Here is a 57,671-nt window from a genome sequence, read left to right as displayed (position 1 = left end):
TGGCGCTCGCCGCCGCTCAATTCATTCAGCATACGAAAAGGCAATTTATCCAAGCCCATCAGGCACAGACAGTCCGCCACCACATTCATATCCGAATCACTTGCGCTAAATCGCACATAAGGAGTTCGTCCCAACAAAACGGCGTTAAACACGTCAATTGGAAAGTTTGTGCTGGTATCCTGCGGAACATAGCCAACCATTTTGGCAAGTTCTCTGGAATTCAAGCTCCCAAGATTAACGTCACCCACATAAACGCTGCCCCCTTTGGCTCTATGAATGTGCGCGATGCATTTGAGCAAGGTTGTCTTTCCTGATCCATTCGGACCTACAAGGCTGATTATTTCGCCGTCAGCGGCTGTCAGGCAAAGCTTATTGATAATATGTTTTTGCCAATAGCCGAAGGTCAGATCACAAACAGTCAGGCTCATTGAAAATACATCTCCTTTTTGGAAAGTATGAGGTGCAGAAAAATAGGAACACCGATATAGGCAACAACGATCCCTACCGGGATGGTGAGCGGCGCAAAGAGCGTACGGCCGAGCGTATCCGCCGCCAAAGTCAAAATTCCGCCGAATATAGCGGAAAACGGCAGCAGGAATTTATGGTCGGCCCCAATAAGCAAACGCGCAATGTGCGGTCCTATGATGCCCACAAACCCGATGACGCCAGTGAAGCTGACAATGCAGGCTGTAAGTATTACGGACAATACTCCCAGCAAAGTGCGCACTCCCGAAGCGTTGATCCCCAGCCCGCGCGCAATTTCGTCTCCCCCTGAGGACAAAGCGTTCAAGGCCCAGGCTTGCCGGAGAAAAACAGCAAATACAACCGCAAGCAAAATGCCGAGGATAAAAGCTTGGCTGTAGGTAGTGCCGCTGAGATTGCCAAAGGTCCAGTTCACAATCGCCGACAGAGCGTCGGTATTGGAAAAAAATTGCATCGTGTTTGTAAGAGCACTGAACAAATAAGTCAAAGCCGTGCCGGTTAATACGATGGCGACAGCGCTCATACGCTTTTGAGCAGAGATTGCGTAGACAAGCGCACCGCAGGCTGCCGCACCGCAAAACGCGCCGACTGTAATTGCCAGCTGCTGTGAGCCTAGAATAGCAGCACCCGCCACAATGCTGACAGAGGCACCAAGTGCCGCCGCATTGGAAAGGCCAATCGTAAAGGGGCTGACGAGAGGATTGCGGGTAAGCGCTTGCAGTACGACCCCCGCTATGGAAAGTCCCGCCCCGGCCAATACCGCAAGAATAATCCGCGGTAAACGCAATTCCCAGACAATATTGAACTTAAGCGCGTCCCTTACAGGATGGGCATGGGGAAAAAGGCCGGACAATATGGAATTTCCGACATCAAGAGGCGATAAACCTGCCGAACCGATGCCTACCGCGGCGACAATCGCCATAAATGTAGCGGCAAGGCAAAGGGCCAGCAGCAAATAAAGCCATTCTTTTTTTCGGATATAAGTTTGTTTGATATTCTCTCTGCTTAAAGCTGTCTGAGGTGCATTCATTTTTGTGCCTCTCTGAATCATTTAGCGCGCATTTATGGCCAGAGTATGTCCCGGCTGGAATTTTACACCCTGATAGTCTTCAAGCCATTGCTTAAAGAAATCATCCGGGTTTATCTTAGCCATTGCCTCCGGATATAGATATTTCGCGAGATAAGTGGCGCCGACAATTTTAAAGCAGGCGTTGCCGGCAAATGCGGAAATGCCATATAGGCTATTGCTTTTAACGGCACCTAACGTTTGCCAGCCAGGACGCGAGGCCAGCGCTTTTAAGGCACTTTCTGCCTTGAGCGGGTCCGGCGCGCTGTAGATGCTTGTCCCGCTGATTGCTTTACTGTCATAAATAAGATAGCAGACGGCCGCCGGATTGCGGGCCAGAATTTGTTCCGGGTCAACAGGATAGCTGTGTACGTTTCCCTTGGATTGATCCAGCTTGGCAAAGTTCATGTCGTCAAAGATGTTCTTTCCGCCGGCCATTGTGATCATATCATTCCATCCGGAGCCCGGTATACAGGTCTTATAATCTCCGCTGTTTTCCAAATATAAAGTTTTCTGTCCGGCAACATTTTTTAAAGCTGCCGCGAGCAGATCCACTTGCTTTTGGCAGAAAGCCGTATATTCTTTTGCTTTGCTCTCAGCGCCGAAGGCTTGACCCATAATCTCGATTTGCTTTGCAAAATCTTCGTTCTGCCAGCCGGTGACAACAATGACCTTGATGCCAAATGAAGAAAGCTTCTGCTCACATTCCTGATATGAACCATTTGAAGGTATGATAACCGCATCCGGTTTCAGTGCCGCGACCTTTTCATAATCAATGCTGGTCTGGCTTTTGCCGGCCAGCATACTCTGATTCCAGTCGGGAAAATAATCTTTATCCTGCAGAGTTCCCGCATCTGTGCCCACAATCGTAGAAGCTTTCCCCAGGGCCCGGATGATCTCGCTATTCATCTTGTTAAATACAACGACCCTTGCCAAAGGCTTTGCGAGCTTGATTGTTCGGCCCACATCATCAGTAAAGGTAATCGCGGCCGTCTGCCCGGAAGAATCTGGAGCGGTTGCCGGTGAAGACGCACATCCACTGGCGAGAACCATAACCGCAATAATTACAAAAATCAACCCCAAAACTAAACTTTTCTTTTTCATTTTACCTCTCCTCATAATCTAGCTAGGAATACAATTAAATCCGATTTGAATTTGGTTTTCAATAACCCGATTATTCTAAGACTTTGGGACATGAGACTCCTACGCCAAAACCACCCCCTTTTTGCAGAACCCCCTTTGCTTTGATCAGAATAGCTTTTTTGGTTTCCGGAATATTAAAAGCGGCTGCAATAATCACGTTAATTATTGCAGCCGCATTCCTGTACAACGCCCTTTACCCTGCCTCCCGCTTGGCGGCGGACAGAGTGATTTCCAAGCAGGTCTTCTGACTTACGCTTGCGGAGTTTCCTCCTGCGGCTTACGCTCTACCTTCCCGGTTTCCCAGTGACCGACTTTCGTCGACGAGCGCAACCTCAGCGTTTACAGCGGCGGTTTCCGTTCAGGATTTGCACCTGATTCCCTATTCTTCCCCATAGGTCATACACCCCCAAGAGGACACTCGAAATACTTTCAATTTTAGCTATTAACATACCATGAAAAGCTTTAACCGTCAATATTTTCCTGTAGAGTTCAACTTACCCCATATCCTGATTTCAAGCGCAGACACAATCACTTTTATACTCTGCTGACTGCTGCGAAAAAGTCCTAAAGCTGAAACCGAAGCCGTTATGGACAGATTATTTCAGAAGAGTATATTCCTTGCCTCCACAAAAACCTTCACTCTCTTCAAAGCACTTTGGGCGGACCCCTTAAGCGCGCTTTTTCCGGAGGACCTTTTGAGCCAAACAGGCATAAAAAGCCAACGATTTCCGGCGACCGGAAATCGTTGGCTTAATCGTACTCTGCTTTTGTATACTTACCTTATTCCGTCTTGCTGTCCCCACTGACAATATTGACCTTTTCCCCTTCATTGAGGAAACTTTGTCCTTCGGTAACAACATCCATACCTTTGGTGATATTTCCTGCTACTTCCGTATTCTTGTCATCGGAAATCCCGACCGTCACCGCTATTTTCTTGACTTTCCCATCCACAACGGCATAAAGATAGTTTACATTATTCTCGATGTTGAGGGCCTCATTGGGAACCAGCAATATATTGCTTTTACTTTCGGCCGGCAGCGCTATTTTGATAAACATACCTGCGGTTAAATTACTCTGGGCATTATCGATTTTTACTTTCACCAAATAAGAATTGTCCTTGGCCTGGGAATTAGGACTGATGGTGTCAATGACTCCGGAGACCTTTTGGTCTTGCAGAGCATTGATGCTCACAGGTACGGTTTGGCCGAGCTTGATTTTACTGATAACAATGTCCGGAACACTGATTTCCGCCATCATACTGCTGGAATCAATCACCGTAACCGAACCGGATTGGCTGCTGACCATTCCCCCGACTTTAAGATCTTTAGCCGAGACAACACCCGAAATAGGGGATACCACGGTTAGATTATCCAACTGAACCTGAGCGGCATTGACACTTGCTTTCGCTTGTTCGACTTGTGCTTCCGCCGCGGCCACGCCTAAATCATCCTGAGCGGCTTTGAGCTCAATCGAGGCATTGTCATATTTGGTTTTGGCATTATCCAAATCCTGCTGGGCAACGGCTCCCCCGTCAAATAAAGCTTTGGTCTTATCGTAATCATTTTTAGCGTCATTATAACTAATTTGGGCTTTGTCTAAGGTTTGTTGCGAGGTCAGGCGTGTTCTGGCCAGGTTTTCCTCCGCCACGGCCAAGGCCTGCTGCTGGATTTGCATTTGCGCCTGAGCATCCGAAGGATCGACCGTAAAGAGAACCTGTCCGCTGGTCACCTTGGAACCTATATCCACATTTAAACTGGCGACTTTTCCTCCGGTTTTGGGGAAAACCTGGACTTCCTGGACAGGGTCAAATTTGCTGGCATAGTCAACCTCAGTCGACAAAGAGCCCAGCGCAACCTTTTGGGTTTTGACATTTTTTACGGTAACGACCGGGGCTTCAACTTTTTTATGCTTTACGGCATAAGTCCCCCCCAAGACGGCAGCGATTACCAGCAGACCAATGATTATATTTCTTGTCTTAAAGCGCCCGATTTTACTAAATTTCAACTTGCGGAACCTCCCCGGCATTTATTGTTTTTCTCTTCTTGGAAAGATGGCTCTTTAAATCATCCATTAAGGTATATACTACCGGCAAAACAATGGGTGAAAGGAGCGTAGACATGACCATGCCTCCGATGATGACAATCGCCATACTTTTTTTCATCTCACTGCCTTCACCGATGGAAAGAGCCACAGGCAGCATGGAAACAATCATGGTTGCGCTGGTCATAATGATAGGTCTTAGTCTTGTTGTCCCTGATTCAATCAGAGCCTCTTTTAAGCTCAGACCTTTGTGCATTAAGGTATTCGTATAGTCGATCAGCAAGGTGCCGTTTTTCGAAGACAGTCCCTCCAGCATAATCAAGCCGATAAACGACATCATATTTAGGGTTTGGCCGGTTAGGACCAGCAACGGCAAGGCTCCAACAATAGCACAGGGAAGAGAAACCATTCGTATAGCCGGAGTTAAAAACGATTCATAGAGCACTACCAGGATCATATAGACTAAGGCCAGGGAGGCGCCTAAGGCTAAGCCGAGAGAACTGAAGGACTCCGCCATATTCTTTTGGCTTGCCCCGTAGCTGATGCTATAGCCGGAAGGCAAGGTCACAGAACTCATTTTGGCCTGAATATCCCTGGTGACCTCACCGAGAACCCTTCCCTGAAGATTGGCATCAATCGTCACAATATCCTGCTTATCCTCCCGGGACAGAGAGGGCTCGCTTTCTCCTCTCACGACGGTGGCGACCTGGCTCAAGGGGATTTGGCTTCCCGCTTGATTGGTGATTTTTATGGATTTAATATCGTCGACATTTTTGATCTGTCCATCCATAAATTTAAGAGTAATATCATTTTCCGCGTCATTGGATCTGTAGACTCCCACGTTGGTGCCCTGCAAGGCCATCCTGATCGTATTGCCTACATCCGCGGTGGAAAGCCCTGCCTGTACGGCGGCCAGACTGTCCATGGTCACTCTCAATTCGCTGCTTTTGATATCCGCACTATTGCCGACATCTATGACACCGGGAACGGATTTGACGATATCTTCCACTTGTTTAGACAGAGTTTCCAGGGTCGCCTGATCATCCCCTTTAATGCTGATGGAAACAGGCTTCCCTGACCCTCCCCCGCCTTGGGACTCTTCAACGTCAAAATCCACTCCGGTCATGCTTTTGCCAAAGGTGCGAACCTCGCCGGCGACCTGACTCTGGCTTTTTTTGCGGTCATTTTTGGGAACCAAATTAACATAGATCTGAGCCACCGCTTTGTCGGTGTTGGACTGCCCGCTTTGCCCAACCATGGAAAAATAGCTCTTAACCTCTTTGGTATTGTGCAAATAATTTTCCAGCAGAGCGACCTTGTCGCTGGTCTGTTTCAAAGTCGAACCGGGAGCAAGCTTCATATTGACGGTGAAGCTGCTTTGGTCTGAGGTCGGCACAAATTCTGTTTTTAAGACGCCCATAGGAATAAGCGCAATACTCAGAACGATGCCGGCTATCACCAAAGCCAGCACCCTTTTCCTGTGCTCAAGGGCCCAGAGAAGAGTTTCCCGGTACATTTTAGTGGCTTTGCCAAACAGGCCCTCTTTCTTGTATTCGGGAGTTGTTTGCTTTTTCTCTGTCTTCAATAGCCTGGAGGAGAGCATGGGCGTAATCGTAAAGGATACCAAAAGGGAGAACATGGTGGCGACAACGATGGTCAAACCAAATTCTTTGAAATACTGGCCGATCATCCCGGACATCAAAGATATCGGGGCGAAAATAACAATGTCGCAGAGGCTGATAGCCACGGCAGCCATTCCTACCTCCATCCGGCCGTCAATAGCCGCTCGAATCAAGCCTTTACCCATGGCCAAATGCCTTTGAATACTCTCGATAACCACAATCGAATCATCAACCAGGGTACCGACAACCAGAGACAATCCCATCAAAGACATCATGTTCAAGGTGAAATTAAGCTTATACATCATAAAAAAGGTGGCAATCAGCGAGGTCGGTATGGCAACCAGAACGACCAAGGAAGAGCGGAAACTGCGGAAAAAGGCATACAAGACCAAAGCTGTGACAATAACCCCTTCAATCAGGTTGTGTTTGACCTCGGTTAAAGAGTCGGTAATAAAGGTCGTGGTGTCAAAAGCAATATCCATTTGCATGCCGGCAGGAACAGTCTTTTTAATAGTTTCTAATTCTTTTTTCACACTGTTGGCTACTTCCACGACATTAGCGTCACTTTGCTTGCCGACGATAATGGTCATGGTTTGCTGGCCATTAAAGCGCGCCAGGGAAGTAGCATCCGGTTCTTCCAGACCAATTTGGGCGATATTGCCCAGGCGCACCGTTCCTCCGTTGGCCGTGGGAACCATCAGATTTTGCACATCCGTGATGCTTTGGAACTGTCCTATAACTCGGACTGATTGATCGACATTATCCTGTTTTAATTCCCCGCCAGGTATGTTGACATTGACGGAATTCAGCTTGCTGATTAAGGTGTTAACGCTTATGCCATAATATTCCACGGCAGATTTGTCCAGCTTAATCATTAATTCCTTCTTATCTCCGCCGCTGATCGTAACATTGCCCACTCCGGGGATTTTTTCTATTTGCTGTTTAATAATATCCGATTCATTATAAAGCTCATCACTGCCGACCTTATCTCCCTTGACAGAAAGAAGCAGGATAGGGATGGCGTTGGTATCCATTTTAAACAAAACAGGCTTATCGGCGTTGGCGGGGAGAGTATTGGAGATGCTGTCCACAGCTTTTTGGACATCCAAATAAGCAGTATTCATATCCGCGGACATTTTAAAGGTAACCGTAACGGTTCCATATCCCTCTTTTGCCGTAGAATTGATGGTATCTACCCCGCTTATGCCTGAGACAGCATCCTCAATCGGCTTGATAATATCTTTCCGGATGTCCTCGGCATTGGCGCCGCTATAGGTTGTTGTAACGGATATTACGGGAATATTCATCGAAGGCAGCAAATTAGCTCCCATGTTGGTATACCCTATGATTCCCAAGGCCACTAGTAATACGACGACCATCCACATCGCCGCTGGTTTTTTAACCGATATCTCTGTTACATTCATCGTTTACTTCCTTATTTCATTTCAAATTTAATAACTGACTAAACAAACCCCATAATTTCCCGACCAGGTCAAGTAATTTAAGTAACCTTCTCTCCCCAGCGTCTAAAAAAGAATGTGCTAAATTTCATTAACCGCTTAACTTTTGAGAGCAATTGTTCATTTTCGGGACAAGGAAACTATTCAAAGCGCTTATCCAAATCATCGAAAAACAGAATCATCAGCCTATGAATCAAGTATCTTGTCGCCGCCTCCTCTTCATATTTTCTTAAGATCATAAACAAACCCTCTATAAACGTTGAGGCAATAACACAAAAAATAAAAGGGTCCTTAACCTCAATCCCTTTTTTTTGCAATTCAGGTAATAAACCATCCCTGATAGCTTTTTCAGCTAACTTAGTTATCTCTGCTTTAAAACTTGCATATTTTGTTCCCTTGCTTTTATCTACCATAATTAATAACTGGATTTTGTACTCTTTCATAACTTCCATGATGTAATAAACGATTTCTTTAAAGGAATACAGCTCCTGCTTATGTAGTTTTTCCATTCCCAAAAAACACCGGTAGGCCGGCTCGACTATTTCATTGAACAGATCCTCCTTGTTTTTAAAGTACCTGTAGACATTGCCAATCGCTACTCCCGCATTGTCGGCTATGGCCCTCATGGATGCATTTAAAAATCCCCTGTTCTGAAATTCTTTCATCGCCTCTGCCAGGATCCTGTTTCTCACTTCATCCTTAAGGTATTGCATAAATGAACCTCTTTTCACTTTTGCCATCCTCATTATAACACGAACAACGGACAGAAATAAACAAAAATCTAACTGTGGTTTACTTGAGATACATAACTAACTGCAATACAGGATCGTGTATAACCGAGGGGTTAACGGACCGGCAGGGCTTTTCTTTCTTTAACTCCTCCCAGGATTTTCATTTAAAAGCTCCTTTGCTTTAACGGCCCGATAGTTCTTAAACTCCTTTCCCGGAATAAAGACGGCCTTAATCGGACAAAAGCTGAGACAGCGCATACAGACTTCGCAGGAATTATGCCAGACCGGATATTCTTTCATTTCAATGTTGTCGACAGGGCAGAGCCTTGCGCAGAGGCCGCATTTAAGGCACTTTTCCTTATTTAGAGTTATTTTTCGTCCAGCGGAAAGGTTTACCCGTTTCATGATAAAGTCATTGCAGCAAAGGTGATACAAGCCTTGGGAAAGAAATGGCATACGGTTCCAAGAGGCTTGGCCCTCAATAAGTTCCAGTGCATAGTTTCCGGCTTTTTCCAGACCTTCATTAATTTTTTTGCTGTTTTTTTCCTCATCAATCGTTTTGGGAAGCCAATTGTTAGGCATGACAATCTCACAGGCGCCTATACAATCATACCCTTTTACTGACAGAACCCTCTTTAAAGGCCCCACAATAGCGCCGGAGAAGGCCATCATCGTATCGACCATAAAAACAGGAGTTCCTTTGGTCTGAGGCAGATTGTTGATGAAATTCCATATGAACGGGAACGTAGACTGGAAAGCAACCGGGAAGGCCAGCCCGATTGTTTTTCCAGTTGCAATTTTCTTAGGGTCCGTATGTTCAATCTGATAGAGATTAACCCGTATCCCCTGGTCCGAAAAGATTTTGATCATTTTATTGACTATGAGCAAGGTATTGCCCGTCCCGGAATAGCAGAAAAAATTAATATCCGAACCTAACATTGTTAACCTCCTATCCTCTCAGCAGCAGGGTATAACATCCATCTTTTATTGGTATCAGACTCCAAGCCGGACGTTATTTCGTTTTATGGCAGCTGACACAATTGGGCTTATTTATATGGGAAGAAATTGGTGCGCCGTTAGCTCCGGTGGCATGGCAGCTTTTGCAATCCATTCCTTCTGTGATTGCGTGAGGTATTTTAGGCGGCAGGGTAAAATAGTAGATACCGGCAACCGCTGCAACGATCACCACGAGAATAAGTCCCAGCCAGACCACAGTCTTCTTTTTCATAAGCTTCAACCACCTTTTATCTGAGATTTTTATTGAGGTCTCTACCTGAATCCTACGTCCGCTTAACACTTATCATTATTTCCCGGAGAGTCTTCTTCAATTTAACCAACTATAGGTTAATCAGGCGAAATGCACGCAGTGCGGGTTTTGTGTCCAAGTCTGCCGCGGAACTCTCGGCCAGGGGGTATCCTACCATGTTGTGGATGATCCAGGCTATTAACACTCCCCGAGAACAAAATCGTCACCGGGGCTTTGCTTCTGGGATATCCGCTCTATTCGTTCAAGCGGCTGGTGGACAGAGAACCCTTAAAAATTTCCTGGCAAGGATCAGGCAAAGGCTGAAGACCAAAAAGGTCCGGCCGGAAGAAAAAAATCCAGCCAGGAAAGCTCCAGCCATGAGGAGCTAGCGGGAAACTGCTGATTCCAGATTGTCAAGGAATTGTACCCTATCTTATTTCATGCCCGTTTTATGGGGATTAATTCCTTCCAAGCCCATCGTATTCGAACCGTTTAAAATAAGAAGGGGATTCTAATTGTCAACTAATTGATTTATAATTAGTTGACAATTAATTTTATGCCTACTATAATACTCCAAAAACATCCCGTGAAAAAACAGCACCTGCACTTGCCGGTTTGAACAGCTACAGAACCTGTTTACAGATAAAGAGCAGCAGGCGGGACTATCGTTTTCCTGCCACAACAAGGGAGAAATACAAATGATTGAAGCATTCAAAAATAAAGTGCTTTCCGGCGGTTATCTTACGCGGGAAAACGCGCTCTCACTGCAGGACGCCGAACTTGAAGCGCTTTGCCAGGCCGCCAATGCATTAAGAATTCACTTTTGCGGCAACGGCTTTGACATCTGCACCATTATTAACGGCAAGAGCGGACGCTGCACGGAAGACTGCCACTATTGCGCGCAGTCCGCTCATTATCCTGCGGAAATCGAGGAATACCCGCTTCTGGACAGAGCTTCACTGCTAAAGCAGGCTGTCTACAATTATGAAAAGTCCATCTTGCGTTACAGTGTTGTCACATCGGGCAGGCGCTTAAGCGACGCCGAAGTTGAGGAGATGTGCGCCCACTATCTGTCCATCCGTCAGAACTGTCCCATTTCCCTCTGCGCTTCTCACGGACTTCTCACCTACGAGCACTTCGTAAAGCTGAAGGCGGCGGGAGTAACCAGGTATCATAACAATCTGGAAACGTCGCGGCGTTTTTTCAGTTCCGTCTGCACGACTCATACCTTTGAGGAAAAAATAGCAACGATCCAAGCGGCCCAGCGGGCGGGCCTGGTCGTTTGCAGCGGCGGTATTATGGGACTGGGTGAAAGGATGGAAGACCGCATCGATATGGCGCTGGAGCTGCGCGCTCTGGGAATAAAATCAATTCCCCTCAACATCCTCAACCCCATTAAAGGCACCCCCTGCGAAAAGCGTCCCCCACTCAAAAAGAACGAAGTGCGCCGCAGCGTAGCCATTTACCGTTTTCTCCTGCCTGACGCCGCCCTGCGCCTGGCGGGAGGCCGCGGCCTGCTGCCGGACAAGGGACGTTCGTTGTTTTGCTCCGGAGCAAACGCCGCTATATCAGGGGATATGCTTACGACCTCGGGTATCTCCATCAATGAGGATATGAGAATGCTGTCCGAACTTGGCTTTGAAGTAAGGAAGCTATAAGCCGCGAATCTCTGAGCTGCCGTCTCAGCTTCAGATCAGGGACGAGGATGAGCGGCCAGAGGCAGTTCCAAGCTGAACTCGACAGCCTTATCCAAGTAAATTGCCCAGATGCTGCCTCCATGCAATTCCACAATTTTTTGTGCGATAGCCAGCCCTAAGCCGGAACTGCCATCCTCCGTGCGGGCATAATCCTCTTTGTAGAACCTCGCAAACAGTTTCTCCGGCGGCTGCGCCGGCAAATGTTCAACTTCATTAAGGATTGACATGCGGACTTTGTCCGCTTTTTTAGTTAGCAATATCTCTATCTGCGAAGGCTTGACGGAATATTTCGCGGCATTTTCCAAAAGGTTTGTCAAAACTCGCACTATTTTTTCCACGTCTATTTCTGCCTCAACATCTTCCTGCGGCAGCTTCTTGCTTATCGTCAGTCCTTCTCCGTCCAATACCGGCAGGTACTCCCCGATAATCTGCTCCAGCAGACCGCTGAACTCGATTTTCTGATAATCAAGCTTGAAACCGGGATGAGAAAGCTTCGTATACTCGAACAACTCGTCGATTAAGCCTTTGAGCTTTTGAGATTTGCTGTGAATGGTATCCAGGTAATCATTAAATTCCCCTTCCGTCTTAAATTTTTTCCCCTTAATTAAATCAAGATAGCCAATAATCGAGGTCAGGGGGCTGCGCAGATCATGAGACAGATTGGTAATCAATTCACTTTTTGTCCGTTCAGCTTCCCTTTCCCGCTCAAAATTTTTCTGCAACTCCTGCGACATGGCATTAATACTTAAGCCTAACTCAGCTAATTCGTCCTTACCTCTAATCTCCACCACCAAGCCCAAATTGTTTTGTTCCGCTATTCTCCTTACTTCTTGCGTGATGTAATGAAGGTAGCCGAGCTTTCTATTGACCGGAATCATAAAAATAGCAATAAATACCAGGATGCTCAGCAAAAAAATAAGCAGCATGACGATATTGTACTTCGCAACGAAATTTCCCGTATAACGGCTGGGATCACTCAAAAATTTAAAGGAAAAGTTATGGGCCAGGACCAGAAAAATCAAAGTTGAGGCCACTAAAGCCAGGGCTATCAAGGCCAGCAGCTTTACGGCAATTTTATTGACCAGAGTTAAATTCATATTTTGTACCCTACTCCCCAGATAGTTTTAATGTAGAGGGGGCTTTTGGGGTCGGCTTCAATCTTTTCTCTGATTTTAGTGATGTGAACCATCACTGTATTGTTGGATCTGAAAAAGTTTTCCCGCCAAACGGCCTCATAAATTTGGCTGGTACTTAAGACAAGACCTTTATTGCGGAGCAAGAGCTCTAAGATATCAAACTCTTTGGGAGTTAATCTAACTTCCCGCTCATCAACCCACACTTGCCGGGTAGCGGCATCCAGATGCAAATCGCCGATTTCCAATGGGTTTGCTTTCTCGTCTGCCGCCTTGTTGTACTTTTTATACCTGCGCAGCTGCGCTTTAACCCTGACAACCAGTTCCAAGGGATTAAAGGGTTTCGCAATATAATCATCCGCGCCGGAGGCAAGACCCTGTATTTTATCCAGATCCTCTGATTTGGCCGAGACCATAATAATCGGCATGTTTAAGTTCTCCCTGATTTGCAGACAGGTCTCAATCCCATCCATATCAGGCATCATGACATCGAGAATAATGAGGTCAACCTCGTCCTTCTCCAGAATAGCCAACCCCTTCCGGGCGTCGGCGGCTTGTGTCGTCTCTAAGCCCTCATTGTCCAGATAGATGGCAATTAATTGCCGTATTTTCTCGTCATCATCGATAATCAGAATCTTACCAGCCATTAGTCCTTTACCATCCTGTCCTCTTCTTAATATCATTCTATCCTAAAGCAAATTTTTCTTAAATGTTTTCCCTGAAACCTTAAGGATTCTTAAGATTTTTTCTTACTTGATCTTAATTTTTATGGTTTAAGCTCTAAACAGCAAAGCAAATTCTTCAAGGTTAAAAAAGGAGCAACAACCATGACACAACAGGCAATCTTATCTTTGTCTGACCTCGGCAAACAATACTCCGGGCGCTGGGCGGTCCAAAATCTAAACATCCAGGTCGCGGCGGGCGAGATCTACGGTTTCCTGGGGAGAAACGGAGCCGGCAAGACGACAACAATCCGCATGATCATGGGTCTGATCCGGCCTACCTGCGGTCAAGTCCGGCTGAGCGGCCAAACAAGGCAGGAACTGAAGGGGGACTTTTTCAGACGCACCGCCGCCACCATTGAATATCCCGGCTTTTATCTGAACCTAACCGCCCGGGAGAATCTTTTATACTATGCCCAAATGAGAAACATCCCTGCCAGGAAAGTTAAAGAACTGCTGGAGTATTTCGGTCTGGCAGGGGCCGCCGACCGCCTGACCAGAGAATTTTCCTTGGGCATGAAGCAGCGGCTGGGCTTGGCCAGAGCTCTGCTCCACGACCCTGAACTAATGATCCTTGACGAACCGACCAATGGCTTAGATCCCGCCGGAATTCAGAAAATAAGGGAAACCATCAAACAGCTTAATCAAGAGAAAGGAATCACTATCCTTTTCTCCAGCCACATTCTTGCGGAGGTAGAGCAGATCTCCTCGAAGGTGGGCATTATCCACGCAGGCAAGTTGATCGATGAATTCACCCTCGAACAATTTAAAAGGGAAAGCGAGCACTTCCTGGAGCTGAGAGTATCCGACCCTAAGGGCGCCCTTCAGTTATTAAACTCTCAATTAAAGCTTGAGGGCCAAGGGCCCGCAGAGCAAACGGCCGGAGGACTTATCCGCCTGCCGGACACTGAGGTTCCGGCGGAAACTGTCAACCGCCTGCTGGTGGAAAACGGCATCGCTGTCAGTCACCTAGCCCTTTACACTGAAACTTTGGAAGACAGATTTATGCGCTTAACCGGAGGGAAAAACCATGCTTAAAATGATAGCTCTGGAATTCAGAAAATGGAAACGCTCAAAAATTCTCTTCGGGGCTGTAGCTGCAACTTTAATTGGTCCTTTTGTAGCTGCCGCCTCCGCCTACGCCCACTTACACAATGCCGCTTCGGCGCCCGATTGGGCTAGTTTTTTTGCTATAACTCTGCAAGTTAACCTCTCCCTGCTCTTTCCGATTTTGTTTGGCGCGCTGACGGCTTATACCTTTGTCCAGGAATACCAGGACAGGACAATCATCAATTTGTTCACCCTGCCGGAAAGCCGGGTCAAGATACTCTTGGCCAAAATGATTGCCGTGCTGGGAACCTTGTTAACCTTAATCATTGTCAGCTTGCTTTTCACCTTGATCGGCGGCAAGCTGATGCTCAGCGCCCCTTTAACCATGCCAACCTTTCTCAGACTCAGTGGTCTTACCTTAATTACCGGTGTCATGGTACTATGTTTTATTCCCGTTTTCGCCTATATTGGCATCCGTTCCCGCCACTTTATACCACCCCTGGTCGGAGCGACAGGTTTTACTCTCCTGAATTTCTCAGCTCTGGTATCTCCCACCTATGGTCCCTTGGTGCCGACCTCTATCCCCGTTTTTTATCTGCTCAATGCTATTGGCTGGCGGGCATCTATTCCCTATGTCTGGAGCATGCTCCTGCCCATTTTTGCTCTCTCCCTGCTGTTCTGCCTAAGAGAATATGCCAGCCAGGACATCCACTGAAAAAAGTCATTCCTCAGACCGCTCCGTTACTGAGCGGTCCGGGGAATGGCCTAAACAAGAACTCTTTCTCTAACAGCATTCTTACAAGCAAGCAACTCTAAGGTGCCTTGAGGATACCTGGAAAACTTGTCCGTCCCGCGCAGACATTGTCTTCGCAGGGGTTGGCAGAGCAAAATGATACTTTAAATATACAATCCGGCGGAATAGTGATGAATTCCGTCGGATTGAGTAAGAAATCATGGGTTTTTAAAAGAATAAATGCTATCTTTTAAAAGCGCCAACCTACTTCATCTGTTTTCTTCAGGTACTTTATGGTACACTAAAAAAATCCAAAGTATTATTAATAAAAATCTTAAAATGAAAGGTGGATTATTTTGAAGAAATTCCTAAGTTATTTATTTTACACACTTTTCATTGTGGTTTTGATTTATTGGGGATTTGAACATATACAATATTTAAGTACACAAGCCAGAAGAACATTTGATCAATTTCCTCTGTATGCTTTTATGGCCCTTTACCCAATAGCTGTTGGAGCAATCACAGGCATCCCCCACTTGGTTTCGCACATTAACCAGGAAGGAAAATGGTCTGTTGATTGGTATAGGGTTTTAGGGATAGGTGCACCAACATTATGTATTAATTTCAGTATTTTATTTAGTAGTACATTTGTTTCAAAGTACTTAAGTAAATGGTACAACCTTACAAACGATTGGTATAAGTTCATTTCAGATAAACAGGTTTTAACTCTAAGTGGATTTATATTGGGTTATATTTTATTAACATCATTGCAGCGATTAAGTGAAAATAATCATAAAAAATCTTAGGGCAACCGAAAATCCCTCTGAATTTCCACGTGCCTTAAGGATACAAAAGAATTCCGATTGAGCCCGTCATCTCTTTTGCTCAAAAAACGAATTCATAAAAATATGGGACCTGTTCATTTCAGCTGCTGATGATGCCCGAAAAAATCCCGCCAGGGATCATTGCCGCCGATCCTCCGCAGAGCCTCCGCCATATTGACGCCGTCGGGAGCCACGGTGTCCAGCTCATCCCAGGCGATGGGCATGGACACCCCGGCTCCTTTGCGCGCTCTCAGAGAATAGGGAGCAATGCTGGTAGCGCCTCTGCCGTTGCGAATCCAGTCAATGAAGATCTTGTCGGTGCGCTTAGCCTTTCTCACATTGCTTGTGTAGCGGTCGGGCCACTTCTGCTCCATCACTTCGGCGACACGCCTGGCAAAATCATGAAACCCATCCCAGGTTACGGCAGGTTTTAAAGGTACGACTACGTGGTAGCCTTTGCCGCCGCTGGTCTTGAGATAGGAGTTCAGGGAAAGCTCGGCCAGAATATCCCTGATATCCCGCACACCCTGGCGCACCCTGCCCAGATCCATACCTTCATCCGGGTCCAGATCAAAGACCATCATATCCGGCTTTTCCAGCTCATCCACCCGGCTGCCCCAGATATGAAATTCCAGGGTGCCCATTTGGGCTTCGCCGATCAGCCCGGGGGTATCTTCAATATAAAAGTAATCTTCCGTCTCGCCGTCGCTGCTGGCTACCGGAATAGTGACGATGCCCTTGCTGCCCGGACCGGGATGCTTCTTGTAGAAACAAGACTGGGCGATGCCCTTGGGACAGCGCACAATACTGAGAATCCTGCGGCTGACATAGGGCAGCATGCGCTCTGCCACCTGGGCGTAATAGCGGATCACATCCCCCTTGGTGATTTCTGAGTCCCCAAAGATCACCTTGTCCGGGTTGGAAATCTTGATGCCCTCAATAACAATAGCGTCGGTGTTTATTTCCACGATTCCTCTCCTTTCTTTAACTGCCGCTTGAGGCTTTAGCTCCTCAAGCGCTCTGCCCATATTCGCTCTCTCCATATTTACTCCATCCATAGCCGCTCCATCCATAGCCACCTTATCCATATTCCCTTTATCCATAGCCACTTTATCTTCATCCAAGTTTTCTCTTTTAATGTCCCTGGGATTCTTATCCTTGCGCAGACCTTTGAAACTGGCCTGCCTTAGAAGATCATCAGCGGTCCATTCGGCAAATTTAATTTCCGCGACCAGCTCGGGTTCCAGCCAGGTAATCTCTTCCCGGGACCTGGGTTTAGGCGCTAGTTGAAAAGGAGGCTCCTTCCTCTTGAGGCCCGCAAACTTTTCCTCCAGCTCTTTCTGGTCGGCTTCGCTCAGGCCGGTGCCGGCCCGGCCGGCATAGACCAATTCCCCGCTTTCATAAACGCCCAGGAGCAGGGAACTCACCCCGCCGGTTTTTTTCTCGGAAAGGGTATACCCTCCGATGACAAATTCCTGCCTTTGCTCGCATTTCAGTTTAATCCAGTCACCGTTCCTGGTTCCGCTGTAGACGGAATCAGCCTTTTTGCCAATGATCCCTTCCAAACCTGCCGCACAGGCCGCGCGGAAACTTTCTCGGCCTTTCCCTCTCACGTGCCGGCTGTAGTAGAGATTTTTAGGGGCATCCTGCAACAGCGCCGCCAGGGTTTCCTTCCTGTCGAGCAGGCACTGCCCCCTCAGGTCCTTTCCTTCCAGGGCCAGGAGGTCAAAGGCGATATAGGTCAGGTTTTGGGTCTGGGGGTTTTTTAGATAGTTCTGCAAGGCCTGAAAATCCGTCTTGCCCGCTGCATCCGTGATTACCATTTCACCGTCCAGAACCAGCGTCCTGCCAACCGCCCAATCCACGAGGGAAGCGGCGACATCCCGGAACCGTTCGCTATAATCATTGCCGTTCCTGGTGACCAGGCGGACACTTTGGCCCTCAAGATAGGCCAGTATCCTGTAGCCGTCGTATTTCAGCTCATAAAGCCAATCCTCACTTTCGGGAGCTGTGCGGACTAATTGGGCCAACTGCACACCGGTACTGCTGAAAGGGTTCTGCGTGATCATTTCCTCTGCCCCTGTTTCAATTTCCCTCATAGTGCGTCCGGTTCTGATGCTGGTGGCAAAGTGGGAAATTCCCTCGCCGGTTTTGACATACTCATCCTTTTCTTTAAGCAACAACCAGTTTTCCTGCTTCTCGCCCGCTTTCCCTTTCAAGCGCACCAAAGCCCACTTTCCCTTCAGCCGGCGTCCTTGCAGAACAAATTTCAGCATCCCGGCGCGGAGTCCCTCGGCCACATCCCCGGATGGTTCCCAGAACCCTTCGTCCCAGAGCATGACCACGCCGCCGCCATATTGCCCTTTGGGGATCGTTCCTTCAAAGTTCCTGTACTCCAAAGGATGCTCCTCCACCCGTATGGCCAGCCTCTTATCCCGGGTATTGTATGAAGGGCCCTTGGGCACTGCCCAGCTCAAGAGGGCTCCGTCCCATTCCAGACGGAAATCGTAGTGATCCCTGCGGGCCAGATGGTGCTGGACGACATACCTCAGACCCCCTTGAGCCGCTTCGGTTCGTCCTTCCGGCTCCTGGGTACGGGCAAAATTTCTTTTTTGGTTGTATTCGTTGAGTTGTGCAGCCATATTCTCACGCCGATTCCTTTTATTTTTTGCTATTATTTCCAAAGGAATAGTAAGTATCCCGTTGTCTTCATGGACTTTCTGCCAAAACAGATATCTCAATAGTGGATAGTCTTTGTTAAGAAGTTCAGCCCAAGGGCTTCAACCTGTATATATTGCAGGGGCGGGAGTCTTAGAGCGAATTAGTCAGCGGATCAAATAATCTTTAACCTTTAGAGGAATCTCCTCGCTCAGGCTGTCTGCACTCCGTGCTCAACCGGATCATTTGATCCCCTTGCCCCTCCCCTGCGCCTGTGTCCGGCGCCAAAGGAAGCGGACAACTCAATTTAATTAAGCATGTTCAAAGAATCGGCAACGTTGCCGATTCTTTGAACATGCTTAATAATTTGACGCCCTTGGAACCAGACCTTAATTCTATATTTATAAGTATGTTTACTCATCTTCAATCTACATCCACGCCATGAGATGAAATTTACGGGACAACATCCGGTTCGGAATGAACATTTATACGAACTATAGGTTCTTCGCTCGAATACCGAGGATAATGATCTCCAGATAATCCGAAAAATCCGTGATAAAATTAGGTTTTCTATTGAGCAATCCGGCTCCTGCTGAGCCCCTTTCATAAAGCACAGTTTCGGGATACAAATTCAAAGCATAAAGAATTTGGTATCTGATAAAGAGATAGAGCTGTTCGTCTGATAGATCAGGCAGGAATTTGGCACTGATTGTTTTCAAGCGTTCGATACTTTTATTTTGATTGTGTTTAAATGCCGCCAATTCTGTCGGCTTCACGTTCGTTTCCAGCACTGAAGCCAGAATAGGGAATAAACGGATGATCCTTTCATTTTGATACAACAATTCCGCACATAAGCGACAAAAGCTTTTAAGCTCCAAACGGTCATATTTTTCAAGTCGCTCAGCGACTTCTTCGACCCATTTTTCTAAATCAGAATTTAAAATCCGCAAAAAAATTTCTTCTTTGGTGGTAACGTATTTATAGAGGTTCGCTCTTGAGAAACTTAGCTTGTTGGCAATTGAGGCAAGGGTGATTTTCTCAAACGGTTCTGTTTCATAGAGTTTTAGAGCAGCCTCCATGATTTGATCACGCCGAGTGCTTTTCTGCGCTTCATTACGAGCACGTTCGAATTCCATTTTGGCACCTCCTTGCTAATTGACAATTCTATGTTACCAGATGAATGGTCAACTGCCAAGTTGCGAAGCTCAGTATCTTTTCCAACAGCGGGATGAGGCGGTCTCATGTTTAAATAAATGGTCTGTAGTTAGGGAAAAGAGAACAAGTTGTAACCTGAACCAAGACCACTTAACCAAGAGAATTTATTGACAAGTTACACCGTGTAACTTATGCTAATATAAGTTGCATGGTGTAACTTATATTGCAGATTACACTAAGCCGGTGAATTTAACAATCTTAGGCGAGGAGGGTTAACATGAGAAAAACCATTTTGATTTGTGTGATCGCGGCGCTGACCTTAAGTGGTTGTAGTACAACTACTGACAGCAGCGCAAAAACCACTGCCCAGGCGACAACAAAAAATAGTCAGCAAAGTACCGAAACCCAATTTATATTGGGCGGAAAAGTTGCGGCAAATGAACAAGCCAATGTGACCTCAAAGACTGCGGGGAAGGTTGCTGGGATAGCGGTTGATGTCGGGACAGAAGTTAAGCAGGGAGAAGTGCTGATTACGTTAGATAATAAAGACTTGCAAGCTGCTGCGGACCAAGCTGAAGCGGGTGTAATAACGGCTAAGGCAAATTTAAATAATGCCTTAAATGCTATAAGGCCGGAACAGGTAACGGAGGCACAAGCAGCCTTAGACAGTGCAGCTAAAGCTTATGATACCGCGAAGAAAAACTATGACAGAATTAAAACCTTGACCGATGCCGGAGCTTCCTCTCCAATGGAGCTTGATACGGCATCACAGCAACTTACGGCAGCAAACGCGCAATTAGTATCTGCTCAGCAGCAGCTGACTATGTTAAAAAACGGACCAACTCCAGCAAGCATTGCAGTGTATCAGGCCCAGGTTAATCAGGCTGAAGCAGCTTTAAATGTTGCTCAGGCTGCCTTAAGCAATGCAACAATCACAGCTCCCATAGATGGTAGGGTAACGGCCAAAAACATTAATGTTGGTGAATATGCTTCACCTGGGGAAGCACTGGTGTCCATCGCTAATTCTAAGGATCTATTTGTCAATGCTAACGCTCCCTTAGAAATTGTCAGCTCACTAAGTGAAGGATTAGAGGTGGAAATTAAAATATCAGAATTACCGGAGCAAAAATTTAAAGGAAAAATTGCCGTTATCAACTCTAAATTAAATGACCAGAGCAGAGACGTCATGGTAAGGATTAATATAGAAGATCCCAACGAATTGATTAAACCGGGCATGTTTGCCGAAATCGGGTTAAGTAACTAAAGAAAGAGGTGTTTGGAGATGAGAGATAAGCGCAAAGTACTTATCATTGGCATTTTAGTTCTGATAGTAATCGCTTTAGGTGGTATAGGCGGTTACTACTGGTACGAAAATACTTATTATGTTTCAACTGACGATGCAACCGTCAGCTCGGATTTAGTCAGTGTAATACCCAAGATATCCGGACAAATTCTGGAACTTAATGTAGATCAGGGAAATACTGTCAGAAAAAATCAGATCCTGGCCCGTTTGGAAATGAACAATCTTCCGGATACAAGTGTCGAGCAGTCTTTAATCAGATCACCTATCGACGGAGTGGTTGTTGCCAAGCAAGGGACATTAGGAGAAATGGCTATGACAGGTCAGACAATGTTTACTTTGACAGATCCTGCGAAGTTCTATGTCACCGCAAATGTAGAGGAAACAAAAGTCGAAAAGGTAAAAGTTGGCCAGTCTGTTGATATTAGTATCGATCAATTTGGTTCTCAAAAATTTATCGGAAAAGTAGAATCTATCGGAGAAGTCACCAATTCTGCTTTGTCAATTTTTTCAGCATCGACCAGCGGTACTTTTACAAAAGTGGTGCAAAGGATACCAATAAAAATTCAGCTCGGCAAGTATGATAATAAAATACTTCCCGGGACTAATGCCGTTGTTAAAATCCATGTTAAGTAAAGAGGTACGGTGTGATGGAAGAAAGCAAGCATGAATATGCCAATATTTGGCTAGCCTTAGTTGTCGTTGTCATTGGTACCTTTATGTCTGTATTGGACAGCAGTATCGTAAATATTGCTATTCCTAAGATGATGTCCGTCTTTGGAATGCCCATGGATAAAGTGCAGTGGATAATAACCGCTTACACACTGACGTTGGGAGCTATTATACCCCTGACCGGATATCTTCAGGATGTTTTTGGAGCTAAGAAGGTATATATTTTCGCTTTGGGAATGTTTTCGCTAGGGTCGTTATTGTGCGGGTTAGCATGGAGCGGTACGGCGATGATAGCATTCCGGATATTCCAAGCCCTTGGCGGCGGTATGATCATGCCGGTCGGAATGTCCATCATTTATCAAATATTCCCTAAAGATAAGATAGGTTTTGCTCTTGGGCTTTGGGGAATAGCAGCTATGGCAGCCCCTACTGTAGGCCCAACCTTAGGTGGCTTAATTATTGAAACGATGGATTGGCGGCTTATTTTTAATATTAATGTTCCTATTGGAGTAATCGGTGTCATACTGGCCGCTATTTTATTGAAAGATAAGGAGAAAATCACCTTTAAATCCTTTGATATTATCGGATTTCTATCCTCTACCATCGGAATGGTAAGTATCCTCTACGTGCTTGGTGAAGGCACTTCAATTGATTGGGGAAAGGTCCAAAATCCAATTTTAATGACTCTGGGTGTTTTAAGCTTTGTCTTATTTGTCGTAAATGAGCTTACCCATCCCAATCCTTTATTAGAACTGCGAATTTTTAAGACTTTTGATTTTAGTATGAGTTTAGTGATCAATAGTATTTTAACCTTGGCTATTATGGGTGGTTCCTACATTTTGCCGCTCTTTTTACAAAATGTAAGAGGTTATACTCCTATGGAAACAGGGCTTATTATGTTGCCTTCTGCCTTAGTCATGGGATTTCTGATGCCTGTAAGTGGTAATTTATTTGATAAATTCGGGGCAAAACCGCTTGTAATATCCGGGCTTGTAATCTTAGGTATCAGCTCTTATGAACTGGCAGGCGCCGTAAATATGTATTCAAGTAAATCGCATATCATATTAATTACTTGTATCAGGTCCATAGGTTTAGGATTGTCTGCCATGCCGATTACAACTGCCGGGATGAACGCCGTCAAAAGAGAATTTGTTGCGGGAGCATCTGCTCTTAACAACACTATCCGGCAAGTCGCCGGTTCACTGAGTGTAACGGTTATGTCCACCCTCATGCAGGGAAAAACCGACGCTAGTTTTGCCAGGTTAACAGAACAGATAAATGTTTATAATAAAGCGTCCAACGATATGTTAAGCAGGCTGACGAATTTATTGATGCATTCAGGCATGACACAAGATATAGCTGGAGCTTCCGCCTTGTCAAAGCTGGCACAAATGATACAAGGGCAAGCGACTCTTGATGGAATGACCTATGCTATTACAGGGACAGTTGTGGCAGTAGCGGCAGCCTTAATCTTTACTTTTTTTATGAGAAGTAAAGCTAATTATGAAGGCGGAAATAATTAATTTGAAAAACCAGCTCTTCTCTTCTTGGCATTTCCCAACTTATAAAGAAAACCTGATTCAGGTGGAGTTTTAACTCCATCTGAATCTTAGTCGCACTTATCCAGGGACTTAGCCGCTCTTAACTCACCGCTTGCCGAAGCGGGAGTCTTAGAGCGGCTTAGTCATCGGATAAGTGTACCCCATAAAGACAAGTGTATCCTCTAAAAATAAGCGACATGTGAGTCTATTCAGATATCCTCTGCCGCCGGAATGTAGACCGCCCTGTCTGTGGGTTTCGCTAAATAAGGGCCGATGGTCTCATTCCAGGTTTTAAAATGCGCGGTTTTAAGATGATCATCCATAGCCTGCTGAGAGCTGTAAACCTCATAAAGTACAAATTTTGAGGAATCATCCCTGCATTGCAAAAGGTCGAAGCTTGCGATGCCTTTTTCCTGAAGGGAATTTCTGCGGTTTTCCTTCGCCGCCTCAATAAAGGCCTTGACCTCCGACTCCTTGACGTATAGGGTTACGATTTTAACTAACATCTGCCCGCTCTCCTTTAAAATCCGAATTCAGAATCAATAGTATACCGGCTGTACCTTGCTGAGTTCGAACCTTCCCCGCATTCTTCTCTTGCGTTAAAAATGTCGGATTAGTTTGTTCTGCGTACTTGCCTTCTTATATTTAGTATTATAAAAATGCCTTTAGATGTCAAGGTAATCCAGCGCCGGTCCAGTTACGGAGGGATATCTTGAGCATACAAAAAAAGATACAGCCTGAGTTTGCCAGGACTCCGGCGGGATCTTATCCCATTATTTCCAGGTCCATGTTTTGCCGCCGTCCTGCGTCACCAGCAGCCCGTAAGCAGTTAATATCCAGCCGTGCAAGTCGCCGGCGAACTGCATGGGGAGCTGATTCTGCAGCAAAACTATGCTGAACCCGTTGATTCCCTCGGGTAGGGGGTGAGGCTCCCACGTCTTTCCGGCATCTGCGGTCACCAGGAGTTCCATCCTGCTGTCTTGGTTAAAGGGAGGCTCTTCCGCCAGCAGCATCGCCTTTTGCCCACTCAGAAAGGTCAGCGCATATGACCAGGCGCCCGGCCTGATCCCTATTGGGGCCTGCCAGGCTGTTCCATCCGTCATGGAACTGACGGCAATATCATAGGGAGTTTTGTAATTCCCGGGATTGCAGATCTCCCAGCCTTCAATGGGGGATCTGAACGCGAACTGATTGATCCCGTTTTCCGGTATTTCTCTGGGAGTAAAATCCCAAGTCTGGCCGCCGTCTTTGGTGCGGTAAAACCCGCCGTCTATTCCCCCGTCTATGGCAATGCCGTTGTTGGCGTCAAAGAACCTGAAATAGTCTGTCTCCAGATAAGTCGAAAAGCTGGAAAGTTCTGCCCATGTCCCGCCGCCGTCCGAGGTGTGCAAGACGACGGTCCTATTGGTAGCAACAGGTGAAGCCAGCATCCACCCCGTCTTGGCGTCAATGAAGGAGAGCTTGTCAGGCCGGTATTTCTGAGCAAAGCTTTTCAGGATCTGCCAGCTGCTCCCGCCGTCCGAAGTGTAAAGCAGCGCCCCAAAATCGGAAAGCGTAGTGAGGCCATAGCCGTTTTGACCATCCACTATGGAAATATCCTTAGTCGGCATAAGCTTGGGATACACCTGATCCCAGGTATTTCCGCCATCCTTCGTTCGGATCAGATAATCCCCGTTACTCATACTTATGCTCAAGCCGATTGCCCATCCCTGCTCTCCGGAGATGAAATCGACATCCCGCGCACTCGTAATTTTCTGGGTTCCATCGGGATCACCAGCCCCGGATCTGCCCACCACCTGAAAACTTTTTCCGCCGTCCCGGGTGTAGGTCAGGCCGCCGTCAATTGGCTCCGCGCCGACATCCAGGGGAATCCAGCCCACCTTGGGCGAAATAAAATGGAGGCTTGTGGGCGTCGGCCTTACACATTTAATCTGATTAATTTTCTTCCAGTTGCTTCCGCCGTCATCAGTATGATATAAGTCTCCGTTCCGGGTATCTAAATCGGAGGTTAAAAACCAGCCGGTACGGGCATCGACAAAATCGAGCCCGATGATCCCCATAATACCGGAGCCGGAATTACTTTTTTGAAACTGGCGCTGCCAACTTTTGCCGCCGTCCGAGGTGTGCAGGACGGTCAGGACGTTCTGTTGCCCATTGACGCCCGCGACCCCGCCTGTTTGAGCGTCAGTGAAGCTCATGCTCTGGGGAATAAAATCCCCCGCTCCGAAGGACACCTTCGTCCACTCCCTGCCGCCGTTTTGAGTTGCCAGCAAGGTGTCTGCGACTAAGGCGAAACCGTGTGCCGCATCCTGAAACCACAGGCCCAGACCTGAAGCGGAAGTCTGCTGCCCCTGCCATTGAACATTCCAGGTTGCGCCGCCGTCCATCGTCTGCATGACGCTATACTGCACCGGGCCCGGGTTCGTTTCCACCTGGCCGGCCTGGGAGATCGCCCAGCCTTCATGGGAATCAACAAATTTAACCTCATCCAGGGTATTGCCATCAGACCCGATTTCCGCCCAATGCATCCCTCCGTCCCGCGTCTGCAAAAGCTGTGATTTCCTCTCAAGATTCCTGCTGTCGGTTCTCTCCCTGATTACCCAGCCGTTATTTTCGTCCAGAAAATCAAGCGAGCGCAGCGAGAAGCAATTGTTTTCACCCGATACGCTGATGGCATCACCCGGCTTTAAGGTCTGGGGGGACAGGGATACAGTTGGAGTTTCCGCCACGCTGCCGCCCCAGCTCAGACCCTGCTTCGATCTGTTGGCCGGCGAACACCCACTTAACAAAAAAATTATGAGCAAGACTATAGCCAGCTTTTTCATAGGATACTCCTTAAGGTGTTTTTTGATAATATTTGAAAAATTCAGCCTTGATAATATTTTATAAACAAATTATAGTTAAGTAAACACATTAAAGCAGAACTTGTAACTTTAATTCTTTATCCGATGACTAATCCGCTCTAAGACTCCCGCTTTTACAAGCGGTAGTTAAGAGCGGCTAAGTCCCTGGATAAGGGCGACTAGGATTCAGTTGGAGTAAAACTCCGCCTGAATCAAGTCTTCTTTATCCTGACAAGTATTCTTGCTACTAATTAAGTTTAAAGGAGGTTTTTCTTTGGAAACACACGATCATGAAGTAATTGGTGAAAGCTGCATTTACTGCGGTTCAACAGAAAATGTCCATGCTTATTGCAAAATACAGCATCATGGCCAGGAAGAAAAGAAAATGTGCTATAGCGTGTGTCCAAATTGTATCGAGCGCATCGAAAAAGAATTAGAGCCGGACGTTCCCTGTGAAACTTGTGGTATCTGCGGTAAAAAAACCGAAGTTTATGCCTTTTGCAATTATTCCCCGCTTGATGAGGGAGGTTCGGAAAAAGTCTGCTACTGTGTTTGCCCCGATTGTGTAGCCACTCTGCAGGACAAAGTTTTTGATTATTATGATGAAATTCTGAAACAGGGATATGAACCGGTAAAAAAATAGATGAGCCTTTTGGAGACAGGTTGAGCTTGGATTTTTGCCAAGCTCTTTTGCTGGCGCCCGGAGACCCTGTCTTCGCACAGGTTAGCACAGCGGAGAAGCCTCTGGCTCAGGCGGCTGCTTAGTTGAACTTGTGCTTAGAAAGTATATAAGGCAAGTTTATACTTCCTGGCAGTATAAAAAAACAAACAGGTCCTTGGAGACCTGCTTGCCGGGGGAATTTGTACGCTAATTTCAATTGAGAATAGTCTATGTCGTTAGAAAAGCCTTCTGAAAAGCTTAAAGCTCATAAATGCCAAGGTCGTTTTTCCCTTTGCTTTTCGCACTATAGAGCGCCGTAAAACAAATCTCTGCTCCGCCTAAAATTTGTATTGTTGCAGCGTGCCCTCCAGCTGGCCGGATAATTGGGCCAGGGACTCGGCCGCAGAAGCGATTTCCTGCATCCCGGCCGATTGTTCTTCGGTAGCGGCGGAGATGGTTTGACTGCTGGCCGCCGTTTCCTGGGAAATATCCCGGATCTTCTCCACCTCTGCAATCACTTTACCGCTGGAAGCCGACAAGACCTGAACGTTTGCGGTAATCCCCAGAACTGCTTGATGGACATTATCCATCTGTTGTTGAATGGCTGCGAAAGATTGGCCGGCAGCTAAAACCACTTCTTGTCCGGTGGTGACTTCCCCGGCGCTTTTTTCCATGCTGTCGATGGCCAGCTGGATCTGGGACTGGATTTCCCGAATGATTTGGGCGATGCTGCCGGCTGATTCTTCGGCTTGCTCAGCAAGTTTCCGGACCTCATCGGCGACGACGGAAAAACCGCGCCCGTGTTCGCCGGCCCGCGCGGCTTCGATCGCCGCGTTTAAAGCCAGGAGATTGGTTTGGGAAGCAATACCTGAAATAGTATCGACGATTTGGCTGATCCGTTCGGAAAAAGTTCCCAGGCTGCGGATGGCAACGGCGGTGCCCTGGACGATGCCGTTGATATTGGTAATGGCCTCAATGGCGTGATGAACAGCCTCTTCTCCATCCCGGACCGCGGCAGCCGATTCTTCGGAAACCCGCGCGACTTCCGCCGCATGCTGCGCGATATCATTAATTTCACCGCTAATCTCTTTAACGGTCTGCACCGTATCGTCAACAGCCTTGACCTGGTTCACCGAGCCCAGCGCCACTTGTGTCACCGTTGCGGCAATTTGGCCGGCCCCCTGAGCGGATTGTTCCGCACTCACTTCCAGTTCTTCACTGGAAGAGGCGACTTGCGCTGCGGCCTGACCGATTTGTTCCATGGTGGATTTCAGCATGCCGGCCATAGCTTGGAAAGCCTGCTGTAGCTGCCCTATTTCATCCTGGCCTTTAACCTTGATGGCCTTGGCCTGGGTGAAATCGCCGGCGGCAATCTTATTGGCCTGGTCGGCAAGCCTTTTGAGCGGATCGGCAATCAATTTGGCACCGGCCAGGGCAATGACGGCCCCGAGGAGCGCAACGGCCAGGGTGATGATAATGTCGATATTTCGTTGTTTCCTGAGCGGTGCCATAATCTCGTCATAAGTCATCCTGGAGGCAACGCCCAGAGAAGTCCCCGGAATGTTGGTGTAGGCGGCGATGATCTTAGAGCCATTAAAATTATAAACTTGGCTGCCGGAGTGCCCGGCGACCGCTTCCCGGGCCATGGCTTGCAGTTCCGGCGCAACCAGGGACTTATCCTTGGCATCCGGATTAATGAATTTAAGTGAGGCGATATAAGCGGCAACAGGGTGGGCAAAGACCAGGCCGTCTTTCCCATCAAAAGCAAAAGAATAGTTGCTGTCGCTTTTTTTGCTTTGGGCCACAATCTTCTGCAGATTGTCAATGTTTACGGAGATTCCCAAATATCTTTCCGGCGCCCCCGGGACCTTGACGGGGGTGGCGATCATCAGCGACGGTTTTTGGGTGGCCTGGGAAATCAGGATCTCGCGTGAAATCACTGTTTTCTTTGTTTTCTGGACTTCCTGCATATATTCTCTATCGGCCAGGGAACTTATTTCTCCTTTTTCATTTAACCTGGTGAGCTTCGCGTCCGCCATAAAAACTGTGGAGAAGATAGGATTTTGTTCTTTGATAGCCAGCAAAATCTGGATGAGGACGTCCCTGTTGTCAGAGGCAAAAGCATTGTTATGGGCCGCCGTTTCCAGAGTGGCTGTTGTTTTGTCTATTTCCGTTTCTATTCTGGCAGCTGTAAGCACCGCAGTATCTAATTGCTGCTCTCGGACGCTTTGTTCTATTTCTGAAACTCTGCTCTGATAATCATATATCTCCACAGTCGCAACGGCTAAGATAATCACTACTGCGATCACGGAGGCCAGCTTTGTCCGGATACTCAGGAGCCTCCCGCTCCGCTTTCTTTTTTCAATCTCCATTTTTGTCAATCCTCCTTTTGCGCTTTAGCGCTGATTCAACTCAGCGCTTTCTTCAGCCAAGGCTTCCAGGTGAACCGCGGCAACATTTTCCCTTGGCACTGTTACGACGCGCCAGGAACCAGCCCGACAAGACGGCCGGGCAAAGATCGATATGGACAAAATCCCCGAGTAAAAAACTCTATTCGGTGCGCCCCTAAGCTATTTTTCGGACAGAGAAACTCCAGGAGAAAATAAAAAGTCAACAATCACCCGGTAATTGTTGGCAAGGACCACCACTATTTTTTAGACAACTTCATTTTCCCTCGCCTAAAAAATCATAACTTATGAAGGTCAAATAGGGAAACCGGGTCACCGTCCTTCCCGCAAATTTTCTGTCATCCTGTTAGCGCTGAAAGAAGTTTATCTTAAGCTTTCATAAATTCTCTTTGTTTTTCCGGGAAATTCTCCGCGTTAACAATTTCATCCATCGCTAGCCGGATATCCCCCTTCCTTTCTGCTGTTTATTTGCTAAATTTGAGAGCCACTGAATATCCTTTTTTAAAGTTTCAACAACTGCACCAGTTTCTCATTTAAGAGCGGCATGCTCATTGCCGGCAAAGCGCTCATATTCATTCGGCTGCGTAACGCCCAAAAACCTCCCCCGCCTGAACGAGGGAGGTTTCGCTAATTTAACTGCGTCCGACACGCCACTGCTATTATGCAGTTCGTGGAAAAAACTCTGAAATCTCCACAGGTCACACTTTGCTGAAAAACTGAACCCTGGTCCATTCCCCTTCGCTGCTGGTTACCTTCAATTCTTCCCCGCAGAAGTGCCGCAATCTGCGCCGGACATTAGCCAGGCCCACTCCCCGCCTTTGGGCGGATGAGTTTTCCCTGTGCCACAAATTCTTTAATTGATCCCGACTTAGCCCGACCCCATTGTCCCATACTTCAACATCAAGGGTATCCGCTTTTAATTTAATCGTCAGGAGGACGGTTCCGCCATCCACTTTCTTCGTCACCCCATGCCGGATGGCATTCTCCACCAAGGGCTGTATGGTCAGGGGCAGAATTTTCTTCTCCAAGGCGTCCTGATCGACATCGTACACAACTGTCAGATAGTCCGCAAATCTGGCCTTTTCAATTTCCACATAGGCTTCCACCAGGCGAAGCTCATCCTGCAGGAGCACAAAACTATCCGGCCGGGGATCAAAGCATCTTCTTAAATAATAGCTCAAATGCGTAATCAGCTTCTCCGCGCGCAGCCCATCCGTCGAACAGAGCGAGATAATGGCATTTAACGAATTGAACAGGAAGTGGGGCTTGATTTGTGATTGGAGAAAATCCAGTTCGGCCTTCAGGGCAGCTGCAACCGACTGCTTCAGCTGCAGGAGGGTTTCGGTTCTGGCCCGTACCTCCAAGGCGTCAAAGGGCTTGACAATAAAATCGTTGGCCCCGGCTTTAAAGCCTGCCGCGATGTCGTTGGGGGAATTGCGCACCGTCAGCAAGATAATCGGCAGCTCAAACAGGGAAAACTGCTTGCGCATCTCCCGGCAAACTTCATAGCCCGACATTCTGGGCATCATCACATCCAACAGAACCAAATCAATATCGGAGCGGCTTTTCAACAGCTCCAAGGCGTCCGCTCCATTCGTCGCCCAGAGCAAGTTGTACGGGTCCTTGGCGAACAAACGGAATAAGACTTGAAGATTGGCCGGTTGGTCATCGACAGCCAGCAGCGTAAATTGCCCCCTGCCCTGCTGGGGCAGGTCCACCACGCTGCGTTGCTCGGCCATTGCGTAGTTTTCAGGGGGCCGGAGGGTCTCCTGGGCCTGGCGCGAGGCTTCATCCGCCCTCGGCAGCGTAAAGGCCATCCGGGTCCCCCGCTCCGGCTCCGACCACTCGATATAGATCTCCCCGTTCATCAATTGCAGCAATCTGCGGCAAATAGCCAGGCCCAAGCCCGTTCCTCCATACTCCTGGTGAGCCTGTTCGAAGGGCTGAAAAACCGTATCCCAGTCGGAGGGGGCAATGCCTGCTCCAGTGTCCTCGACTAGGATTTTCACCCGGTCCGCCATGGCCTGGGCGGAAATTGTAATCTTTCCCGCGCCGGTAAATTTCAGCGCATTGCCCACGAGGTTATTGATGACCTGTCTCAAGCGGTCCTCATCGGCAGAAACGAGGGGCAAATCAGCGGGTACAGCATTGACCAGCCCAACCTTTTTCGTTACAAGCAAATGCCGGAATAAGTCGAACACCAGAGAAACGGTTACCCGAACGTCAACTTCAGCCGGATGAACGGTCAACTCATTGCGCTTAATTCTTTCCAGGTCCAGGATGTCGTAGACCAGGGCGGACAGCCTCCGGGAAGTGTCCCTGATCACGGACAGGTTCTGCAGGTGGCTCTCGGTCAGTTCTTCCCCCGCCTCCAGCATGGCTTGGGACAAATTAATAATGCCATGGAGCGGCGTTTGAAACTCATGGGAGGTATGGAGCAAAAACTCGTCTTTCTGCTTGTCGGCTTGCTGCAGCTTTGAGGCCATGCCTTCGATAGTCTTGTAGGCTTCCGAGAAGCGGTAAGACATAATGAAGGATACCAGAAAGCAAAAGCCCAAAATGGCATAATACCCCATTTGGTAATTGAGGGTCAAGCTGCTCAGATAGAGGGAATAGTCGATTAAACCAATCAGATAGCAGCCTAAAGCCAGGATAAAGAGCCCCAGACTTTTCCGGTTGAATTCGCCGTATCTTCCCCGCCAATAGGAATGGACCAAGAGTCCAATGATGACGACGTAAGCCGAGATTTGCAGACAGCTGAACAATAAATTGAAACGGGAATACCATTGAAAGGGAGTGACAAGGACAAAACAGACATACAAGCCCATGCCGTAAACAATACTTTCGCTAAACCAGCGGGGGATCAGCCCTTTGCACACGGTTCTGATAAACATCGCCATCGTGACCAGGGAGAAGTATAAAGAAATGGCCTGGATCTTATAATAGATCTCCGGCGGCAAGTCAAAATATTCAATCAGAATCCTGTCACCGTTGCTGGCAAAAGACCAGGCGATGACGATACAGCTTAAACCAAAATAGAGAAGCCCTTTTTCCTCTCTGCGGATAATAAAGACACTCAGCTGATAGCACCCCACCATCAGCAGGGACACAATCAGGCTCACATTGAGAAGGGTCGTATTGGTGTTCAGGTCATAAATTCCTTGGGCGCTCCCGAAATAAATGCGGTAGGGAATTCCCCCCTGAGTATTTTCATAGTTGGCCGCATGAATCAAAATTTCCGCCGTATCTCCCTGCACAGGAAAAAAAACATTGTAGGGCTTGTTCTCGTATTGATACTCCTCTTGGGATAACGCGGGATCACCGCTGCCCCCCACCTGGACCCCATTGACATAAATCTCGCTGGCCATCCGGATGTTGGAAATTCTTAAGCTATAAACCAGGGCGGAAGGATTGAGCTTTATCTTCAGACGGTAGGTAGCGGCCCCCTTGGCCTCGTCCTTGCCGGCTTCAATACTTTGCCGCCAAAAACCCGGCACTTGAATAAAATTCGCTGCTGAAGCCGGCTCTGCTCCCGGTTCCAGCAGCTGATTCCAATAAAATTCCCATTGTCCGTCCAACGGAACAACCTGATCCGAAGCAAAATCCCAAGCTCTTAAATCCAAGACACCCTGCCGGGCCGGCTCCGGTTCACGGCCTCTATTATCCGAGGCTTCCAATAAGCCAAACAACAAAAGAAAACAACCGAGACTCACTGCGATAAGCGCCATTAGCATTTTTCTCATCTGACAATCAACTCCGTCTCCTGCCTTGGCGGGAAGGCGCTCAACCGTCCCGGTTACTCTATTAATTTTTGCAAAATGAATGGGCTAAATACCTATTTCATTATGCCATAAAAGGCAGTGAGGGAATAGACGCACTTAAGATCATCACCCGGTTGGGTGCTCGTCTCGATGCTCATTCCCGAAGCAGGCGCCTTCCGGCGGGGCGGCAGGCCGGCGATGCAGAAAAAGCGCCCTCTTCCTCCTCCGGCATACCGGGAAAGATGGCACTTTCCGCACTGAACTTTTAACTAGAGGATGGCGACCGGCGGCTGCCGCCGGCTATAATGCCGGTCAAGGGTTTATTCTTTCCGGTCAAGGGGCGATTGCCACCATCATCTTCCTCCTTCCCGCTTCCTCTCCCAAAATAGAATAAAAGGAGGCCGCCTCAAAATAGACAACCCCATCAAGAAACAGCACACACTATAAAACGTCCCTCAAACCTCAGTCTGGGTTAAGCCAATAGATTTTAATCGTTTCTCCAAATGGTCAAACGCACCATAGATTTGATTCTCAAGCGGTTGACCAGTATTGCCTGCATAATAATTTAGGAAAACGAAATCACCGGCTGCAAGATTATGGGATATCCCTGCTCATGGTTAACGAAGCAAGCCCTCCCAATGGATATTGGCAGATAAAATCTCTATAAAGCCCTGCAGGCCCCGCCGGTCCTCTTCGTTGAATCTGGCTTTGACGGGGCTGTCGATATCCAGGACGCCAAGCAATGTATCATCCTTGATTATCGGTATGACGATTTCTGAGGCAGAAGCCCCGTCACAAGCGATGTGTCCCGGAAACTGGTGCACATCCTCTACCACGATGGCTTCCCTCTTGTCAGCTGCCGTACCGCAAACTCCTTTCCCCAGGGCAATTCTGATGCAGGCCGGTTTCCCCTGAAACGGTCCGAGAATCAATTGATTCTCTTTAAAAAGGTAAAAACCTGCCCAATTAATTTTCTCCAGGCTCTGAAATAACAGGGCCGCGCTGTTGGCCAAATTAGCCAAGGCGTCGCTTTCGCCTTGGATTAAACCCTGTAAGGCTTGATTTAAAGTTTGGTAATGTTCATCTTGAGCAATCATCAGAATTCTCCTTACCGTTTTTCTTCCATTATCTATCGGCGGCGTAAAAAGCGCAACGACCATAATAAAGTAAAACCAGGTCATTCTCCATGAGCAGGTACCGGCTCCGGTTCCTTAGAGCGGATTAGTCAGCGAATAAAATCGGATGATTATTCTAATGTAATCGATATACTGTTAAGTAGACTGTTAATAATAACGAACCGAGGAACTCTATTAATGCAGCCCTGAACTTCCAACCTCTTTGCCAAAACAACACCCCAGTTCATCCGGGGTGTTAAACTTGGGAAAAATATAAACCTAAGACGGACATTTAACAACCTAAAAAGCCAACAAAACTTCTTTAAAGTTCTATATAACCTTAAGCAAATAATCCTTTAATAAAGGCTCCACAAAGTTATAAGTTCCTCTCTCCATCTTTTCCAAAATACCCTTGTTAATTAACATATCGATCATACGTTTAATCTCGTTAGGATGAGTACCTCTCTCATAAAGCGAAGCCTCCTGAACCAAACGAATTAGAATTCTTTTAGCTGGCCCCAATTCATCGAGAATCCCATCGAACACTGGCGTGAGAGAGGCTAAGGCGCGCTGCGTTCCAAGCTGCACAGCCTCAAGCGATAAGCACCTCTCGCCAGTTTCCAGCAACAAATAATAGATCTCCGAACAAACAAGCATAGTGTCCTGGGGATGTCCTCCACTAATCTTGATAATCTCCTGAATCGTCTGCTCATTGCAGCAAATTCCCCTGTCCTCAAACTTTTTCTTGATATAATCCAACCAGGCAGCCAAAGAAATCGGCGGTAACGGTAAAATCGTAGCAAAGCGATAAAAAGCCTGGTCAGACCCTGCAAAAATATTATTCATAAGTCCTTCTTTGGAACCTAAAAACAAATAATTAGCCTTATTTTGAACCTGAAAGTGAGAACGCATCAGTTTAAAAACACCGTCCCCAACAATGCGGGCGGCATCCTGGAATTCATCGAGAACAACAACCATTTGCTTTTTATCCACAACAGCAAGCTTTTGCGGCAAATCCAAAGCATAGGAAAATAGTAAATCATCGGACGTTTCTTTATCCGGAAACGAAAAAGAAAATTCCAGCCCCTGTAATTTCATGGCTAACTTAGTCGCATTCGTAACGGTTTTTATGCCACCCATTAGGGCATCCATCGTTCTGCGAATACCGGTCCTGTTTTCCAGGCAAGCATCAATAATAGCTGTGGCCAGCTCCCGTTTCGTCGAGACTCGAAAAAAATCAACCGAAGCGACATAACACCCTTCTTTTTTCAACCGTCTCAAAGTTTCTAATGCCAGTGAGGTTTTTCCAATCCTGCGCGGACCTGTAAGCATAATACTTTGTCCGTCAGCTAAACGAGCTTGTATTGACTTTAAAAAATCTTCACGTCCAACAATATCATTTTCATCAACTGGTCCTCCAAGAGGAAACAGCGTGTTTGAACTTGACACAAAGGCCACTCCCTTATATCACATTTCTAGTGATATTATATCACAAAATACGTGATATTAAAATTTTCTTAATTCGTCTCCCCTATAAATCTAAAAATGTTTTCAGGTAATATCCAATGATCCCAACTCAGGCTAAGTGAATTGACCCATCCCTTCGTTATAATGATCTCCTCTACAGTACCAATCGGGGCTCTGTAGAGGCAAACATAAGATTTGAAATTTATTTTTTGTTTTATGTGAGCTATAATCTTAAAAACACCCAAAAGTTCCCTCTTTTATAGACATGCTGTATCTCTATCCTAGCTCATAATAAAAAGAACCTTAATAATTTTATAGATATCTGCGGTATAGTAATAAAGCCGCCTCAAATAACCGGTCAAATGAATAGGAGGATTGCCATGAAAAAGATTAAAATTCAAAATCAACCTTTTGGTCCTTTTCCAACCATGATTATTGGAGCAGATGTCCAGGGAAAACCCAATTATGTCACTGTGGGAGCCTGTGGAGTAGTAAGTATGAAGCCGGTGCTTTATGTTTCCTTAAAAAGCACCCATTATACAACCCCAGGAGTCAGGGAAAACGGGTACTTTAGTGTGAACATTCCTCCGGTTTCCCTGGTAGAACAGACAGATTATTGTGGAATTGTGTCCGGGAAAACTGTCGATAAGTCAGGCTTATTTACTCCCTTTTATGACGAATTGGGAAAAGCACCCATGATCAAAGAATGCTCCATGGGTTTCCTCTGCAAAGTTATTCAGGTTATTCCTTTATTTGATTTTGAAATGTTTTTAGGGGAGATTGTTGCCGTATATGTTAATGAGGACTGTGTCACCGACGGCAAGCCAGACCCGTTAAAACTAAATCCCATTATTATGATGGGGGCTAGCTATTATAGCTTAAATGAGGCCATAGGGAATCTTTTTAGAACAGGGGGAACGCTAACGAATCAGAGCAAGACTCCTGACTAATGTGTAAGGGGGTTGGCTTGCAGTCGATGTTCGCCGGCACCAGGCGTCACAAATAACAAAGGAGATAAAACCGTATGAAAATCATTGTTACCAGTATCTTTGTACAAGATCAGGACAAGGCCCTGGAGTTTTACTCTGAAAAGCTGGGATTTGTCAAAAAAGAAGATGTTCCCGTCGGAGAATTCAGGTGGATAACACTTGTTTCTCCCGATGACCAAGAGGGTACCGAGCTTTTACTCGAACCGAACAACCATCCGGCCGCAAAGGAGTATCAAGAGAAGCTATTTGCCGATGGCATCCCGGCCACAATGTTTGGCGTTGCCGATATTCGCAAAGAGTACAAACGGTTAAGGAAAAAAGGCGTGACGTTTACTGTGAAACCGACAGAAATGGGCGAAGTCACAATAGCTGTCTTCGACGATACCTGCGGCAACCTTATTCAGATAATACAGAAGTAACTTCATGACAACATTCAGTCCCCCCTCATCTTCAATTCACTCTGTTCTCATTAGGGTTAAAAACCCCCAAGCAATAGAAACAGCCCCAAACTTTGTCCTGTAATCATTGATTCGGCGGCTAGAACAGAACTCATGGGCGGTTAGAGCATCATTTTCAGACATTGCTTCCTATGCAAAAATGAGACTAAAGGAAACTTGAAAAAAAGAAAGATTCGGCGGCAATTGATACTAATTAGCTTCTAAACTAGAATAACAGTTTAGGGGATAAATCCTTAATACTCAATAACTATGTCTTGACTAATCTCAGCATTCAAAGGCAAATTAGTATGAGTTAATTTACAAAATAACGATAGCCAGGATGTTTTGGGCATCCTGGCTTTAAAATTTATTATAGTTGAATTTCCGGCAGGAATATCCAAGTATATTGTTGAATTCTGGTAAGACAGCCATTTACAGCCACACTTGAAAAAAAATAAGCTTTTCAAGTCAAGGTGAATACGGCTATTAGCACGTTTGAAAGGATTAAAGAATGTTCAACAGGTTACCAACCGTTTTAAAACGTCACAAAGTGATCCTCTTAAGTTTGACAATAACTTTAATTGCAGCGATTTTTACAAAAGCAGTATTAGTGGATATTGTATACGTTAATCATCAATTCGAGAAAAAGAGAATCATTACACCCTGGGGAGAAAAGCTTAAATCAGGAAACCTTTCTGTAGACTATACCATGGAACAGACGCTGAGTGACATTGAGCGTCTTGGCTTAAATACGGTAAACGTACCGGTTGAAATTGATATTCCCTCTTTAACAGCTAATTCAATGAGTATTAATCCTGAAAGCAAAACAAAGGCAATTCAACTAATCAAAAAGTTACGCTACAGAGGAATAAACGTTATTTTAGAGCCTTTCCCCTTTATTCAAAAGGGCGAACTCTACGAAACAAATTTGCAACCGGCTGATTTAAACGAGTGGTTCCGGAATTGGAAACAAGGGGTTTTAAGTCCACTAATTCTTGATATCGCCAAGCCTTATAAGGTCTACGCAGTATGTATTGGTTCAAATTTTGACCAATTTGAAAATCAATATGGGTATTGGAGCGAAGTGGCCGATTTTGTCCGGGCTAATTATAAAGGCAAGATAACTTACCGGACCAACTGGTGGTATACCGCCGAGTGGAATTCCAACAAAGACTCCAAAGATGATACCTATACGGTAAAATTAAACAATCCACTTTTAGGAAAACTAGACTTTATTTCAGTGGCCGCTTACTTTGAGCTTACTGATAAGGATACGAATTCAGTTGCTAATCTCGTAAGTGCTCTTCATGGCACCCAGATCTTCAAGAGAAATCAGGATATTTACAGTGAATTGAAGAATTTATCTTCTAAGTGGCATAAGCCTTTATTCTTTGGTGAATTAGGTTTTCCCAAAAGAAATCAGGCCTCTGTTCATCCCTGGAATCCCGTACCGTCGAACCTGGAAAATGACCTGGAACAGGCAAACTGTTTCCAAGCTTACAAAGAAGTGTTCGAAAAGGAGACTTGGAATTTAGGCTTTTCTGTTTTCGCCATAGGGAAAGATGATGCAACTAAAAATTATTACCCCAGTAACTTGAGTGCTGAAATAATTAAGAATTGGTATAGCTAAACTCTTTTCGAAGTGTTTTTTAACCACGAGCCATACCTAACTTCAACCTCTACATAATATCCTGCAGCTTGGCCGCTTTAGGATCATAATTTATAAAACGTTTAAACTGAGGACGTACCATAAACGCCAGGGATATTAGCAACGACATTATACAGCAGGCAGATATTACGACCCTTATAGGGAGAAATTCACCCAACACACCGCCAATAGCCATAGCTAGCGGTGCAAATCCTTGTTTTACAGTTCCCCGGAGGCTGAATACCTTTCCTCTCATATCTTTAGGGACCGTGAACTGCATTGATGATTTCATAAAGACATTTACCAGGGAATTAGCGATACCTGCCAGCATTGCCAGTGCCAGTATAAGTGCAAAGGCCTGAAAAACGGTGATAAGCGCAAGCGCTATATTATTGAATACTAGTGAAATTGTTAATAAGAACATTCTCTTGGACGGAGGCAGGTTGAACACGGATGTAACCGTCGCTCCCAGAAACATTCCGGCCATAAAGACTGCCATAAATATGCCATATTTAGCGGGGCCGAGATTTGCTGTCTTCTGGAAAAGCGGCAGCAATAGTACGGCTACGATTCCAAAAAAGAAATTTGTTATAGTCCCCATGAGGAAGATGTAACGGAGTCCTTTGAAGTTCCAGACAAAGGATAGGCCTTTCTTAAAATCATTGCAAAAGTTTTGGGAAAAGTGCTGTTCCTTTTTCTTGGAATTTTGCGGAACTTTAACAAAAATAAGGCTTATACCTGAGAAAATGAATGAGATACCATTGAATAAAAACATAAATGGTGCTCCCAGCAGTTGATACAGGAAACCTCCCGCAGAATTGCCAATAGTAGTAGAACCAAGTGACAGCATACTGAAGACAGAGTTTGCGTTCACTATTTTTGATTCCGGGACAATGTCAGGAATAGCAGAATATACCGCCGGCTGAAAGAAAGCCCCGCACAAGCTTAGTATAATGCCGGACACAAAGACCATCCATACTCTCAGCATTCCGGTAAAGCCTTCTATCCCTATAAATATAACCGACAGCCCTCGTATGACATCCATCAGTACCATGATGAACCTTCTATCGCCCCTATCAACTGCAACACCTGCAAAAGGACCCACTAACAAGCCGGGCAGCGTAGATGAGGCCATAAGAGTCCCCATAAGGGCTGTGGAACCTGTGACAGAAAGCACCCAAAAACCCAGAGCAATCGCATAAGCAGCGTCACCCAGCAAAGACACCAACTGCCCTTGCCCTAAAAGCAGAAAACCCCGAGTCCACATTCTCTCCTTCAGCTCAACAATTTGTGTCTGTTCTTGGTCCTTGTCCGGAGGCTCCGGTTTGGCAGCGATACCCTCTCCGTCGTAGACTTCTTTTTCCGTACTGCTTATATCATTATTCATTTTTATCTTTTTCTTGTTTGTTCATATTGCTCTCTCCAATTTTATCCGCTGACTAATCCGCTCTAGGACTCCCGCTTCGGCAAGCGGTGAGTTAAGAGGGGCTAAGTCCCTGAATAAGCGCGACTAAGATTCAGATGGAGTTAAAACTCCACCTGAATCAAGTCTTCTTTATGCAGCAGTAATAATTAAAACTTACATCCTATTAGTTCAGGGGAAACGCCTTAGCTTACGCTTCCAGCGAAGGGCAGAAAATATATTGCCATTTAAAAGCATTATACCAGAAAGCAGCGCAGTCAAGAAACTAGCGACAATTTCTGGTATAACCTTTCTAAGGTTTACTTATCAACTTTTTTTAGTACATAATAACCAGGTGCAATGCCTCTATAGACATAGTCGTCAGTTTTCCATTCATAAAACAGATAAGTATCTCCATTTATAACCTTAATTTGATACTTACTTGCCGTTTGGAATTTTTTATTTATGATCATCCCTTTTGTCCAAGTAAGGAAATCTCCCGAGTATTTCCCCGATGTTGATGCAAAATCTATTTTACCATTGTCGTAGAACGTTAAGCCCGTTAGAAATAGATCTTCCAAACAACTCTTAACTCCCGGACGGAATTCATTTGTATCGGCAACAAAATCCACGCTTTCCCATTTGCCCTTAACTTGCTTATCATCGACAAACGGGTAATCAATGTTATCCTGCCCGATTTGTCCTACTTGATAATTTGCATAATCCTGATTGTCAACCTTCTTTAACACATAATAACTGGGAGACATGTCCCTAAAAATATAATCCCCGCTTTTCCATGCAAAGAACATATAAGTTGAGCCATTTATTTCTTTAATCATATAGGTACTTGCCGTCTTTTCTTGCTTATTTAGCACTTTACTCTTTGTCCAGGTGAAGGAAGTGTAAGTCAATCCTCCATTTTCTGTCGCACTTAGCATCTTACCGTCTTTTATAAAGGCTAAGGCAGTTAAATATAATTTTTCATTTGCCGGCTTTTTATCAGGATCAAAATCACCAATCTTCTGAACGAAATCAACGGCTTGCCACTTGCCAATTACCTGAGGATCATTGATAAAGGGGTAATTGGTATTATCAGTTTTTCTCAAAATCCCGGCACCCATCACTAAAAATGCTGCCAGGGCGATTATAGCTATTGCGGCAAGTCCTTTCTTTCTACCTTTGCTGCCTATATTATTTTGATAAGTATTCCAGATTGACGTAAAGGATTTAGTCAGAGAATGCTGATTTAAGACCTTTTTTAACACATCTTCTATCTCATAATTTGCTTGCATTAAATGTGCTCCCTCCCTTTAGCAAAAATTCGAAATCATTATTGACCATGCTCTTGCGCAGCTTATTTAAGGCCAAATTCAGCCTCGATTTGCAAGTTCCTAAGGGTATCCCCAAACAAACTGCTATTTCATTTAACTTCAGACCGGAGTAAAAATGCAAGATAATGATCTCCCTGCTTTTTAGATTTAAATTAGTTACCGCCTTCCACAATTCACGTTCTTCTTCGCTTTTTAAAATATAGTTTTCCATAAACTCAGTAGAGCGGTTTTCCGGCAGATCTCCCCAAAACTTCAGCCATTTTTGTTTTCGAAGCGTATTTCTGGTGATGTTCACAGCTATTTTGTATATCCAGGGCTGTAATGGTTTAGAAGGATCATAAGTATTATATTTCCGGAACACTTGTATAAAGGTTTCTTGAGTAATATCGTCTGCTAATTCAGTTGATTTGGTCAGAAAAAAAGCTGTTCTATAAACAAAGTTGGCATGTTCATTAAACATCTTTTCAGCTATTTCCCTAACTATTTCGTCGCCCAATAATAACCCCCCTATCTAATTTAACTCTACTACATATACACATCGAAGCCTGAAATAGTTCGCTCCAATTAATTAAGCTATTAAAAATTAGCATATGACATTATCTAGTTGCGCTTTCTCATAAACTTCGCTAATGGCCTATGCTTTTGCCGCATAGGCCATTAGCGGAATAATTCCTGCTAAAACCCAGCTTGGATTGCCCTATTACATTAGGAAGTGAAATGCCGGACTTGGACTGAAAGCTTTCCCGTTGCCCGGCTTGGTTCACAGAAACAGACTATAAGTATAGGGTTCTCAGTTTCTCAAAATGTTCATTGAAAACAGTGCTTCATTGACTTTGCGAGGGCTATGGGCACATATTCCTCTAAAAAAATAGCCTACGCCCAAGAAGTGTATGGGTGTAGGACATGATACCTCCGTATGGGGTTGACAGCAAGATGCTTCCTTGAAAAAGACAAGGCCCCTAATAGTCTTTAAACTCTTAGAGTTAAGTTCTCTACTTTAAAACTGCAGATAATCCTCAACATATTTTGCAACCTGATCGACAGGCAGGCGGACCTGGCGCATAGAATCGCGTTCCCGGATCGTTACGCTATTATCATTCGGAGAATCGAAATCATAAGTAATACAGAAAGGAGTGCCGATTTCATCTTGACGCCGGTAACGTTTGCCGATACTCCCGGTCTCATCGTATTCACACATAAAATACTTGGATAGTAAAACGTATACTTTCATGGCTTGGTCGCCTAGTTTTTTGGAAAGCGGTAATACCGCGGCCTTATAGGGAGAAAGAACGGGATGCAAGCGCAGAACGACCCGTGTGTCATTTTCGGCTAAGATTTCTTCATCATAAGCATTAACAAGGAATGCCAGAGCTATACGATCCGCACCCACTGAAGGCTCAATACAGTAGGGTATGAATTTCCGGTTGGTTTCCGAATCAAAATAGCTCAGGTCTTCCCCGGATGTTTTTATATGTTGCTTCAGGTCAAAATCAGTCCGGTCTGCAATGCCCCACAGTTCTCCCCAGCCAAATGGGAATTTGAACTCGATGTCGATCGTGGCCAGACTGTAATGGGAAAGTTCTTCTTTGGCATGGTCGCGGAGACGCAGGTTTTGATTATTGAGGCCAAGCGCTAAGAGCCATTCATGGCAAAATCTCTTCCAATATTGAAACCATTCCATATCCTCTCCCGGTTTACAAAAAAACTCCAGTTCCATCTGCTCAAATTCTCTTGTCCGGAACGTAAAATTACCCGGAGTTATTTCATTCCGAAAAGATTTGCCGATTTGGCAAATGCCGAAGGGAAGTTTTTTTCGGGTTGTATGCAAAACATTTTTGAAGTTAACGAAAATCCCTTGAGCTGTTTCGGGCCGCAGATAGACTTGGGCTTTAGAGTCTTCAGTTACGCCCTGGAAAGTTTTAAACATTAAGTTAAACTGGCGGATATCCGTAAAGTTATGTTTGCCGCATTCAGGACACTTGATCTTGTTTTCAGAGATGTAGCTGAGCATTTTAGCGTTATCCCAACCATCGACCAAGGGATTATCATCACCTTTATTCCTCATAAAGTCTTCGATTAGCTTATCTGCCCGAAAACGGGATTTGCATTCCTTACAGTCCATTAACGGATCGCTAAAGCCGCCAACGTGACCGGAAGCAACCCAGGTTTGCGGGTTCATTAATATCGCACAGTCTAAACCTACATTATATGGTGATTCCTGAACAAACTTTTTCCACCAGGCGCGTTTGACATTATTTTTAAACTCGACACCCAACGGGCCGTAGTCCCAGGTATTAGCAAGACCGCCGTAAATTTCAGACCCAGGAAAAATATAACCGCGCCGCTTACAAAGAGATACGATTTTATCCATACTTTTTTCGGCAACCATTTGTTAGTCCTCCTTTTATTTTTGTGCAAAAGAAAAACCTTTCATCCGGCTAAGGGACGAAAGGTTTGCTTCCGTGGTTCCACCCTCGTTGGCTTTTGCCCAAACTTGCTTCAGTGGCATTTCATGTTTACAGCGCCACCAAGCAGAGTAGGGGTAATAGCCCACTTTCAGTGTGATACTCCGGGGTCCCTTCACCGAACCTCCAATGCCAACCTTCCACCAGCGTTGACTCGCTTAAAAAGAAGACAGCGGCTACTCTTCCCCATCAATGTATCCGTTATATTATAATGGTTAATAATACCAAAAGCCATGAAATTGTCAAGATCCCGCCCCAAAATAATTTCCGGATTAAAGTTATGTTTTAAAAAACTATTTAGCCTTAGCAATTCTCCTTTTTGAGGTAAACACATTTATGCGGCTTCCATTTTGGATACTCTGACCTGATATTTCAAGTTCAAGCAGTAGTACTTATTACTAAATATTTTAGTCTCAATTTTTGCATGTTAAAATACCAAGTAAATAATTGGAATGAATGACCAACATCTACAAAAGGAGGTTAGCATGAAATTTGTTGAAGCTAGTCCCTGGGAGATACATGATTGGGGGCAATGATATGAAATTTTTTTGCGAGGGTTCGGGGCATAGCAGCACGGACTGGCTGCCATCCGAAGGATGGAGGAAATTAAGCAGAAATGGAACTTCTTACTGTTCCTTTAGATTAAGAATAAAATATCACATTGCTGGAAACTTTAAAGTAAATGTTAAAAGGAGAAACAAGCCTGACGAATGGCCTTCACGTACTTTGGGTTGAGCCAGGGGGATTTACAGGTCACTCCAAAATATTGCATACGGTGATCCCAATACTTCCCTAAAAGAGCAGCACACTCACCTCCACCTGCTTTGTAGTTGCCTGTCATCTCAACAATTTAGGCTTAAAATAAACTCAAAGCAACGATTTCATGCCCTTTTGTGCCTTGGGCAAAGCGAAAGGAATGGATAATAATTATGGCGGAAAAGAACATTCTGGCCTTTTTTAAAACTTCAGAAGAGGCCAAAAAAGCTGCTGAACAGCTTAAAGGTTTAGGAGTAACCGATATCCAGGTAGACCGTTTCAGTAAATACCCGCACGGCAGCGCCGATTTTGTTAACGATCCTACAACCGGTGATAATCTCAGCCAAGCGGCCTTAACTTTAGGGGCAAGCTCAAATCGGGATACCGGCGTATTAGCTTCCGCGGATGTTAGCGCCAGTGGTATGAGTGACGGAGGCCAGGATTCCGTATCCGGCCGGGACATGCTTATTGCGGCTATTGTTGATGAAGCGCAATTTGATAGAGCCATCCAATTTGTTAAGGATAACGGTGGTTTAGTTTAAATCAATATAGAAGCTTCATAGGAACTTCAAACAAATCAGACCATATCCGGCCCAGCCGGGCGTGGAGAGACAGAGATATAAATCTGTCAGCGCGACATAACTGAAAACTCGGCTATTTTAAAACAGCATAGTTCGTTATTGTCGATTGTTCTTGGGCATCCTTCATGTTATCTTCTGTCCAAAATAATATCTTATTAAATATTCCAATTGGGATGACCCTTTCATTCTCTCCCTTGAACAAATACAATTTATTATTTTGGAGGTCATATACCGGTATGTCAGAATTAACATTATCGCGCCAAGTCAGATATTGCTGACTTATTATAGCCATACCCATTTCAACATGTGATTTACCTTTATAAAAGCTAGCATTAGGTGAAGCAATTGTAGTCCAGATACCGGTTTTTTTATCAAATACCATAATTGAAGAGTTTTCATTGAAACCATCGGGCTTCCTGCGTGCGGCAATGTAATTCCCATCAATATACGGCCACAAGATTTCATCGCCCTCTGAAATTTCACTCTTTGCCATTTTGCCGATATCATAGAGAAACGTCTTCCCTTTTTCCGTGAAATCTAATAAATTAACCTGGGATTCACTCCATGTTAGCCAATCACCCGATATGATAGGATAACTATAGAATCTCTTTTGATAATCCTTAGTTGAATCAAGAATTAGCATTTGCTTCTTAGTCAGATCGAACATTTTAATTACCTGGATGGGTTGCCCGTCTGTAGATAAATCATAATTAGTAAATACGACTTTATCACCGTATTCTGAGAGAGCTTGAGGTTCTAGTGCTCGATAATAAGTAGATTTATCCAGATCAATCTTTTTATATTTATCTACTTCAATCACCTCGCCCGTTTGTAAGTTTCGGGCGTAGGTTGCCCAATTGACCTCATTAACATCATTGTCACTCTCGATTTCAACTTCATCCTCTACCCAAATAATCCAATTTTCGTTGAAAATACAGCTCTTAATGTACTTATTAGGTGCTACTACCGTATTTATAATTGAAGTTGAACTATTGTTCACCTGATATAAATATATGGCTTTATGGTTATTTCCTTTAAAGCAATAAAAATTATTCTCATCTTTGGCACCTATTATGTTAATACCACTTGGAATACTGCCCATTTTTAAGACGATATCGCTGTTTTGACCTACTTCATTAGTATTGCTTGTTTGTTTTAATGCGTTAGGATTATTACACCCTCCAATAAGACATACAAGTAAAATTATTAAACTAATACACGAGATCTTTTTCACATAAATCTCCTCAATCCTTATGCTGAATTTTGCTTAATTAATAATTACCTGGTTCTTCCGGTGAAGGTTGAGTAACAGCTCGGGTACTATTCGTTAAGTCAAATTGATCTTGCCTATTTTTTGCAAAGACAAAACCAGGAATCGCTATGACCTAATAGATTTGTTTGAAATCAAAGATACATAGCCTTCTCACATATTCCACATCGTTCCTTTTTTACCTTCCAAAATCATGGAAATCGTCCATGAAAAACAAAAAAGCCAGACTATTCCTATAATTAAGGAATAACCAGGCCCTAAACATTCTAAAATAATAGTTTGTCTGGACAAATATTTCTTAGTCGCACTTATCCAGGGACTTAGCCGCTCTTGACTCACCGCTTGCCAAAGCAGGAGTCTTAGAGCGGATTAGTCATTGGATAGATTGCCGCCGCAAGCGGAATTCTTTAGGCGTCATATTCTTTATCTTCCGGAAACATTCCGTGTAATAGCTTTGGCTGGTAAATCCAACCGCCACAGCTATTTCTGATACACGCCTATCGGTTCGCAGCAGCAAATCAATGCTCTTATCTATCCGGTACTGAGATATGTATGCAAATAGTGTCTGTCCGGTGATTTTCCGGAAATATCGGCAGCATTCGCTGCGGCTCAAATGAACATATTCCGCTATCCTTTCCAAGGTCAGCGGCTCGTCATAAAATTCCTGAATAAATAGGAAAATCTGTTTTAAGCGGTTGTCTCCTCTATTGCTTTGTTGTATATCACATTTTGGCAGGATCAAGACCATGTTTTTCCACATTTCCAAGATTCCAATTACAACATTCAGCTCAAATCCAGGCTCTTTGTTTATGAACTGTGATTGAATTTGTTGCAGCGATTTCAAAATCAGATGATGCCGGCTGTCACTGCTGGAAAGCGAAATGGCGGACAGCCCGGCGTTAGCGAGTGCCGGAAGAACGTGAGAACAATAAAGCTCACTGCTCTGATCGCTGCAAATCAGATTCGGATGAAAATCAACGCAGAAATAGGAAGCTTCCTCACACTGATGCGCCCTGGCCATATGAACACTCTGAGAATTAATAAAGATACCATCGCCGCTTTTTACAATATACTTTTTTTCGCCCACAGGAAAAATCACATTGCCAGTTGTGACAATACAGAACTGAAATTCTGTGTGCCAATGCCAGTCCACGTAGTCATATGTGGATTTAGAAAACACAGTCCTATAGCCGGCCATTGTAAAACCTGAAACAACGTGTTCTGTCATTTCCTGCCGGTTTGATAGTACGCTTATGGGCTTTGGTATCATATAGCCTTCATCCTCTCTGTTCTCCCATCAGCAACATTATACGGACACATCTCCAGGCTTCGCAATATTGTTATAAAAACATGCGCAAAAAGCGATATACATATGTCCCAAAATCAATATAATTAAAATTGGTTTTAGGAGGGAGAGGTGCCTATTTTGAAGTGTAAAACGCATTTGCGAGGAATCCTTTTCGCCTCCGCCGGAGGAATCGGTTGGGGCTTATCCGGAGTGTGCGGCCAATATTTATTTATGACTTACCATTTGAATTCAGCCTGGCTCACCGCAGTGCGTATGGTCTTTGCTGGTTTTATTTTGACTGGTATGTCTTTTCCTCGACAGAAGCAGAACATGATCGGAATACTGAAAGAGCCAAAAGACACACTGCAATTGATTGCCTTTTCTATTGCGGGCTTGCTTTTATGCCAGTACGCTTACCTATCGGCAATTCAATACTCCAACTCCGGTACGGCCACCGTCCTGCAAAGCCTTAATGTGGTAATCATGGCTGTTTTTTTAACCTTTAAAGGCCGTGTGCTTCCTGAAAAAGTGCAGATTCTTTCGACCGTCTTAGCCTTAGCCGGTGTCGGCTTAATCGCCACGAATGGTAACCTGCACAGTATGGTATTATCCTCTCAAGGACTGTTCTGGGGGATTATGTCCGCCTTGGGCGTTGTGGTTTATACGTTGTTATCGCAAAGAATTGTTGAGAAATGGGGCAATCAAGTCGTCACCGGCTTAGGCATGCTAATTGGCGGATCATTATTTTTTGCCGTCACTCGTGCCTGGGAGATCCCTGTTTCTTTAGATGCGGAAGCATTGGCAGTGCTTGCTGTTATTATTTTGCTTGGAACAGCCGCTGCGTTTACGTTTTATTTACAAGGGGTCAGGGATATAGGACCTGTGAAGGCCACATTAATTGTCTGCCTGGAACCTGTTGTAGCAACGGTTGTCTCGGCACTCTGGCTGCATACCAGGTTCAATACAATTGATATTCTCGGATTTTGCTGCATACTGGCTACCGTATTTTTATCCGTCAAAAGCAGGTAGGGATTTTCAGTTTTGTCCCACCGCCAACGAGATGCAACGCTTTATCTATCAGCCTTTCACCTGTTCGATTTTTACAACTGTTTCCACGTGCCTTGAACGCTCAAAAAGATGCCGCCTAAAGCTGGTAAGGCTAGGCGGCAGAGTAAATTCCATAATCTATTTATTCTTTATGATTTTTCATAGCATTCGTTTATTCCCCTAATGCGGTGCCTTTCCCCAAAGGTCATGGATTATTAACTAAAAGCATCCGGTCGTTATCCAGGCCATTTTTCCCCTGCCGGGAAAAGAGCTCCATCAGACCGGCAACCGTCATTTCCGACCGTTCCTGACCGGAAATGTCAAGAATAATTTTGCCGCTGTCCATCATGACGGTCCTGGTCCCGGTCTTGAGGGCGGACTGGATGTTGTGGGTAATCATCATGGTTGTGATTTTCTCCTGGCTGACAATCTCGCCCGTGATTTGCATAATCTTTTCGGACGAAGACGGGTCCAGAGCAGCCGTATGCTCGTCGAGCAATAAAAGGCGCGGCTTGGCGATGGTGGCCATGAGCAGGGACAAAGCCTGACGCTGACCGCCGGAAAGCAGGCCGACTTTGCTCTTCATACGGTTTTCCAGCCCCATTTCCAACAGGGCAAGTCTTTCCTGGAAAACCGCCGCATCCTGGCGGCGCACCCCCAGGCGCAGGCCGTTTCTGCGTTTGCGGTTATAGGCCAAGGCCAGGTTTTCTTCAATAGTCATATCCGGGGCCGTGCCCTTGACGGGATTCTGGAACAGACGGCCGATTAAGGAAGCCCGCTTGTGCTCAGCCAAATAGGTGATGTTGTCCTCCTGCAGCAAAATTTTGCCCCGGTCCAGCCAGAAACTGCCGCCAATAGCGTTGAACAGTGTAGACTTGCCGGCGCCGTTGGAACCGATGACCGTGACGAATTCACCGTCGGCCAGCGAGAGATTTACATTATCCAGGGCGACATGCTCGTTGGGCGTTCCCTGTAAAAAAGTTTTACGCGCGTTGATCATTTCAAGCATCCTGCTGCACCTTCTTTCGCATGCTTCTCAGCTGCAGGCGTTTTTTGGCGACAGGCACGGACAAGGCAATGACGACAATGACCGCCGAAACCAGCCTGAGCATGTAAGCGGGGAAAATCGTCGATTGCAGCGCGGCGGCAATGATAAAACGGTAAAGCAGGGAGCCGAAGAGCGCGGAAAACAGTCCCAAGGTCAAAGAACGTTTGCCGAAAATAGCTTCCCCGATAATGGCCGAAGCCAGGCCGACCACCATAATGCCGATGCCCGAGCTGATGTCGGCATAGCCCTGATACTGGGCCAGCACTGCCCCGGACAAACCGACGCAGGCGTTGGACAAAGCCAGGGCGATGATTTTCATAGCCTTGATATTAATCGAAGAGGCCGTGACCATTTCTTCATTATTGCCCGTAGCGCGAATACAGAGCCCCAAGTGGGTCTTAAAAAACCAGATCAGGATCGCTGCGCAGATAAAACAGACCAGGAAGGGGATCAAGGTCTTGATCAGTTCCTTGTCGGCTGACAGCCAGGCCAGCCGGTTAAAAATAGTGGTGCTGCCAATCAAAGACAGGTTGGAGCGGCTGCCGAGGATATAGAGATTAAGACTGTACAAACCGCTCATGGTCAGGATTCCCGCCAGTATCGGGTGAATTTCCAATTTGGTTTGCAGCAGCCCTGTAACGGCGCCGGCCGCCGCGCCGGCCACGATTCCCAGCAGGATACCCAGAACAGGGTATCCCGCCACCGTCACGACAGCCGAGACCGACAGCCCCAGGGTGAAGCTGCCGTCAGCGGTCAGATCGGGAATATTCAGTATGCGGAAGGAGATATAGATGCCCAGCGCCAGCAGTCCATAAATTAAGCCAAGCTGAGCCGAACCGATGAGTAAGGTCATAAATTCTGCCTCCTGGGAGCGTAAAGTAATCTGTCAGCTGGAAGAAAATTAATTGTTAATTCTGCCAGTCGGAAGAAACGTAATCATTAAATCCTGTCAGCCGGAGGAAATTGCGGCATCCCGCCCGGCTGGGTGCCGGATAGTCTATTTGATAACCTTTGCTTTGGCCAGCTCATCCTGGGGAACCGTCACGCCGATGGCATCCGCGGTGCTCTTGTTGATGACCGTCGTAAAATCGGAAACTGTGATGGCCGGAATCTTGGCCAGGGCGGTGCCTTTCATAAATTGATCCGCCATGCCGGCCGTAATAGCGCCGATCGTAGAATCGTCGATACTGATTGTGGCAAAGGCGCCGGATTGCACCATAACTGCGGAGCTGCCGTACACCGGAATCTTGGCGTTTTTGGCAATTTCAGCGACCTGGGGCATCGCGCTTTGCACCATACTGTCATTGGGGATAAAAAAGGCGTCAACTTTACCGACCAGAGACTCGGCCGCCTGCTGTACTTCAGAAGAGGAAGTGACAACGGCTTCCTTATATTTTAACCCGTTTTTATCCATATACGCCTTGGCACTTTTAATCGTGCTCACGGAATTAACCTCGCCTGTGTTATAAATCAGGCCGTAGGTATGGCGGCCGGGCGTCAGCTTATCGGATAGCTTAAACATCTCATCGACGGGAATCGCGTTAGAAGTACCGGTGGCCTTTTTATCCGGTGTTTTCATATCAGTGATGACGCCGGCTGCCACAGGATTGGAAACCGAGATAAAAAACACCGGGATGCCGCTGTCCATATTGACGATGGCCTGAGTAGCCGGGGTTCCGATCGTGACGATAAAGTCTTTTTTCTGATCAACCATGGTTTGACAGATGGAATTGAGCGTACCCGTGTCGCCATTGGCGTTTTTGTAGTCGAAAACCATTTTGTCTTCCGAGTAACCTAAAGAACGCATTTTGTTGATAAAACCCTCGCGCATATCGGTGAAGGCTCCGTTGTCGGCAAGCTGAATAATTCCGACTTGCGTGACCTTGGCCGCGCTATTGCCCTTTGACGTATCGCTTGAAGTCGTGCCTGTGCCGCAGCCGGTAGCAACCAGCAAAAGGCTGATAACCAGGAGAAGGGTAAGGAGAACGGTACTCATTTTTTTCATGTTTGTTTTCCTCTCTTTCGTTTTCTTCCGTATTATCTTTTGTCGCCGGTACTCTTTTCACACCACGCAGGTTTAACCAATAAAAAAAGCCCGTCCTGATACGGATGATCCGTAATCAAGGACAGACTGTTCGTCTGCGGTGCCACCTTGTTTGGTAATAAAATAATAATATTACCCAACTCAAAAGAGTACTAACATACTCCGTGCCTCATAACGCAGGCATTGCGTCACACTCTACTGAAAAACCTTAAGCTTTCGTTCGGTGCGCCCTCCGTAGTCCATTTGCCGTTCCGCTTTCTGCCGGCTTCCAGCCCCGCCGGCTCTCTGTAAGTGCGCTTACGGTTTGATCTCTACATCAATGGTTTGGGTTTTACAATAGCATTCCCTTAATAATTTGTCAACAACTTTTTGCGGATTGATTTAGACGTAAGTTCCTGAAACTCTGATTTTCGGCAATCCTAATCTTCCGTGTCTTTCAGATAAGGAACCGTATAGCCGCCGTAGGGCATGACATAGACGTCTTTGTCCTTAAAGTCCGCTTCCCCCAGAAGATCGTCAATATCGGCAAAGACCCGCGCGCCCATGCCGTCCAGAGTTTCCGCCGGAATCCGGGTAAGCATCAGAACTTCGGCTTTGGCCATGGCCTCGCAGGAAGCGTAGAAAATATAGCCGGCAATGGTGAAATCCCGGCGGAGATCCGCATCCAGCGTGCCGCGGCGCAGCGAATCGATCCAGCTGAAATAGGAGGGAGCGCCGCCGCCTTCGCGGCATTCCGCCAGAAAAATCAACCGGCCGCCCTCTTTTACCGCTTCCGCGGCATTAATCATGGCTTTGACGGCTTGATAGAGGTTGATATCCTTAGGATAACCACCGCAGCTGACCACGACGACGTCCGCTTTTTTCCGAATGGGAATGCCCATTAACTGCTGCACGACACGGCAGCTTTCTTCCCAGGCCCGGAGGAAATGCCCGCAAAACAGGCGGCAATTTCCGGATTGGCTATCCATCACAACATTGATGCCAAAGACCGGCGCGACCATTGCGGCAACTTCATTCATGTCCTCGTTGACCGGATTTTGTCCCAGGATTCCCATACCGATCAGGGGGTTGGACCTGGGCAGCGTTGGCGATAACGAGTGGATGTGGTTTTGGGTGATGGTGGTTTTGCCGCAGATTCCCGGGAGGATGTTTTTACGGCCGCCGCCGTAGCCGGCCATCAGGTGGTGGATCGTGCCGCCGATTAGGATCACTTTCCGCCCCACGGCCAGGGGATTGACAAAAACCCTGGTGCCCCTTGTGGTGACGCCCAGGAACTCCAGGTCCGGCGCCAGGCAATCGTGATTGACGACCTTAACCTTTTCATAAATTTCAGGCGTGACCAGCTGTTTCATTTCGTCTTCAGTCTGGGGACGGTGCGTACCAAGGGCAATCAAAATCACGATATTTTCATAGGGGACGCCCAGAGTATCGTGCAAGTAGGGAATGAGCTGAGCGCAGACCTGATCCTGCCGCATCCAGAAACGGGTGATATCGCTGATGACGACGGTTACCTTATCCGCAGGAAAAATCAGCTCGCCAAGCGGTGGGGATTCAATACATTCCGGGCCCACCGCCTCTAAAAAAGCCTGCTTAAAATCCCGGACAGGGGGAATGCTTTCGCCTGTTAAGACCTGTACCGATCTCGCGCCGTCTAATTTGACTTCAACCGTTGTATCGCCATAACCGAGAGCAAACGTTTTCATGATTGATTCTCCTCGCCATCGACAATTATTTTTAATAACCTGCGGATCGTTTCAGCCAACGCTTTCCTTATAGTGATTTTAGTCCAGGATTTAAACTCATTGTCTCCACGTGCCTTGAGGAGACAAAAAAGATGTACCACCCCGGCATCTCCTTGAGGGCAACTATCCGGGAATTTCGAATAGTTTACATGAACTCACCAACTGTCCGATTTTTTCGAACAGGTGGTCATCCGCTTATTTTATCTTCAAAATATACTCGCATATCCTCGTGAAACGTCTATTCTTTTTCGTCTCCGGATTTTCTTCCCTTATCAAGTTTATCCATCAATTCATTTGTTGCCTGTCCAATTGCTCCGCCGCTATGTCAGGTGCAAGTAAAGTGAAAGCAATATAATTATATATTGCCTTCAAGTCGTTTTCCATTTGTTTTGTGAATAGTATTTTGTACTTCATATCCCGTAATTCTTGCGAATATCTGCGAAAACTTCTGATGCAGGTCTAACATTACCCTGTATGAAATCAGCGTATCCTTTTTCTATTTCCGCATGCAATTCTTCTTTACTCATATTTGCAATACTTGGGAGTTTTGCCTCCGGCAGCTTTACATCAAACGGTAAGCCTCGCCGCATAACTACTTGTTTCAAAAAAATATTTACCGCATTTGATACCGGGATACCTAATTGTGCCAGAATAGCTTCGGCCTCTTCTTTAAGGCCAGGCTCAAGCCTGACATATATATTCGTTGTTTTCGCCATAGTAATCCCTCCGCTGTAATTATTATAAGCTTTATATATACAAAAGCAATGCAATGTTGCCGAAATGAATTCATTCTTTATTTGGGATAATACCTGTTGCGGTCCGGACAAAACGCGGAGCGAAGCGTCGTCTGCGGTCCGTCCGGGAACATGGCAGGCTATGCCGGTGATTTCCTGGCGGCCACCAAAGGACACCATTTCGAGCGGAATGTCCACTCAAAATAATCTGACGCTACTTTCAGCCGCCGTTTTATAAGGTAAATCCTCTGGCAGTGGCTGAGTGACATTGCCGGGGTAATGATTTATCTTCAGTTGCCAAAAGGGACCGCAGTGTTCTTTCAGAAAGAATCTGAAGACACTGCCGGTCCCTCGTTTTTTCCCTGTTCCCCACGGCATGGCGGCTCTTTTCTGTTCAATGGCTATCATCCAACTCAATAGTTTCCCGGCAGTGCGCAGTGCAGTAACTGTTTAACCGGAAGGGACTTAAGCAGAATCAGGAAGGAAACCGCACCCTTGACCTGATTGGAGGTGTCGTCATACCACCCTGTCTGCCTGAATAAACTATACAGTACAGACATAGGGAAAGGGAAATAAGTATGGATGATAATCAAGCCAACAAGTGCAACTACAAAGTAAATGCCCCTTACCCACCAGTGCGGGTGGCCGGCCCAAATCCTCTTTATGCCTGTGAGATGCTCGGCAACATAGCCGATGTTGTTTCGGAAATGAGCGATGTCACTCGCTATTTTTACATCGCCGTTGTAACGAAGCCGCACTATAGTTGGATCTCCAAATGCTTCCACGATATCAGCATCGTGGAAATGCGCCACCTCAATATCTTTGCCGAGCTTGCCTTACTGCTTGGGGCGGACCCGCGGCTTTGGAGCTGCCGGGACTATAATCGCTGGTGGTCGCCCTCATTTATTGGTTACCCGCCTGAGTTAGGCGCGCTAATAGCGGAATCAATCAAAGCAGAGGAAGCGGCCATCAGCAAGTATTCCAGACAGGCGAATACCATCTGCGACCTGAACATCGTGGCGATTTTACATCGTATCATCCGCGACGAGGAGCACCACCTCCAGATTTTCAACAAGATGTATGGGCGGATATAAAGGTTTTTTTAAACGAAGCACACACTTTTATTTACCAAAAGGCGAGTCTTCCCGGCGGACAAAAAACCCTTGATTATGATTGCAAACCGGACAGATTTGCGGCGCTCCGGCAGCTTTATGGATGTGACCGCAGTTTAGGCAGACATATTCAGTGACTGTTTCGTTTTCAAATAGTTTATTGCTTTGCATGAGCTGCGCATAGTGCGAAAAACGCTGGTTATGTACTTTTTCAATCTCAGCGATCATATAAAACGAATTGGCGATATTGACAAGTCCCTCCTCATTGGCCTTGTCGCCAAAGGATTTGTAAATTGTGTTGTATTCCGCAGATTCACGCTGGGCGGCAAGCTGCAAAAGCTCCAGAATGTTATTTGAATTATCGACGGGGTAGTTGGCGCTCAGCGAGATTTCCTGCCCGTTGAACTCTTTTAAGTGATTATAGAATACCTCGGCGTGTTCCTTTTCCTGATTTCCAGTGTAATGAAAAAGCCAGTAAAGGACCTCAAGATTTTGCTTTTTTGCCAGGCTTGCGGCATATTCATAGCGCCGCCAGGCTTGGCATTCTCCTGCAAAAGCCTTTAAAAGGTTCTCTTTTGTAACGCTGTCTTTCAGTGCAACCATTTTTATTCCTCCTAATTTCATTTACCCCTATTATTGCCAAACTTCTCTGGTTTATAAGAAAAAGGAGGTTTTCATCGTTTATTTCTTTGGCTTTTATTCTCTAGTTAACAACTGTGCGGGGGATTTCATCAGTAAGTATTTCATTTTTGAAGCTCAATATCAAGTTTATGTTGACTCATAATCTTTTCCAAATCACAGCGAATTAAACTCGTTTAACAAGTTCATGCCAACAAGGCCCGTACCACAAAATCAATAGCACGCTTACTTTTAGCATCAACTAAATAGTCACGAATGGCATTTGCTGAAACCTTGGCAATTTGGATTCTTTCAGGCGTGTCATATATATTCGCTATTATTTCAAACTTATCCGTGTTACCCATGATTACCGCTCCAATCTCTCTTCCTAAAAATCCAATCTCATCTGTTTTATCTCCTCATAGGGCACTTTGTCGCCGGAGCTCTAAAGTCAATGAGAACCTTTATTTATCAAAGTGTATGTTCGTTTCAACAGCAAACTGTTTCTGTATACGTTGAACAGTCAAAAAAAGAGGCCATATAACGCTGGCATCCCTTAGCGTAAAACTGTTTTCTTTTAATTCTTATTTGCTACTTGGACAATTTGCTTTTCACCATTCTTTTCAAAATATTTATAAAGGCAAAGGCCAATCTTCCCGGCAACTTTTTGCGAAGGAATATTCCGTATTGTGGTATACGAAAACACTTTAGGATATTGTAAAACTTTAAAGGCATATTCCTTGCAAGCAAAAGCAGCTTCTGTTGCAAATCCCTTGTTGCAATATTTCTTAATAATATGAAAGCCAATTTCCGGTACGGTTTCATCGCCGATATTTTGCATTGTTATACCGCAATCCCCAATAAAGACCTCTCCTTCTTTCAAGATTACAGCCCATAATCCGTGTTTATATTTTTTATAATTTTCAATATTCCATCGAATCCACTTTTCTACCTCCTCTGCACTGAACGGATGCGGATAGAATTGCATAGATTCTGGATCAGATAGAACTTTCATTAGTTCATTTTTATCATTTATCAACAGTTCTCTCAGATACAATCTTTCTGTCTCAATTATTTTCATTATTAATCACCTCTGTAACTGCTTTAGGGTTTATAGTCACCCATCTCTTTCTTGTGTAAAAGGCATACGCATTCCACATGCCTTAAAAATATAAAAAATACCGCATGAGCCTAGTAGGGTCCCGGCAAATATGTCACTTTTTATTAAATCAATACTTTTACTATAATTTTAAGTACTCTATTATGAGTTCCAGTTTTATTGTAACAATCTCAAGTCTATATAAATTGAGTTAAGATATTCATACAATTTGTCGATATTCTTTCTGAAGCTACTTTATACAAAAGATGAGGATAAAAATGAGAGCATCAGAGGAAGAATTAAAAGCCATTAAATCGGCTATGGATAAAGAAAAGTAGGCAAGAATTTTCAAGAGAGATCACGCGCTTTACCTCTTTCGTTCCGGCAGTTCATGTAGGGAAGTTGCAGAACTAATAGGGATTTCAAAGGATACGGTGAGTAATTTACACCAAACGTACCGGAACGAAGGCCTTGATGGAATACCTGACAAACCAAAATCAGGAAGACCTCCAAGGCTTCATGAAGGACA

At 45.7% G+C, this 57,671-nt stretch carries 50 protein-coding genes, 2 pseudogenes and 1 riboswitch (1 of these 53 running past the window's edge); of the genes and pseudogenes, 17 read left to right on the top strand and 35 right to left on the bottom strand.

Annotation, left to right across the window (positions count from 1 at the left end; translation table 11 throughout):
• The 9 genes from REC12_RS19020 to REC12_RS18980 form a co-directional block, all read right to left on the bottom strand.
• Positions 1 to 428, bottom strand: the 5' portion of a protein-coding gene (locus REC12_RS19020; RefSeq protein WP_308897224.1) for an ABC transporter ATP-binding protein. It extends 346 nt beyond the left edge of the window; 428 of the gene's 774 nt are visible here — the first part of the coding sequence; it begins with the start codon at positions 426 to 428; its stop codon lies beyond the left edge, outside the window.
• Positions 425 to 1,513: a FecCD family ABC transporter permease gene (locus REC12_RS19015; protein WP_308897223.1), complete on the bottom strand. Its 1,089-nt coding sequence runs from the start codon at positions 1,511 to 1,513 to the stop codon at positions 425 to 427. Before REC12_RS19015 ends, REC12_RS19020 begins: the two co-directional genes overlap by 4 nt.
• Positions 1,514 to 1,534: 21 nt before the next feature.
• Entirely contained in the window at positions 1,535 to 2,653 is a 1,119-nt protein-coding gene (locus REC12_RS19010; protein WP_308897221.1) for an ABC transporter substrate-binding protein, read from the bottom strand.
• Positions 2,654 to 2,723: 70 nt separating this feature from the next.
• Positions 2,724 to 2,879, bottom strand: coding sequence for a hypothetical protein (locus tag REC12_RS19005; protein ID WP_308897219.1), 156 nt, complete (start codon positions 2,877 to 2,879; stop codon positions 2,724 to 2,726).
• Between the two features lie 30 nt (positions 2,880 to 2,909).
• Positions 2,910 to 3,129, bottom strand: a riboswitch (cobalamin riboswitch).
• A gap of 343 nt (positions 3,130 to 3,472) precedes the next feature.
• Positions 3,473 to 4,696: an efflux RND transporter periplasmic adaptor subunit gene (locus tag REC12_RS19000; RefSeq protein ID WP_308897217.1), complete on the bottom strand. Its 1,224-nt coding sequence runs from the start codon at positions 4,694 to 4,696 to the stop codon at positions 3,473 to 3,475.
• The gene (locus tag REC12_RS18995; RefSeq protein WP_308897216.1) at positions 4,686 to 7,778 is read right to left on the bottom strand and encodes an efflux RND transporter permease subunit; all 3,093 of its coding nucleotides are present in this window, start codon (positions 7,776 to 7,778) and stop codon (positions 4,686 to 4,688) included. Before REC12_RS18995 ends, REC12_RS19000 begins: the two co-directional genes overlap by 11 nt.
• 176 nt (positions 7,779 to 7,954) lie before the next feature.
• Positions 7,955 to 8,527, bottom strand: coding sequence for a TetR/AcrR family transcriptional regulator (locus tag REC12_RS18990; protein ID WP_308897214.1), 573 nt, complete (start codon positions 8,525 to 8,527; stop codon positions 7,955 to 7,957).
• 159 nt (positions 8,528 to 8,686) lie between these two features.
• Positions 8,687 to 9,484: an EFR1 family ferrodoxin gene (locus REC12_RS18985; protein ID WP_308897213.1), complete on the bottom strand. Its 798-nt coding sequence runs from the start codon at positions 9,482 to 9,484 to the stop codon at positions 8,687 to 8,689.
• 73 nt (positions 9,485 to 9,557) lie between these two features.
• Positions 9,558 to 9,773, bottom strand: a complete 216-nt coding sequence (locus REC12_RS18980) for a hypothetical protein (protein WP_308897212.1) — start codon at positions 9,771 to 9,773, stop codon at positions 9,558 to 9,560.
• 115 nt (positions 9,774 to 9,888) lie between these two features.
• On the opposite strand from REC12_RS18980, the pseudogene REC12_RS26550 reads away from it, so the two are divergent.
• The 3 genes and pseudogenes from REC12_RS26550 to bioB form a co-directional block, all read left to right on the top strand.
• Positions 9,889 to 9,993, top strand: a pseudogene (locus REC12_RS26550) (4Fe-4S binding protein); the annotation flags it as partial.
• Positions 9,968 to 10,180: a hypothetical protein gene (locus REC12_RS18975; protein WP_308897211.1), complete on the top strand. Its 213-nt coding sequence runs from the start codon at positions 9,968 to 9,970 to the stop codon at positions 10,178 to 10,180. The pseudogene REC12_RS26550 and the gene REC12_RS18975, both read left to right, overlap by 26 nt.
• Before the next feature lie 309 nt (positions 10,181 to 10,489).
• Complete coding sequence (gene bioB, locus REC12_RS18970) at positions 10,490 to 11,449, top strand: biotin synthase BioB (protein WP_308897209.1); 960 nt, start codon at positions 10,490 to 10,492, stop codon at positions 11,447 to 11,449.
• Between the two features lie 35 nt (positions 11,450 to 11,484).
• On the opposite strand, the gene REC12_RS18965 is transcribed toward bioB, so the two are convergent.
• The gene (locus tag REC12_RS18965; protein WP_308897207.1) at positions 11,485 to 12,585 is read right to left on the bottom strand and encodes a HAMP domain-containing sensor histidine kinase; all 1,101 of its coding nucleotides are present in this window, start codon (positions 12,583 to 12,585) and stop codon (positions 11,485 to 11,487) included.
• Positions 12,582 to 13,268, bottom strand: coding sequence for a response regulator transcription factor (locus REC12_RS18960; RefSeq protein WP_308897205.1), 687 nt, complete (start codon positions 13,266 to 13,268; stop codon positions 12,582 to 12,584). Before REC12_RS18960 ends, REC12_RS18965 begins: the two co-directional genes overlap by 4 nt.
• Before the next feature lie 180 nt (positions 13,269 to 13,448).
• Between REC12_RS18960 and REC12_RS18955 the strand changes: the two genes are divergently transcribed.
• From REC12_RS18955 to REC12_RS18945, 3 genes are all read left to right on the top strand, one after another.
• Complete coding sequence (locus REC12_RS18955) at positions 13,449 to 14,381, top strand: ABC transporter ATP-binding protein (protein WP_308897203.1); 933 nt, start codon at positions 13,449 to 13,451, stop codon at positions 14,379 to 14,381.
• The gene (locus REC12_RS18950; protein WP_308897201.1) at positions 14,374 to 15,108 is read left to right on the top strand and encodes an ABC transporter permease; all 735 of its coding nucleotides are present in this window, start codon (positions 14,374 to 14,376) and stop codon (positions 15,106 to 15,108) included. Before REC12_RS18955 ends, REC12_RS18950 begins: the two co-directional genes overlap by 8 nt.
• A gap of 374 nt (positions 15,109 to 15,482) precedes the next feature.
• Positions 15,483 to 15,932, top strand: a complete 450-nt coding sequence (locus REC12_RS18945) for a hypothetical protein (RefSeq protein WP_308897199.1) — start codon at positions 15,483 to 15,485, stop codon at positions 15,930 to 15,932.
• A gap of 113 nt (positions 15,933 to 16,045) precedes the next feature.
• On the opposite strand, the gene ligD is transcribed toward REC12_RS18945, so the two are convergent.
• Complete coding sequence (gene ligD / locus REC12_RS18940) at positions 16,046 to 18,592, bottom strand: DNA ligase D (RefSeq protein ID WP_308897197.1); 2,547 nt, start codon at positions 18,590 to 18,592, stop codon at positions 16,046 to 16,048.
• Between the two features lie 510 nt (positions 18,593 to 19,102).
• Entirely contained in the window at positions 19,103 to 19,744 is a 642-nt protein-coding gene (locus tag REC12_RS18935; protein WP_308897195.1) for a TetR/AcrR family transcriptional regulator, read from the bottom strand.
• A gap of 296 nt (positions 19,745 to 20,040) precedes the next feature.
• Here REC12_RS18935 and REC12_RS18930 point away from each other — a divergent pair, with 296 nt between their 5' ends.
• From REC12_RS18930 to REC12_RS18920, 3 genes are read left to right on the top strand one after another with little or no spacing between them, the layout of a single operon-like run.
• Positions 20,041 to 21,027 (top strand): HlyD family secretion protein, encoded by a 987-nt coding sequence (locus REC12_RS18930; protein WP_308897193.1) that lies wholly within the window; start codon positions 20,041 to 20,043, stop codon positions 21,025 to 21,027.
• Positions 21,028 to 21,045: 18 nt separating this feature from the next.
• Positions 21,046 to 21,699 (top strand): HlyD family secretion protein, encoded by a 654-nt coding sequence (locus REC12_RS18925; protein WP_308897192.1) that lies wholly within the window; start codon positions 21,046 to 21,048, stop codon positions 21,697 to 21,699.
• 14 nt (positions 21,700 to 21,713) lie between these two features.
• Entirely contained in the window at positions 21,714 to 23,258 is a 1,545-nt protein-coding gene (locus tag REC12_RS18920; protein WP_308897190.1) for a DHA2 family efflux MFS transporter permease subunit, read from the top strand.
• 227 nt (positions 23,259 to 23,485) lie between these two features.
• Here REC12_RS18920 and REC12_RS18915 read toward each other — a convergent pair whose 3' ends face one another.
• Positions 23,486 to 23,782 (bottom strand): putative quinol monooxygenase, encoded by a 297-nt coding sequence (locus REC12_RS18915; protein WP_308897188.1) that lies wholly within the window; start codon positions 23,780 to 23,782, stop codon positions 23,486 to 23,488.
• 267 nt (positions 23,783 to 24,049) lie between these two features.
• Positions 24,050 to 26,101, bottom strand: a complete 2,052-nt coding sequence (locus REC12_RS18910) for a YCF48-related protein (RefSeq protein WP_308897186.1) — start codon at positions 26,099 to 26,101, stop codon at positions 24,050 to 24,052.
• A 292-nt stretch (positions 26,102 to 26,393) separates the two neighbouring features.
• On the opposite strand from REC12_RS18910, the gene REC12_RS18905 reads away from it, so the two are divergent.
• On the top strand, positions 26,394 to 26,762 hold the full coding sequence (locus tag REC12_RS18905) for a hypothetical protein (RefSeq protein WP_308897185.1): 369 nt from the start codon (positions 26,394 to 26,396) through the stop codon (positions 26,760 to 26,762).
• A 356-nt stretch (positions 26,763 to 27,118) separates the two neighbouring features.
• Here the strand turns inward: REC12_RS18905 and REC12_RS18900 are convergent, their stop codons facing one another.
• The 5 genes from REC12_RS18900 to REC12_RS18880 all read right to left on the bottom strand — a co-directional run bounded on the left by REC12_RS18900 (position 27,119) and on the right by REC12_RS18880 (position 35,513).
• On the bottom strand, positions 27,119 to 29,152 hold the full coding sequence (locus REC12_RS18900) for a methyl-accepting chemotaxis protein (RefSeq protein WP_308897183.1): 2,034 nt from the start codon (positions 29,150 to 29,152) through the stop codon (positions 27,119 to 27,121).
• A 24-nt stretch (positions 29,153 to 29,176) separates the two neighbouring features.
• Entirely contained in the window at positions 29,177 to 29,311 is a 135-nt protein-coding gene (locus tag REC12_RS18895; protein WP_308897181.1) for a hypothetical protein, read from the bottom strand.
• A gap of 575 nt (positions 29,312 to 29,886) precedes the next feature.
• A complete protein-coding gene (locus REC12_RS18890; protein ID WP_308897180.1) occupies positions 29,887 to 32,931 on the bottom strand; it encodes an ATP-binding protein in 3,045 nt (1,014 codons plus the stop codon).
• 635 nt (positions 32,932 to 33,566) lie between these two features.
• Positions 33,567 to 34,130 (bottom strand): free L-methionine (R)-S-oxide reductase MsrC, encoded by a 564-nt coding sequence (gene msrC, locus REC12_RS18885; RefSeq protein ID WP_374214229.1) that lies wholly within the window; start codon positions 34,128 to 34,130, stop codon positions 33,567 to 33,569.
• 264 nt (positions 34,131 to 34,394) lie between these two features.
• Positions 34,395 to 35,513: an AAA family ATPase gene (locus REC12_RS18880; RefSeq protein WP_308897178.1), complete on the bottom strand. Its 1,119-nt coding sequence runs from the start codon at positions 35,511 to 35,513 to the stop codon at positions 34,395 to 34,397.
• 398 nt (positions 35,514 to 35,911) lie between these two features.
• On the opposite strand from REC12_RS18880, the gene REC12_RS18875 reads away from it, so the two are divergent.
• From REC12_RS18875 to REC12_RS18865, 3 genes are all read left to right on the top strand, one after another.
• Positions 35,912 to 36,481, top strand: coding sequence for a flavin reductase family protein (locus REC12_RS18875; protein ID WP_308897176.1), 570 nt, complete (start codon positions 35,912 to 35,914; stop codon positions 36,479 to 36,481).
• A gap of 74 nt (positions 36,482 to 36,555) precedes the next feature.
• Positions 36,556 to 36,939, top strand: a complete 384-nt coding sequence (gene glxB, locus REC12_RS18870) for a methylglyoxalase (RefSeq protein WP_308897175.1) — start codon at positions 36,556 to 36,558, stop codon at positions 36,937 to 36,939.
• 529 nt (positions 36,940 to 37,468) lie between these two features.
• On the top strand, positions 37,469 to 38,587 hold the full coding sequence (locus REC12_RS18865; protein ID WP_308897173.1) for a glycoside hydrolase family 113: 1,119 nt from the start codon (positions 37,469 to 37,471) through the stop codon (positions 38,585 to 38,587).
• Between the two features lie 49 nt (positions 38,588 to 38,636).
• On the opposite strand, the gene REC12_RS18860 is transcribed toward REC12_RS18865, so the two are convergent.
• The 4 genes from REC12_RS18860 to REC12_RS18845 form a co-directional block, all read right to left on the bottom strand.
• Entirely contained in the window at positions 38,637 to 39,992 is a 1,356-nt protein-coding gene (locus REC12_RS18860; RefSeq protein WP_308897170.1) for an MFS transporter, read from the bottom strand.
• A 335-nt stretch (positions 39,993 to 40,327) separates the two neighbouring features.
• Positions 40,328 to 41,299, bottom strand: coding sequence for a hypothetical protein (locus tag REC12_RS18855; protein ID WP_308897168.1), 972 nt, complete (start codon positions 41,297 to 41,299; stop codon positions 40,328 to 40,330).
• Entirely contained in the window at positions 41,283 to 41,834 is a 552-nt protein-coding gene (locus REC12_RS18850) for an RNA polymerase sigma factor (protein WP_308897166.1), read from the bottom strand. The genes REC12_RS18855 and REC12_RS18850 overlap by 17 nt, the downstream gene beginning before the upstream one ends.
• Positions 41,835 to 42,335: 501 nt before the next feature.
• The gene (locus REC12_RS18845) at positions 42,336 to 43,727 is read right to left on the bottom strand and encodes a glycine--tRNA ligase (protein WP_308897164.1); all 1,392 of its coding nucleotides are present in this window, start codon (positions 43,725 to 43,727) and stop codon (positions 42,336 to 42,338) included.
• A 1,005-nt stretch (positions 43,728 to 44,732) separates the two neighbouring features.
• On the opposite strand from REC12_RS18845, the gene REC12_RS18840 reads away from it, so the two are divergent.
• Positions 44,733 to 45,101 (top strand): hypothetical protein, encoded by a 369-nt coding sequence (locus tag REC12_RS18840; RefSeq protein ID WP_308897162.1) that lies wholly within the window; start codon positions 44,733 to 44,735, stop codon positions 45,099 to 45,101.
• Between the two features lie 112 nt (positions 45,102 to 45,213).
• Here the strand turns inward: REC12_RS18840 and REC12_RS18835 are convergent, their stop codons facing one another.
• Both REC12_RS18835 and REC12_RS18830 read right to left on the bottom strand, forming a co-directional pair.
• The gene (locus REC12_RS18835; protein WP_308897160.1) at positions 45,214 to 46,374 is read right to left on the bottom strand and encodes a hypothetical protein; all 1,161 of its coding nucleotides are present in this window, start codon (positions 46,372 to 46,374) and stop codon (positions 45,214 to 45,216) included.
• A gap of 409 nt (positions 46,375 to 46,783) precedes the next feature.
• The gene (locus tag REC12_RS18830) at positions 46,784 to 47,680 is read right to left on the bottom strand and encodes an AraC family transcriptional regulator (protein WP_308897158.1); all 897 of its coding nucleotides are present in this window, start codon (positions 47,678 to 47,680) and stop codon (positions 46,784 to 46,786) included.
• Between the two features lie 147 nt (positions 47,681 to 47,827).
• Here REC12_RS18830 and REC12_RS18825 point away from each other — a divergent pair, with 147 nt between their 5' ends.
• The gene (locus REC12_RS18825) at positions 47,828 to 48,727 is read left to right on the top strand and encodes a DMT family transporter (RefSeq protein ID WP_308897156.1); all 900 of its coding nucleotides are present in this window, start codon (positions 47,828 to 47,830) and stop codon (positions 48,725 to 48,727) included.
• 223 nt (positions 48,728 to 48,950) lie between these two features.
• Here REC12_RS18825 and REC12_RS18820 read toward each other — a convergent pair whose 3' ends face one another.
• The 6 genes from REC12_RS18820 to REC12_RS18795 all read right to left on the bottom strand — a co-directional run bounded on the left by REC12_RS18820 (position 48,951) and on the right by REC12_RS18795 (position 54,295).
• Positions 48,951 to 49,754 (bottom strand): ABC transporter ATP-binding protein, encoded by an 804-nt coding sequence (locus REC12_RS18820; RefSeq protein WP_308897155.1) that lies wholly within the window; start codon positions 49,752 to 49,754, stop codon positions 48,951 to 48,953.
• Positions 49,747 to 50,646 (bottom strand): ABC transporter permease, encoded by a 900-nt coding sequence (locus REC12_RS18815; protein WP_308897154.1) that lies wholly within the window; start codon positions 50,644 to 50,646, stop codon positions 49,747 to 49,749. The genes REC12_RS18820 and REC12_RS18815 overlap by 8 nt, the downstream gene beginning before the upstream one ends.
• A 144-nt stretch (positions 50,647 to 50,790) precedes the next feature.
• The gene (locus REC12_RS18810; protein ID WP_308897152.1) at positions 50,791 to 51,798 is read right to left on the bottom strand and encodes an ABC transporter substrate-binding protein; all 1,008 of its coding nucleotides are present in this window, start codon (positions 51,796 to 51,798) and stop codon (positions 50,791 to 50,793) included.
• A gap of 458 nt (positions 51,799 to 52,256) precedes the next feature.
• On the bottom strand, positions 52,257 to 53,540 hold the full coding sequence (locus REC12_RS18805) for a nickel-dependent lactate racemase family protein (RefSeq protein ID WP_308897150.1): 1,284 nt from the start codon (positions 53,538 to 53,540) through the stop codon (positions 52,257 to 52,259).
• Complete coding sequence (locus REC12_RS18800) at positions 53,537 to 53,680, bottom strand: hypothetical protein (protein WP_308897148.1); 144 nt, start codon at positions 53,678 to 53,680, stop codon at positions 53,537 to 53,539. The genes REC12_RS18805 and REC12_RS18800 overlap by 4 nt, the downstream gene beginning before the upstream one ends.
• Before the next feature lie 309 nt (positions 53,681 to 53,989).
• Complete coding sequence (locus tag REC12_RS18795) at positions 53,990 to 54,295, bottom strand: type II toxin-antitoxin system RelB/DinJ family antitoxin (RefSeq protein WP_308897146.1); 306 nt, start codon at positions 54,293 to 54,295, stop codon at positions 53,990 to 53,992.
• A 596-nt stretch (positions 54,296 to 54,891) separates the two neighbouring features.
• On the opposite strand from REC12_RS18795, the gene REC12_RS18790 reads away from it, so the two are divergent.
• On the top strand, positions 54,892 to 55,407 hold the full coding sequence (locus REC12_RS18790; RefSeq protein ID WP_308897145.1) for a ferritin-like domain-containing protein: 516 nt from the start codon (positions 54,892 to 54,894) through the stop codon (positions 55,405 to 55,407).
• 27 nt (positions 55,408 to 55,434) lie between these two features.
• On the opposite strand, the gene REC12_RS18785 is transcribed toward REC12_RS18790, so the two are convergent.
• The 3 genes and pseudogenes from REC12_RS18785 to REC12_RS18775 all read right to left on the bottom strand — a co-directional run bounded on the left by REC12_RS18785 (position 55,435) and on the right by REC12_RS18775 (position 57,124).
• Positions 55,435 to 56,028, bottom strand: coding sequence for a rubrerythrin family protein (locus REC12_RS18785; RefSeq protein ID WP_308897143.1), 594 nt, complete (start codon positions 56,026 to 56,028; stop codon positions 55,435 to 55,437).
• Between the two features lie 195 nt (positions 56,029 to 56,223).
• Positions 56,224 to 56,408: pseudogene (locus tag REC12_RS18780) on the bottom strand (class I SAM-dependent methyltransferase); the annotation flags it as partial.
• Positions 56,409 to 56,620: 212 nt separating this feature from the next.
• The gene (locus REC12_RS18775) at positions 56,621 to 57,124 is read right to left on the bottom strand and encodes a GNAT family N-acetyltransferase (protein ID WP_308897141.1); all 504 of its coding nucleotides are present in this window, start codon (positions 57,122 to 57,124) and stop codon (positions 56,621 to 56,623) included.
• A gap of 362 nt (positions 57,125 to 57,486) precedes the next feature.
• On the opposite strand from REC12_RS18775, the gene REC12_RS26545 reads away from it, so the two are divergent.
• Positions 57,487 to 57,671: helix-turn-helix domain-containing protein (locus tag REC12_RS26545; RefSeq protein ID WP_374214230.1), on the top strand; the 185-nt coding region annotated here is incomplete at its 3' end.

Source organism: Candidatus Desulfosporosinus nitrosoreducens (assembly GCF_030954495.1).
GTDB lineage: Bacteria > Bacillota > Desulfitobacteriia > Desulfitobacteriales > Desulfitobacteriaceae > Desulfosporosinus > Desulfosporosinus nitrosoreducens.
The sequence above is the reverse complement of the archived record's forward strand: the minus strand, read 5'-3'. Positions and strand labels throughout refer to the sequence as shown.

What these genes read in the sequence shown, in the direction of transcription:
- REC12_RS19015 (WP_308897223.1), bottom strand. Translation starts at nt 1,513, where the DNA reads ATGAATGCACCTCAGACAGCTTTAAGCAGAGAGAATATCAAACAAACT.
- REC12_RS19010 (WP_308897221.1), bottom strand. Translation starts at nt 2,653, where the DNA reads ATGAAAAAGAAAAGTTTAGTTTTGGGGTTGATTTTTGTAATTATTGCG.
- REC12_RS18995 (WP_308897216.1), bottom strand. Translation starts at nt 7,778, where the DNA reads ATGAATGTAACAGAGATATCGGTTAAAAAACCAGCGGCGATGTGGATG.
- REC12_RS18990 (WP_308897214.1), bottom strand. Translation starts at nt 8,527, where the DNA reads ATGCAATACCTTAAGGATGAAGTGAGAAACAGGATCCTGGCAGAGGCG.
- REC12_RS18985 (WP_308897213.1), bottom strand. Translation starts at nt 9,484, where the DNA reads ATGTTAGGTTCGGATATTAATTTTTTCTGCTATTCCGGGACGGGCAAT.
- REC12_RS18980 (WP_308897212.1), bottom strand. Translation starts at nt 9,773, where the DNA reads ATGAAAAAGAAGACTGTGGTCTGGCTGGGACTTATTCTCGTGGTGATC.
- REC12_RS18975 (WP_308897211.1), top strand. Translation starts at nt 9,968, where the DNA reads ATGTTGTGGATGATCCAGGCTATTAACACTCCCCGAGAACAAAATCGT.
- bioB (WP_308897209.1), top strand. Translation starts at nt 10,490, where the DNA reads ATGATTGAAGCATTCAAAAATAAAGTGCTTTCCGGCGGTTATCTTACG.
- REC12_RS18965 (WP_308897207.1), bottom strand. Translation starts at nt 12,585, where the DNA reads ATGAATTTAACTCTGGTCAATAAAATTGCCGTAAAGCTGCTGGCCTTG.
- REC12_RS18960 (WP_308897205.1), bottom strand. Translation starts at nt 13,268, where the DNA reads ATGGCTGGTAAGATTCTGATTATCGATGATGACGAGAAAATACGGCAA.
- REC12_RS18955 (WP_308897203.1), top strand. Translation starts at nt 13,449, where the DNA reads ATGACACAACAGGCAATCTTATCTTTGTCTGACCTCGGCAAACAATAC.
- REC12_RS18950 (WP_308897201.1), top strand. Translation starts at nt 14,374, where the DNA reads ATGCTTAAAATGATAGCTCTGGAATTCAGAAAATGGAAACGCTCAAAA.
- ligD (WP_308897197.1), bottom strand. Translation starts at nt 18,592, where the DNA reads ATGGCTGCACAACTCAACGAATACAACCAAAAAAGAAATTTTGCCCGT.
- REC12_RS18935 (WP_308897195.1), bottom strand. Translation starts at nt 19,744, where the DNA reads ATGGAATTCGAACGTGCTCGTAATGAAGCGCAGAAAAGCACTCGGCGT.
- REC12_RS18930 (WP_308897193.1), top strand. Translation starts at nt 20,041, where the DNA reads ATGAGAAAAACCATTTTGATTTGTGTGATCGCGGCGCTGACCTTAAGT.
- REC12_RS18925 (WP_308897192.1), top strand. Translation starts at nt 21,046, where the DNA reads ATGAGAGATAAGCGCAAAGTACTTATCATTGGCATTTTAGTTCTGATA.
- REC12_RS18920 (WP_308897190.1), top strand. Translation starts at nt 21,714, where the DNA reads ATGGAAGAAAGCAAGCATGAATATGCCAATATTTGGCTAGCCTTAGTT.
- REC12_RS18915 (WP_308897188.1), bottom strand. Translation starts at nt 23,782, where the DNA reads ATGTTAGTTAAAATCGTAACCCTATACGTCAAGGAGTCGGAGGTCAAG.
- REC12_RS18910 (WP_308897186.1), bottom strand. Translation starts at nt 26,101, where the DNA reads ATGAAAAAGCTGGCTATAGTCTTGCTCATAATTTTTTTGTTAAGTGGG.
- REC12_RS18900 (WP_308897183.1), bottom strand. Translation starts at nt 29,152, where the DNA reads ATGGAGATTGAAAAAAGAAAGCGGAGCGGGAGGCTCCTGAGTATCCGG.
- REC12_RS18890 (WP_308897180.1), bottom strand. Translation starts at nt 32,931, where the DNA reads ATGAGAAAAATGCTAATGGCGCTTATCGCAGTGAGTCTCGGTTGTTTT.
- msrC (WP_374214229.1), bottom strand. Translation starts at nt 34,130, where the DNA reads ATGACCTGGTTTTACTTTATTATGGTCGTTGCGCTTTTTACGCCGCCG.
- REC12_RS18875 (WP_308897176.1), top strand. Translation starts at nt 35,912, where the DNA reads ATGAAAAAGATTAAAATTCAAAATCAACCTTTTGGTCCTTTTCCAACC.
- glxB (WP_308897175.1), top strand. Translation starts at nt 36,556, where the DNA reads ATGAAAATCATTGTTACCAGTATCTTTGTACAAGATCAGGACAAGGCC.
- REC12_RS18865 (WP_308897173.1), top strand. Translation starts at nt 37,469, where the DNA reads ATGTTCAACAGGTTACCAACCGTTTTAAAACGTCACAAAGTGATCCTC.
- REC12_RS18860 (WP_308897170.1), bottom strand. Translation starts at nt 39,992, where the DNA reads ATGAATAATGATATAAGCAGTACGGAAAAAGAAGTCTACGACGGAGAG.
- REC12_RS18855 (WP_308897168.1), bottom strand. Translation starts at nt 41,299, where the DNA reads ATGCAAGCAAATTATGAGATAGAAGATGTGTTAAAAAAGGTCTTAAAT.
- REC12_RS18845 (WP_308897164.1), bottom strand. Translation starts at nt 43,727, where the DNA reads ATGGTTGCCGAAAAAAGTATGGATAAAATCGTATCTCTTTGTAAGCGG.
- REC12_RS18840 (WP_308897162.1), top strand. Translation starts at nt 44,733, where the DNA reads ATGGCGGAAAAGAACATTCTGGCCTTTTTTAAAACTTCAGAAGAGGCC.
- REC12_RS18830 (WP_308897158.1), bottom strand. Translation starts at nt 47,680, where the DNA reads ATGATACCAAAGCCCATAAGCGTACTATCAAACCGGCAGGAAATGACA.
- REC12_RS18820 (WP_308897155.1), bottom strand. Translation starts at nt 49,754, where the DNA reads ATGCTTGAAATGATCAACGCGCGTAAAACTTTTTTACAGGGAACGCCC.
- REC12_RS18815 (WP_308897154.1), bottom strand. Translation starts at nt 50,646, where the DNA reads ATGACCTTACTCATCGGTTCGGCTCAGCTTGGCTTAATTTATGGACTG.
- REC12_RS18810 (WP_308897152.1), bottom strand. Translation starts at nt 51,798, where the DNA reads ATGAAAAAAATGAGTACCGTTCTCCTTACCCTTCTCCTGGTTATCAGC.
- REC12_RS18805 (WP_308897150.1), bottom strand. Translation starts at nt 53,540, where the DNA reads ATGAAAACGTTTGCTCTCGGTTATGGCGATACAACGGTTGAAGTCAAA.
- REC12_RS18795 (WP_308897146.1), bottom strand. Translation starts at nt 54,295, where the DNA reads ATGGCGAAAACAACGAATATATATGTCAGGCTTGAGCCTGGCCTTAAA.
- REC12_RS18790 (WP_308897145.1), top strand. Translation starts at nt 54,892, where the DNA reads ATGGATGATAATCAAGCCAACAAGTGCAACTACAAAGTAAATGCCCCT.
- REC12_RS18785 (WP_308897143.1), bottom strand. Translation starts at nt 56,028, where the DNA reads ATGGTTGCACTGAAAGACAGCGTTACAAAAGAGAACCTTTTAAAGGCT.
- REC12_RS18775 (WP_308897141.1), bottom strand. Translation starts at nt 57,124, where the DNA reads ATGAAAATAATTGAGACAGAAAGATTGTATCTGAGAGAACTGTTGATA.